Here is a 56,887-nt window from a genome sequence, read left to right on the forward strand (position 1 = left end):
TCGCTGGGTAGCTACGTGTGGTCGGGATAAGTGCTGAAAGCATCTAAGCATGAAGCCCCCCTTGAGATGAGATTTCCCTCTGCTTCGAGCAGATAAGATCCCTCAGAGACGATGAGGTTGATAGGTCCGAGGTGGAAGCGTGGTGACACGTGGAGCTGACGGATACTAATGGATCGATGACTTATCTATATGAAAAAGGCGAAAGCGACTGGTCAAATCCGACTGGCTAAGCAAACATTCGTAAAGGCTGTTTTTTTCAGTCTTGAAGAAGGTGTGCTTAGAACAGCGAGGATTTAGGAGCTGCAGCCGGACTGAACTTCGTGAATGATGTTTAATCAATAAATGTTTCCTTATCCGGTTTTGAGGGTTCACCTCAAACTTTATATCGATGTGGTAGTGAAGGCGAAGAGGTCACACCTGTTCCCATGCCGAACACAGCAGTTAAGCTCTTCAGCGCCGATGGTAGTCGGGTTTACCCCCGTGAGAGTAGGACGCCGCCACATCACTCAAACCCTTCAGGATTTTCCTGAAGGGTTTTTTCTATTTTATTTTTCCATCAATCGTAAACAAGTGAATGTTCATGGGGTTCTAATGATTTCTAAGCAAAGCGTGTGCCTTCAGCCCCTTTTTTATAATACAACCAGAGTCTTTAGTCACGAATTCGTGCCATCTGCCTGCTGTGGTGTTTAAAGGAAGCGATAAACGGTTATCTCCACATTGTGAGTTCAAATCTAGTTTGGAGGTATGAACATGAATCGATTTACAATTCCCCGAGATATTTACTTTGGTGAAAATGCTCTTGAAGTACTGCAGGACATCAAAGGTAACCGGGCACTCCTTGTTATTGGCGGAGGCTCCGTTAAAGAAAATGGCAATCTGGATACAATTAAACAACATTTATCTAAAGCAGATATAGAAACGAAGGTTATTGAAGGAATTACAGAAGAACCGTCTACGGATTTAGTAAACAATCATCTGGAAGAAGTGAAGAACTTTGGACCGGATTGGATTATCGGTATTGGCGGAGGTTCTCCTATGGATGCTGCCAAAGCCTTGTGGATTTTCTATGAACATCCAGACCTTACGTTCCAGGATGCGATGCAGCCATTTAACCTGCCAGCTCTAAGAGAGAAGGCAAAGTTTGCAGGTATTCCTACCACAAGTGGTACAGCTTCTGAAATCTCCAACCTATCCGTGATTACCGAATCAGAAACAGGAGTGAAGTATCCACTCGCTGATTTTGAGCTGACTCCTGATCTTGCGGTGATTGATCCGGTAATGGTTGAATCCATGCCGAAACGCGTAACCGCCTATAGTGGTATGGACGCTGTGACACACAGCATTGAGGCGTATGTGGCTAAGCCAAGAACGACCTTCACGGATGCATTGTCCATTGAGGCACTGGAGACGTTGAATCAGCATCTTCTGTCTTCCTATAAAGATGATCAGGATTCCCGTGAAAAAGTCCACTATGCACAAGCGATGGCAGGAATGGCTTTTGCTAATGCTGTTCTTGGGAATGTTCACAGCCTGGCTCATAAAAGTGGACCTACGTTCGGTGTTCCGCACGGTTGTGCAAACGCGATCTATCTCCCATATGTCATCCAGTTCAACCGCAGTGTAGTTGAGGACCGATATGCGGCTCTGGCACGGCGGATCGGCCTTTCCGGTCAATCTGATGCCGAACTTGTTGACCGCTTGATCGAGTGGGTGCGCAATCTCAATAAAGAGATGGGTATCCCAAATACACTAAAAGACTTTGGTGTAGAGGAAGAGTTGTTTAAAGAGCACGTGGATCAAATGGCCGCCAATGCTGTAGAAGATCCATGTACAGGCACCAACCCACGTGAAACATCTGTAGAGCAGATGAAACAATTGTTTGAAGCCGCTTATTATGGTAAAGATGTCAATTTTTAATCAATGAGAAACGCCCGGTCAATGACCGGGCGTTCAGCTTGTAGAGAAACTCCTGTTTCTTTACAAGCTTTTTTCTTTCTTACCGCCAGGAGCGGGAGCCCCTTCCCTTTCCGCGGACGAGCGCCCGAGCTTCCTCGCAAAAACCACGCTCGCCGATCTCGGCCCACTCGTTCTTCCGCAGGAGTGGAAGGGGCGCCGCTCCTTGGGGATTCCTTAAATTCGAAAAAGACGCTTCCCCCAGCACAGCTGGATGGAAGGCAGTCTTTTTCATATTCTGGCAGGCAGCCGTCATCAGCGCCTGTGCTTTCCCTTTTTCTGTTCCACGCAGGCGGCATTCATCCACCGATAAGAGGAAAGTAACCCTTTACACGACAAATGGACAGCTCTAACTGGTTAACACAGGCTTTTTCTACAGCTAAAACGTCCGGTCAATGATCGGGCGTTTTTATTTGGGAACGGAAATGATCCATCCATGAACATTTGAAAGTGTGGTAAAATATAGGCGGAAGGATACATACATATGGAACCCAGGCAATGAAGGAGCGTTTGAAATGGTTCAGTTTGAAAGAAAGCGCAATACATTTTGGAATTGGAAGTATGCTGTACTGCTGCTGCTTCTCCCTCTTGGATTTTATCTTGTTTCCCTGAGAGAAGGAATCGGAGAAATCCAGCACATGATCTTTGTGGTCCTTATTATCTGGCTGGCTATTGCAGGCGTTTTCGGTTTAACTAACAGGTGGGACCGGCTCCAGGTGTACGGATATTTGTACCTTTTCAGCAGTCTATTATTCTCTTTCCTCGGACTTGTTTTTATTTGGTAATTCCGGTTGTATTTTCATAGATTCCTCGTTATACTGATTGGGAGAATATATGTTCGGGGTGATCATCATACAACTGACGAGATGGAGTTATTCACGTAGGAAAATGGTCCGCGGATATTTTGATAAGTTCCCACATTCAACCGTATACTTCAGAAGAATACGGCGCTTCTATATTATTTATATGGTCGATTGGCATGAGCTGGATCCGGTCATCACGCCTGAGGATCGTGAAGGGATGCAGCTGCTGATCAACCGTGAGCTTGGACGCGAGGAAGAATATAATCAAAGAAAGTCGAGAAAAGGCTGACCTTTTCTCGACTTTTTTTATCAGCCCATTGATTCCCAAGCGGCATGCATACCTGCAACCCGACCGGTGACCATAGCTGACGTAATGTTGTATCCTCCTGTATAGCCGTGGATGTCCAATACTTCTCCGCAGAAATAAAGACCCTGCATGAATTTCGACTGCATCGTATTTGGAACGATTTCCTTAATCGATACACCGCCTCCCGTAACAAAGGCTTTTTCAAGAGGCTGAGAGTCATGAACATGTACGGTAAAGTGTTTCAGCAGCTGAACGAACTGGTGAAGCTGCTGGTTGGACAGGTTCGCTGCTTTGTCTTCACGATCAATTTCGGACTGATCGAGTACATAATCCAGCAGACGCTCAGGTACCATCCCTTTGACTATATTCCGAAAAGCCTTTTTGGGCTGGTCCTGCATGGTCTTCTGCAGCTCGTCCAACAGAGACTGCTCATGCTGGTCTGGAAGAGCGTCAATCTCCACCTGGACAGGGGAGTGCCCTTTCATTAATTCTTTCACTACATACTGAGAGCAGCGTAGAACAGCCGGTCCGGAAAGGCCAAAGTGAGTGAACAGCATATCCATCCGGTGGGTAATGATTTTCTTCCCTTTCGGATTTAAAACAGATACGTTCACGCCTCGCAGGGAAAGTCCCTGCAGGGTTTTCTGTGTAATCACAGGATCTTTGGAAAGCAGGGGAACTTCGGTTGGAAAGAGCTTCGTAATTGTATGGCCTGCTTTTTTCGCCCATGCGTAGCCGTCTCCTGTAGACCCTGTATGTGGGACTGCTTTTCCACCAGCGGCAATGACGACCGCATTCGTTCGAATTTTTTCTTTGGACTTCAGAATGATCTCGTGTTCGTTCTCCCCGTAGTGAATGGCTTCTACAGGTGTTTCTTTTCTTACCTCGATATTCAACTCATCCATTCGGTTCAAAAGAGCCTGGACAACATCCTTGGCCTTATTACTGACCGGAAACATCCGGCCGTGATCCTCTTCCTTGAGAGCGACTCCAAGCCCCTCGAAGAAATCGATGATATCGTAATTGTTGAACACGGAGAAGGGACTGTAGAGAAATTTCCCGTTTCCCGGGATATGCTTAATCACTTCCTCCTCTGGAAGACGGTTCGTAACATTACAGCGTCCACCTCCGGAAATGGCCAGCTTTGTGCCCAGTTTCTTCCCTTTTTCAATCAACAGGGTACTTACACCCTGTTCGGCAGCTGCGATGGCTGCCATCAGCCCGGAAGGCCCGCCGCCAATGACGGTTACATGGTAATTCATAAATGTCGTTCCTTTCTTATCTCATTCGTTCCTTGTTTATCCTCTATCTATGATAAAATAGATGAGGTCGATTCTACAATAAAATTGAAGGTGAAAAGCGAATTATGTCAAAAATACTTAAAGGTACCATGTTATTGACTGCAGGAACGTTCTTGTCCAAGTTCCTGGGAATGATTTATACGGTTCCGTTTGAAAATATGGTGGGAACAGAAGGAACGGATCTGTTTTCCATTGCTTATGTTCCTTACAGCATCCTGCTCAGCTTATCGAGCATGGGGGTACCTGTTGCGGTTTCCAAGTTTGTATCCAAATACAACTCGCTTGGAGATTATGAAACAGGGCAGCGGATGTTAAAAGCGGGCCTGACCCTGATGTCTATTACCGGAGTCATCGCGTTTTTAATGCTGTACTTCTCAGCTGAACAGGTAGCCATATGGACAATCGGTCCGGATTCTGAACGCCTCGGTCATGCGACGATGGTCATTCAGATGGTCAGTTTCGCCTTGCTCGTAATACCACCGATGAGTATTACAAGAGGTTTCTTCCAGGGCCACGAATCGATGGCTCCGACGGCGGTCTCACAAGTCGTTGAGCAGATCGTACGGATTGTCTTCCTCCTGGCCTCTGCGTTTATCATTGTCCAGGTACTTGGTGGACCGATCCACCAAGCTGTCGGGTTTGCAACCTTTGCCGCCTTTATCGGAGGGATTGCTTCCTGTATCGTTCTTTATGTGTATTGGAGAAAACGAAAGCCGTTCCTGGAAAACCAGCTGCAGGCCCAGGAATATACGTACGGCTTGTCCAATAAGGAAATGTTTAAGGAATTGTTCACATATGCCGGCCCTTTCATTCTGGTCGGAATTGCCACGCCTTTATACCAGCTTGTCGACCAGTTCACTCTGGAGAAAGCAATTAAGGCGTCAGGCGCTGAATATAACAATGCCTTTTCGATCATTAATTTTCTAAGTCACAAATTAATTATGATTCCCGTAACCCTCGGACTTGGATTATCACTGGCCCTGCTTCCGGCAATTACCCAGGCGTTTACGAAAAATGAGATGAGCCGGTTGAACAAGCAGATTAATCAGGCTCTGCAGATTGTTGCCCTGTTGATCATACCAGCCGTTGTTGGTTTATCAGTCGTCGCTTGGGAAGCGTACGCGACGTTTTACGGCGTGGATCATATTGAATACCGCGGAGATCTCCTCAGATGGTATGCACCGGTAGGCCTGTTCCTTGCTTTATACACGGTCACTTCTTCCATTCTTCAAGGAGTGAACAAGCAGAATTTTGCTGTGGTCAGTCTTGGTACAGGAATTCTGCTGAAAATCAGCCTGAACTGGTGGCTTATCCAGCTGCTGGGTGCCAAAGGCGCGATTTTAGCTACAGGAATTGGTGTGGCTGCAGCCGTCGGGCTCAATTTCTGGCGGATATTTACGACCATCGAATTTGCTTATAAACAGCTGCTGAAGCGGACGCTGCTTGTTGTGATTTTGACAGCCGTCATGGCCATTACGGTCATTATAGTCAAATGGCTGCTCGGTTTTGTATTTGACCCAACTGAAAACCGCCTGCATGCTCTGATTGTATTGATACTCAGTATAGGGGCCGGCGGGATCGTCTACTTGTGGACGGCCTACAAGACGACACTGCTTGAACATGTACTGGGCGGAAGAGTCCGTGTGCTCAATAAGTTCTTGAAGCGCAGCTAAGGAGGAATAGGATTGAGAATTGATAAACTGCTCGCCAATATGGGATATGGAACTCGTAAAGAAGTGAAAGGCCTTTTGAAAAGCGGCCATGTCCGCATCAATGGCGAACCGGAAAAAAGCCCGAAAAGCCATGTGGATCCTAACGAAGATTTAGTGACCGTTATGGGAGATGAAGTGGAGTACCGGGAATACATCTACTTGATGATGAACAAACCTGGTGATCTGATATCCGCTACTGAAGACCCGCATGAAACAACTGTCATCGATATTCTCCAGCCGGAGGATATCGTCTTCGAACCTTTTCCTGTCGGGCGGCTGGATAAGGATACAGAAGGTCTGCTGCTGATAACGAATGATGGGCAGTTGAACCACAGGCTGACATCTCCGAAAAAAGATGTAGGTAAAACATACTTTGCCCGGATTGAAGGGAAGGTTACAGAGAGTGATGTGGAGAAATTCTCTGAAGGGGTTACCCTGGATGATGGCTACCATACCAAGCCGGGCGATCTGGTGATTCTCTCTTCTGATGAATTTTCGGAAATTGAACTGACGATTACAGAAGGCAAGTTCCATCAGGTGAAGCGGATGTTTGAAGCTGTCGGGAAAAAGGTCGTGTACCTGCAGCGGATTAAAATGGGTGAACTGGTTCTTGATGAAGAGCTGGAGCTCGGAGAATACCGTGAGCTGACGGATGAGGAACTGGAGTATTTGAGGAAGATCACAAACCTCTAAATTCGAGAATAAGAAAAAAACACCCGGTCCACGACCGGGTGTCATCTATATAAGAAGAGATAATGATTCAATTATGAAATTTTGACCCTCTTTTCAGTGATTGTCCACCTTCCACGGTGTGGACTGGCTACAAGCCCATTGTATTCCAGAATGCTTAAGTCCCTCTGCATTGTGCGATCAGTGATACCAAACTCATCTGCTAACTCATTTGTCGAGACTGTCCCTTTTTCTCTAATATAAAGGTAGACAGCTTTGATTCGGTCGAGCATACGTGATGATGGATGATTCAAAAAACCACTCCTTAATCGTCATTATATGGAACTTGTGATGCCAATGAATCTCTGAATTTGGTTTCATTCTACAATAATGAAAGGTATCGTGCTACTATAATCCCCTCAATTTACAGATTATTCACCTAATTTACAGATTATTAAAGATCGGAGGTATAAAATTGTACTTTTTCAGGAAAATTCTTTTAAAAATGGTAAAGGTCAATAATCTTGTTCTTTTTTCAGCAAGTGCAGGCCTGCTGTTTCTATCCAGTATTTTGATCGTTTTCGTGGAAAATGATACCTTCCCGACATTATTTGATGGGTTCTGGTGGGTCATGACCACTGTAACGACTGTCGGATACGGGGATTACTACCCTGTCAGTGCCGGAGGAAGGCTTATTGCCATCTTTTTATATGTCTTTGGGATCGGCCTCATAGGAATTGTGATTGGAAAAGTCGTCGATAGTCTGGCCATTTATAGAAAAAAGCGACTGGAAGGTGATATTGTGTATAAAGATGAAGGACATTTTGTGATTATCGGCTGGTCACAAAAAGCAGAATATGCGGTGAGGGAAATGATGGACACGCATGAAGACTGTGAAATCGTACTGATTGATCAGCTTCCAAAAGCTCCGCTGCTCACTGAGAATATTTACTACATAAAAGGGGAGGCCGGAGACCAAAAGACACTGGAAAAAGCCAACATTACAAAGGCGGAAGCGGTGCTGATATTTGCGGATGATCAGATGACCAGCAACCAGATGATTGACGGTAAAACCCTCCTTATTGCATCATCGGTGGAGAATCTGGCGCCGGGGGTCCACACCATTGTGGAAATCATGGAAGAAAAGCATATTAAGAACTTTAAGCATGCACAGGTGGATGAGTTCATTGTTTCCAGTGAAACGATCTCTTCTCTTGCTGTCCGGGCGGCGTTTAGAAAAGGGGTTTCGGAAATTTATGGACAACTCTTGAAGCGTTCTGTCGGGGAAGATCTCTTTTATATTCCAACCCGGTCGGAATGGACAACGTACCGGGACGCTTTTCAAAACCTTCTATCAGAAGGAGCCACTCTCATCGCAGACCGGAATGATCTGGCGATTAATCGAAAGCTGGATGAACGTATTCCAGCGGAGGCCGAACTCTATGTCGTTTGTGATAAAACAACCTATGACACCATCGTTTCCAAAGGAGGACAATCATGAATTTCAAACAACTCAGTGAAGATTATCTGGACTCGTTCGTCCAGCAGGCTGGTAAACTGATCAGCATCCCAAGTGTTTACACAGAAGATGAAGGGACACCATTCGGACCTTCGATACAGGAAGCCTTGTCTCATATGCTGGCTTTAGGGGAAAGAGACGGTTTTGTGACGAAGAACATCGACGGATATGCCGGCCATATTGAATTTGGAGAAGGAGACGAAATCATTGGTGTGCTCGGCCACCTTGATGTGGTTCCTGCCGGGGAAGGGTGGACTTCTCCGCCCTTTGAACCTGTTGTAAGAAATGAAAGGCTGTATGGGCGGGGAGCCCAGGATGATAAAGGACCTGTGATGGCTGCTTATATGGCAATGAAAATGCTGAAGGACCAAGGGTTTATCCCAAGGAAAAAAATACGGCTCATCCTAGGAACAGACGAAGAGCGGGACTGGCAGGGAATGGCTCATTATTTTAAGAAGGAACCAATGCCTGCAGCAGGGTTTACCCCGGATGCTTCTTTTCCAGTGATCCATGCTGAAAAGGGGCTGCTGGATGCTTATGTTACCTATCCCTCCGAATCAAGCAGGGAAGGGGAGGCTGCCCTTTTGAACGTGAAAGGCGGAGGTCCTTTGAACATGGTGCCCGATGAGGCGGTCGCTGAAATATCGGGAGACATCCGGGCTGCTTTTGAAGCTTATGTTAAGGACGATCAAGAGAAGGCATATCTGGAGGAAAAAGAAGAGTCTGTAAGGATAGTGTTTAAAGGGAGAGCGGCTCATGCGAGCCGGCCGGAGACAGGGAAAAACGCGCTGACCGATCTGCTTGGTTTTTTAAAAACGCTTCCTCTCCCTGCTTCCGACCAGGCGGCTGCCGAACATCTGCACGCCAGTTTTAAAGATACGAATGGGCGGGGACTTGGATTAGAGATTAGTGATGATGTGTCTGGTCCATTAACGTCAAACTTGGGTTCTCTTGAGAAAACAAACGAAGGCTGGAAGGCCGGGGTGAACCTTCGATATCCAGTAACGGCTGATGCCGATCAGGTTATCAGAGAGCTGCATACGGCGTTGGAGAGAAACGAAGGGAAACTTGAGATTTATGATCATCTTGCTTCTATCCACCTCGAGAAAGAGGACCCTTTTGTGCAGACATTGTTGACGGTGTATAACGATGCCACGGGGGAGAAGGCTGAAGCTTTATCCATTGGAGGAGCTACTTACGCCCGGGCTTTGAAAACGGGTGTAGCTTTCGGAGCGATGTTTGCTGACAGCCCGGATACAGCCCACCAGGCAGATGAGCACGTGCGGCTCCAGGACATGGTCAAGGCTATGGCAATCTATGCAGAGAGTCTATACAGGCTCACAAAATAAAACTTCACTTCCATCCATTGGGGGAGGTCAGCAAAAGGGACCCTCTCCGGTGTAGGACTGGCTTTCCTGCTCGCAATGGGTCTTATACTATTTTTAACCGAGTACGACTGGTATTTATGCAAGTACGGCAGCACAAGGAGTCTCTATGGATTTGTATATCCCGGCAGGTTTGTTGTTTGTGCTGGAAATTGCACTGACTGACGTGCGTGCTGCGGCGGTGAAAAATGGACATGGTAACGCCGTATTCACTTTTCTCGGAGGGGTTTTTATCGACTGGCACAGCGAAGCTTTTATGTACGGCATTTTCTCTTTAGTAACGTGTGGGGGGACAGCGCTGTTATTCGTACTCAGACATCAAATAAATTTATCCAGAGCGGAGGCCTGCTTATGAACAGCCATTATTTCGTGGGTATTCAAGTACCGAGGGAACTTGCCGGGCATTTGTCCAGCTGGCAGCATACTCTCCAGAAGCATATGCGTTACAAAGTATGGACGAATGCAGAAGACTTTCACGTGACTCTAAAGTTTTTAGGAGCGGCATCCGATGAAAAAATAAACAGGCTCATGTCCATGCTCCAGCAGCAAAACCTGCCGGATGCATTTTCCACAACTGTCGGCCCGGCCGGTGGTTTTGGTCATCCGGAAGCTCCGAGGGTTTTTCTTGCAGAGGTGGAGAAGCCTCCCGGTCTGGTAAAGCTGTATAAGCGGGTGGAGGAGGCGGCAGCTGCGTCGGGCTGGGAACGGGAAAAAAGAGATTTCCACCCCCATATAACGCTTGCGAAAAAACAGGCGGAAGGACGGTCACCGCTTTCACTCAGTCACGTTCCCGCCGTTTTTCAACAGCAGTTTTCCATCATGGTGGAACGCATCACCCTGTACAGAATCCACCCTGGTGAAAATCCGAAGTATAAAGACGTGTTCACCATTGATTTGTAAAAGTAGGGATAACAATGGCTCAATTAATTAAACTGAATGATTATATATCCAGATATCATGTGAATATGTATCAGTATCCTGCACAGTTTATCCGGTTAAAACAGGAAAACTGGCAGAAGATGCGCACCCTTTATGAGAGGGGACAGCTTGACTTTCAAAGCGAATCAGCCGTCACGGATGAAACGGAAATCGAAAAAATCCCGTGGTGGAAAGCGTTGTTCCGGGAGAAGAAGGTGGAACAGCCGGTTGAAGCGGCCGCCCCTTTAGAAAGCCGGAAAACCCCGCGGTCCTTGAGGGAGTTAAAGCAGTATTATCTCGATGGTCTGCTTCCGTTTCAATTGAAATGGGCAACCACAACGCTCCAGAATAAGTCCTTTTTACATCCGTCCTATCAGGAGGATGCATCCCTTTCCTTCTATCTTCAACGCTTTCCGGATACCTATCTGCTCATGTACGATCCTGTGGCTCAGCTGAGAAATACGGATTTGGAAATCGATCATATCCTGATCGGTCCAAACAGCCTGGAATTGATTACATCCCTTCCGGCGCGCGCTGGTGAAACCGCTTATGTCTTGTCTGAGCACACGTGGCTTTTGGAAGACGGGAATATTCAGAGGAAAGTCCCGAGTCCTTTAATTTCGCTAAAGCGGACAGAAACTTTCGTGCGCAGTGTTTTAAAAACATATGACATTGACTTTCCCTATACCAAAGTCGTCCTATCCCCTCAATTGTCGTTTGAAAAAATGCAGGAGCCTTACGAGACGTTCTATATCGGAGATAAAGAGTACAATCGTTGGCTGTATGAGAAAAGGCAGATGCGCACACCTTTGAAACATAAGCAGTTGAAAACAGCAGAAGCCCTTTTGAAGCACTGCCGGACAAGTGCTGTCAAACGAGCAGAATGGGATACAGAAGACTCTTTGGAAGAATAGGAATCACGGAGTTGATGTGAGTTGATTTTGATGGTTATAACCGTCCCCGCTCTTTTTCATAGCCGTCACGGTTCAACGGCTGTGATGGATTAGGATATATGAAAAAATCCTGCAGCCGGTGACCCTATTAACCGCACGATTCCCTTCCTTTATATCCGTAGTAGATGTGAAAAGCAGGGAATGGACAGCCATTCGACTTACAGGGAGTGGGCGTATGTATATCCTGATTGTGAATCCCGCGGCAGGAAACGGCCGGGGGTTGAAGCTTTTCAAACAGCTTAAAAAAACTAAGGAATACCATAGACAAAACATCCGGACATTTTTCACAAAGGCCTCAGAAGGGGCGGAAGCGCTGGCGGCGGAGCTGTCAAAAATAGAGGCCCCTTCCTTGAAAGCCTGCCTGGTCCTTGGAGGGGACGGCACCCTTCATGAAGTGATCAATGGCTGGAAGCCGCAGGGGCGGGTTCCCATCTGTTTTTTACCGGCCGGTTCAGGGAATGACTTCGCAAGAGGGCTGGGTGTAAAGGCAGGAATCCTGCCCTTATTTAAAGCGGTTCTCCGTAATCCGGAGGAGCATCATGTTTATCTTGGAAACTACCGTTTGCCGAAGGGGGAAGAAAGAACCTTCTTGAACAATATCGGAATCGGTTTTGACGGGGCTGTGGCCTCTTATGCAGACCGTCCGGCTTTTAGGGTATGGATGCGCCGGCTTCATTTAACGAAGTGGATCTACCCCGCTGCTCTCATTTGTGCTCTACCGTCTTTCAAGCCCTTTGAGGTGGAAGTGAAGCTGGATGGTCAGGCACCTGTGATGGAAAAAGTGATGATGATTACGATGACCAATCACCCTTATTTCGGAGGCGGTATGAAATTGGCTCCCCGGTCTGATTTTCAACATCCGCGCATGTCGGTCATACTCGTTCGAGCTCTGTCCAAACAGAAACTGCTCACTCTATTCCTCAGCGTTTTTATAGGAAAACATACAGCATTGAAGGAGGTTGTGGAGTGGGAGGCAGACACGGTGCACATCCGTACAAAGCATGAAACGTTTTTCCAGGTCGACGGCCAGCCTTCCCGCTCAGATGAATGGCTGATGAAGAAAGCGTCATCAAAAACGACATTCCTCAGCAATTCATAGATATCTCTTGAAACTTTACAGATCAATGAGTTAATCTATTCTAAGGTGACTATTGAATCGGCAGGGTATATTTCGAATAATGACAAAAGTACGGTATACTGAATGAATAAAGATGTGATTCAATCACAAGAGGATTTGAGGAATTGAAGGTGAATTGGTTGGAACATATACTCGGTAGTAATTGGACAATAACACCAGCAGGCGGTTCAACAGGGGAAGCTTACTATGCCCAGACAGATGAGAAGCGGCTGTTTTTAAAACGCAACTCTTCACCTTTTTTAGCTGTCCTGTCTGCAGAAGGGATCGTTCCTAAGCTGATCTGGACCAAAAGGCTGGAGAACGGGGATGTCATTACTGCCCAGGAATGGCTGGACGGGCGGGAGTTAAATCCAGAAGAGATGAAACACCCGAGAGTCGCAGCCCTGTTAAGTAAGATTCACCATTCCACTGAGCTGCTGGATATGTTAATGAGACTGGGTAAGCATCCTTTAACCCCTGATGAAATACTTTTGGACATTAAGGAAAATCAGAAGGTTCTTGATAAGGTGGACCCGAGGATAGAAATTCATCAGGCCGTCAGATACCTTGAGCAGGAAGTTTGGAATGTTCAGCATGATGTTCACGTCGTCTGCCATTGTGATACAAATCATAATAACTGGATGTTATCAGCAAGAGATCACCTTTATCTGATTGATTGGGATAACGCTATGGTAGCTGATCCGGCTTTGGATCTTGGAATGCTTTTATATAACTATATCCCTGAGGATTATTGGGAAACGTGGCTGAAGGAGTATGGCATCCAGCCGGATTCCCATATGTTCCAACGGATGAAATGGTATTCCATCTCCCAGGCTCTTTCTTTTATCCAGTGGCATCAAATGCGGGGCGAATATCATGAATCCTCCGTACGAACGGAAAAGTTAAAAACCATCATGAAGCAGCATGGAATTATATAAACGTCCAATAGAGGGAAAGCTTATGCCGCCGCGGCATAAGCTTTTTTTGACGGCTTCGAGAACATCCAAAGGATCAATTTTCCAAACAGGCGGGTATCGTTGAGGTATCAGTCATTGGGAGGGGTATGATATGGAGAAAAACGTACTCGTGTCAGGTGGAAACCGCGGCCTGGGTTTTGAGGCATGCCGTCAGCTGTCAGAAGCAGGGTTTAAGGTATGGCACGGAGCCAGAAATGAGGAGAAAGGGAAGGAAGCGGCCTTCCGGCTTCAGGAGGAGGGACTCGACGTCCAGTTTATTTTCCTTGATGCTGCCCAGCCGGATAAGATGGATGCAGTGAGGGATAAAATTCTTGAAGAGGACGGCCGGATCGATGCCCTGATCAATAATGCCGGCATCTTCCCGGATAAAAAAAGTTCCATTCTGGACATTGACGCGGTCACCTTTGAGGAAATTCAACTTGTGAATTATTTTGGTCCTTATTTTCTCATGAGCAGCCTTATGCCTGTGATGCTTGAGAATAATTATGGCCGGATCGTTAACGTTGCCGCAGAGATAGGGGTCAGCCGGGCGATGGACGCTCCAATGGCCGGCGCCTATAAAGCGTCCAAGTACAGCTTGAATGCCTTGACGAGGTTGTTTGCAGGAGCAGCACGCCGGAAGAACGTGAAAGTGAACTCCGTAAGTCCCGGCTGGGTGAAAACGGACCTTGGAGGAGAAAAGGCAGAGCGGGAGCCGGAAGAGGCCATGGAAGGGATCTTATGGCTTTCGCAGCTGGAGGAGGATGGTCCGACAGGGAAATTCTTCAAAGACAAGGAGGAGCTTGAATTTTAATGGGCTGTCAGCCTTAATGAAAAAAACACTGCCCTTAGGCACGGCCACTTAAAAACGGAGATTCTTGAAAGGTAAAGGTCAAAAATGTGGAATGCCATGGAGTATTTTATCCATGTCATCCGCTTTTTTTATTTTCAGGAGGCATATCCTTTCTATTCCTTCATTCGTTTCACATTCGCTGTAGTAATCACAATGGCGGATTGAAGGCGCATACTTTTAAGACCCGGAGATGAGGCTGCCTCATTTCCGGGTCTTTATGTATTTTTTCATTGTACAAAAAAAGAGTGATGTTCTTTTATCATTAAAAGAACATCACTCTTTTTAGGTGGGACGCCGTTGATTCCACGAAGAGCGTCCGATGGTGACGCCCGTAGCAGGCATCCATCGACATGCGGTTCGTGAGAATCAACAACCACCTTTACCCAGGCAGGAGTTATTCAACGGCCTCCCCTTAGGCAGCGGTTTTTTGTGTGGCTGGTGTATATTTAAGCTTTTTCGCTTTCACTTCTGCACTCATAAGTTCAGACATCTTTTCAAACGGATACACAAACAGGGCATAGCCTGCGAATAGAACAGAGAAGACGGCCAGAACAGATACTTCAAAAAGTTTTGTCATCAATTTCATAGCTTTCTCATCACTCCCGTTCAGTATTGATCAACACGATATTCATCATAAATTAGGAAGCGCTTACAACCCAACCCCCTAATAACGGTAAATTTTACGTTATACACGGAGCAGACGTTCTGAAGAAGATATAGAGGAAGAAATGGCTTTAATCATCACGAATTGTCCGGAATACGTACAGATACATCAAATATAGAAAAAGATTTTCAATTTTCCGGGCTTCATGGTACCATTTTATCGATAAGAAGGAGGAATTCCATACATGCGTTTAAGAAATAAACCCTGGGCGGACGATTTTCTAAGCGAAGAGGATCAGATTGTCGTTCAGGACCCGTTTGCACAAAAGGGAAGCTGGAAGGCGTTATTTTCCCACCCTGAACAGCCTCTTCATTTGGAAATCGGATCAGGAAAAGGTCAGTTTATTGCCGGCATGGGTGTCCAGCATCCGGAAATCAACTTTATCGGCATTGAATTCGTAAAGAGTGTCATTGTCGGTGCGGTGAAAAAAGTCAAGGATGCGGAGACAGAGAACGTTCGGATGGTTAATGAAAATGCTAAAGATTTGACTGATCTGTTTGAACATAATGAAGTCGATCATATTTATTTGAACTTTTCCGATCCCTGGCCGAAAACGAAACATGAAAAGCGGAGGCTGACCTTCCATACGTTCCTTTCTCAATACGAATCCGTTCTCAAAGAAGAGGGCAGGGTGACGTTGAAAACGGATAACAAAGGATTATTCGAATATTCACTTGTCAGTTTTTCTGAGTACGGCATGATCCTCGAAGACGTATCTGTCGATCTGCATGCAGATGAGGATCCATTGAATGTTACGACGGAATATGAAGAGAAATTTTCAGCAAAAGGACAGCCGATTTACCGGTGTACAGCAAGGTTCACAACTTGATAGCGTTTTCAAGAGCTCTAGTTATTATGATAAACTAGAGCTATCTTTATGTAAGGGGTGATGAAGGTGGAAAAGCTGTCAATCGGTAAAGCTGAGCTGACCTGGCTGGATGGAGGAGTAACCCATCTGGACGGAGGGGCGATGTTTGGTGTCGTACCAAGAGCGTTATGGAGCAAAAAGTATCCAGTAAACGATAAAAACCAAATTGAACTTCGGACAGACCCTATACTTGTAGAGTTGGAAGGGAAGCGTATGCTCATCGACTCTGGTATTGGAAACGGGAAAATGAGTGAAAAACAGAGGCGTAATTTCGGAGTGTTTGAAGAATCCAAAGTAGATGAAGGACTTCAAGCGTTCAACCTGACACGTGCGGATATTGATTATGTTTTGATGACTCACCTTCATTTCGACCACGCCTGCGGTCTAACCCGCTGGGAGGGAGAAAAGCTTGTCCCTGCTTTTCCTGAAGCTGTCATTTATACAAGCAGGACGGAATGGGAGGAAATGAGGAATCCGAATATGAGATCCATCAATACATATTGGGAGGATAACTGGAAACCCGTGGAACATCAGGTCCATACGTTTGAGGACAGCCTGGAGGTTGTTCCCGGACTGCGGATGATCCACACAAGCGGTCATAGTGACGGCCATGCGGTTCTTGTGTACGAGGAAGGAGAGCACGTTTGGATCCATATGGCTGATTTAATGCCTACTCATGCCCATCAGAATGTACTGTGGGCTCTCGCATATGATGATTATCCTGTTACATCTGTTCATGAAAAGAAGAAATGGATGGAATTTGGGTATGATAAAAAAGCCTGGTACACGTTTTACCACGATGCCGTTTACCGAGCGCTGAAATATGACCATGAGGGCAATATCATCGATCAGGTCGAACAGAAAAAGCACCATTACACATAAAAAATACCCTCTCTGCAGAGGGTATTTTTATAAGTTACGCTGTTGTTTCGGCTACATCGACGATCGTGCCGGTGTCTGTATCGATATAAAATTCGAATTGAGAGGTTTCCCCGTCCTGGTTCTTGGAGATGCCGCCTCGATACACATCATAGTTGATGCCGTTTTTATTCAGTTCCTCCGGCTTCATGTAGATCCATGAGCCGCTGATCGGCCCTTGTTTCTTAAAGGCTTCTTTTGCGATTTTCAATGCCTTTTCAGGAGTAACATTCTGACTGCTGCTGATTTGTTCTTTTACAATATAACCGGCCAGTGCTCCTACACCTGCGGCTATCGCGACTTTTTTCCAATTCATTAACCAATCACCTCACAACTAGTTTCTAGTGTCCAGTATACTAAATATTCCCGTTAAAAGAAAATCAAAACTCATTTGAGCGGCGGATTTGTAGAAACGTTTTCACAATTCCGTTAAAATGAAAACAGATGGAAATAAAGGAGATGTACATATGAACCAAGAAACCCAAGATCTTTTCAAAACGTTGACGGAACTGCCGGGTGCACCTGGTAACGAGCATCTGGTCCGCCAATTTATGAAGGAAGAATTAGAAAAGTATTCCGATGAAATCGTTCAGGACCGCCTTGGCGGTGTGTTTGGAGTGAAGAAAGGAAAGGGGCCGACGGTTATGGCTGCCGGCCATATGGATGAAGTCGGCTTCATGGTCACTCAAGTCACCGAAAACGGGATGATTCGTTTTCAGCCGCTTGGAGGCTGGTGGAATCAGGTTCTTTTGGCCCAGCGTGTTCAAGTGGTGACAGACCGGGGTCCTGTCGTAGGTGTCATCGGATCCATTCCCCCTCACAATTTGACGCCGGAACAACGCAAAAAGCCGATGGAAATCAAAAACATGCTGATTGATATTGGAGCGGATAATAAAGAAGACGCCAGGGAAATCGGGATCAAGCCCGGGCAGCCAATTGTTCCAATCTGTCCGTTTACACCGATGGCTAATGAAAAGAAAATCCTTGCGAAAGCCTGGGATAACCGATATGGCTGTGGTCTTTCCATCGAACTCCTGAAAGAGCTTCAAGGAGAAAAGCTTCCGAATGTCCTTTATTCAGGCGCCACCGTCCAGGAAGAAGTGGGGCTGCGTGGGGCACAGGTGGCAGCCAACATGATTCAACCCGATATCTTTTATGCAATGGACGCTTCACCGGCCAATGATATGAGCGGGGACAAAAAGGAATTCGGTCAGCTCGGTAAAGGAGCGCTTCTGCGTATTCTGGATCGTTCCATGGTGACGCACCGTGGAATGAGGGAATTCATTCTGGATACAGCAGAGACCCATGATATTCCATACCAGTATTTTGTTTCCCAGGGCGGAACCGATGCCGGACGGGTGCATATGGCGAATGATGGAGTTCCATCTGCAGTCGTTGGAATCAGCTCCCGGTACATCCATACCTCCTCTTCCATTATTCATGTGGATGATTATGCGGCAGCCAAAGAACTTCTTGTGAAGCTTGTCAAAGCGTCGGACCAATCCACCGTTGATGAAATCCGCCGCAACGTATAGATTACCAAAAAGTCACACTTGCTGATGTCAGCGGGTGTGACTTTATGCTAGAATGATAGGAACTAAAGAATTCAAGGACCTTGAAAGAATACAAGTGAGAAGGAGAAAGGTGCCTGTTATGTTGAAGATTTATGTAGGATCAAAGAACCCTACGAAGGTTGATTCGGTGAAGAGGGTGTTCCCGGAAGCCGAAGTTGTGGGGATGGAAGTTGAATCAAAAGTGGCAGCGCAGCCCTTTTCTGATGAAGAGACCTTGGAGGGCGCCGTCAATAGAGCACGCGAATGTGCGTCGCACCATAAATCTAAAATGGGCATCGGCCTGGAAGGCGGAGTCATGGAAATCGAAGATGATCTCTACCTTTGCAACTGGGGCGCGCTTGTAGATGAAAAAGAAAACGTCTACAGTGCAAGCGGAGCCAGAATCCGACTGCCGGACGAGGTGAAGGCAGGACTGGAAAAAGGAAAAGAATTAGGCGATGTCATGGATGAATACGCAGATAAGCACGATGTCCGAAAAAACGAAGGGGCCATCGGTATATTTACGAATGGTCTGATTCATCGAGAAGATATGTTCACTCACGTTGTCCAGCTTCTTAAGGGACAATGGGAATTTGATCAACAATAAATGGACGGGGATCCCCCCGTCCATTCTTTTATGTCAGGAGCCGTTTTCTTAGGAGAACGGCTCCATCTTTTTTACTCATAAATATAAGAAAGGACCTCAACAGCCTGATCAATAGTTTCTACTGTTACATCCGCCTGATTGGAGAGCTCCTTTAACGGATGGACGAGGGACTCCGGTCGGATCAGGATAAGTGGTCGGCCTGCCTGAACAGCCGCTCCTGCATCCATGGCTGTATTCCATTGTTTATAGGATTCACCGAAATAGGCGATGACAGCATCCGCCTTATTTAATAAAACTCTCGTGCGGAAGTTGTTGATGGAAGAGGCAGCATCGTCTCTTGCCACTTGACCAGGTTGTTCACCAAGAATGTTTTCCCCAATATCGTCGGACCGTGCATGATTTTCCTGAGGGCCGACAAAAGTCAAAGGCAGCTGCTTCTCATCCGCCTTTGATTTGATTTCCCTGCGCCAGTCATCGTGGATCTGGCCGGCTAAGTATACGGTAAGTTCCATAATGATCCCTCCCAAAATTTTCTTCCTTTTCAGTATGAGAGAGAAGGCTGTCCAAGTCCAGTGACAGCTCTCTGTCGGGAACTTCGCTTTTCCGCCTGGATCCCATGCGTGGGCTTTCAAAGAATCTACGTCCAACGGACACACCTCTTCCTTCCGCTCATAAGAAGACTCTTCTAAATCTGTTCTGACTGTCCCAAAGTCGATATTCCTGCAAAAAGCAGCAGGAAGCCATAATAGAACTCAACTCTTAGGAAGACAATAGAAACCCAGCCTTTTAGGAGTGTTAGTAAAGGCCTTGTGGAAATGTGTGGAAAAGTGTCTTTACACATGTTTTATATCAGTGTATAATCTTTTCGGTAAGACAGGAGGTCAGGAAATGAAAAAGTTTTTAATTAAAAAAGGAGTGCATATTTCAGTTCAAGCCTATTTCATAACGGCCCTCAGCTACATGGCTCTCGGACTTTTTTCTTCATTAATCATTGGGTTGATTATGAAAACCATTGGTGAACAACTGGATTTAGGGATGTTCTCAGCTTCTCTCATAGATATGGGAACCTTCGCGATGGATACAAAAATATGGGGAGGCGCCATAGGGGCTGCAATAGCCTACGGGTTGAAAGCGCCACCGCTCGTAATCTTTGCTGCCTTATTCAGCGGAGCTTACGGGGCTGAGCTCGGAGGACCGGCCGGCAGTTATGTTGCCGCTCTTTTTGCAGCCGAATTTGGAAAACTTGTTAGTAAGGAAACGAAAATTGATATTATCCTCACTCCTTTTTCTACGATTCTAGTGGGATATTTCATCGGTGTGCTGATTGGTGCCCCTATCGGAACGTTTATGACCGGTCTGGGGGAAATCATCAACTGGTCCACGCAGCAGCAGCCGTTGTTAATGGGAATTCTTGTGGCGGTTCTCATGGGTCTGGCGTTAACCGCACCCATCTCCAGTCTGGCCATCGCTCTCATGCTTTCTCTGGAAGGAGCAGCAGCTGGAGCGGCTACTGTCGGCTGTGCGGCTCAGATGATTGGGTTTGCCGTAACCAGCTATAAAGATAATGGATTTGGAGGCGCACTTGCCCAGGGCATCGGTACATCCATGCTCCAGGTTGCCAATGTCGTAAAAAAACCGCTGATCATTCTTCCGCCGACGTTGGCAGGAGCACTGCTGGCTCCTGCAGCAACGGTTTGGCTGTCGATGGAAAACAATGCAGCCGGAGCCGGTATGGGGACGAGTGGTTTTGTCGGTCAGATTATGACTATTGAGACGATGGGGCTTTCACTTGAAGTTGGACTCGTCATTCTTTTCCTGCACTTTATAGGACCAGCCGTAATCAGCTACGGTTTCTATTACTGGTTTTCCAGAAGAGGGTGGATTCAGCCTGGAGACATGAGAATTGAATATGAGTGATCCTGTGCTAGAATAGCGGAGGAGGTGTCCTTATGATTACATTAGAATCTGATCAGCAATTAAAAGAATTAACAGAGAATGAATCTGTTATTTTACTCTTTTCTGCGGACTGGTGCCCGGACTGCAGAGTGATTGAGCCATTTCTTCCTGAGCTCGAAGAAAACTATTCCGACTGGACATTTGTCTATGTAGACCGGGACCAATTCATTCACGTCTGCGCCGAACATGACATTTTTGGAATTCCGAGTTTCCTGGCCGTCCGTGATGGTGAGGAAGTCGGTCGGTTTGTAAGTAAAGACCGTAAGTCGAAAGAAGAAATTGAAGCATTCTTAACGAAAGTTTCCAGTTAAGCCGAAGACAGGCTGTGCAGATGGCGCAGCCTGTCTGCTTTTTTTACCATTGAGATGTGTGTATAATGGAAGGGTATGCAAATCGAAGAGAAATCAAGGACATGATCCTCTTTCTTCCCACGTAAAAGGAGGAAAACCAATGAAAATGACAAGTATTAAAATGAAGAAGAAATTAGAGGAACGGCTGGCCCGTGATGAGTGGAAAGCTACCTTCAACAGAGATAAAGACACGTTCAGAATTGAATGGGCACAATCTGGAAAAGGAATTACCATCACCCTCCCCAACGTCATATCCAAGTATGAGGCGCGCGGGGAAGAGGCTCTTGATGAGCTTGAAGACCATGTAACAGAAGCGCTCCGGGTGATGAAAGAAGATCATAAGCTGACAGGGAAGGAACAGCATATCTTTCCTGTTATTCGTGCGGCTTCTTTTCCGACGGAAACAGAGCAGGGGAAAAAGCTCGTTTATACAGAACATACGGCCGAAACCCGTATTTATTATGCCCTTGACCTTGGTAAATCCTATCAGCTGATTGATGAGGATATGTTGAAAAAAGAACAATGGGACATAGACAGAATCCGGGAGATTTCCGGATTTAACGTCCGGTCGCTGGAGACCAACCTGAAACAGGACACGGTCTATGGCAATGATTTTTATTTTCATTCCGCCGGGGACGGGTATGACGCAAGCCGGGTTCTGAATGAAGCTCTGCTGGAAAAACTGAAGGCGGAGGCCAAAGGGGAGCTGGCAATCAGCATTCCGCACCAGGATGTTATCATTTTTGCGGATGTTCAAAATCCAGAGGGCTATGATATATTAGCTCAGATGGCTATGAAGTTCTTTGCCGAAGGAACGGTCCCTGTAACTTCTTTGAGCTTTCTTTATGAAGATAAACAATTGGAGCCGATTTTCATCCTGGCTCAGAAAAAACCGAAAAAGGACCGAAAGGAAGAGTAGATCATGCACGTATTTTACAACAAGCAAGGAATTGGAGACGTTTTACTTATTCCCGTTAAGGAAGGCAGCCGTGACGAAATTAAACAGGAATCCTATGGTGACGTCGTGAAAATCACGGACAAGAGAGACGGATCCCTGCTTGGATACAACATCTTCAACGCATCCAAGTACTTCAATATCGAAGGTCAGGGCAAGATCCGCTTAACGGAAGAGGTTCTGGCTCCAATCAAGGATCTTTTCACACAAAATGAATTAAATGATGTACTTGACTTCGATCTCAGCCCCAAGTTTGTCGTAGGGTACGTAAAAGAAAAAGCCCCTCATGAAAATGCGGATAAATTAAGCGTATGTCAGGTGGATGTTGGGAATGAAACCCTTCAAATCGTCTGCGGAGCGCCTAATGTAGACGCAGGACAGAAGGTGGTTGTAGCGAAAGTTGGAGCCGTCATGCCGGGTGGAATGAAGATTAGGGATGCGAAGCTTAGAGGCGTTCCTTCTTCAGGGATGATCTGTTCCGCTAAGGAACTCAATCTTCCCGATGCTCCTGAAGAAAAAGGTATTCTGGTATTGGATGATCAATATGAGACAGGACAGACGTTTGAATTGGAATAACGCTGTCTAAAAGCAAAGCAGCCGGTCTGCTTTGCTTTTTTTGATTTAAAAGTCATTTTTAAAGCGATTGTAAACCAAACACTCCTGTAAACCTGTTAAAATATAAGGGAATCAGCATTATGATTTAAATTGGAAAAGAGTGTGAACTGAAATGTGGAAAGACATAAAAGATAAAATGAAACGCTTGTTTGAACAGGAAGAAAACGACGTAGAAGAAGCGGCTGTACATAAAGAAGAAAGAAAAGAAGTCAACGCTAAAACAAAAATGACCTATCGATACCCTAAGCAGGGGGAATTTCGATTTCCTGTGATTCCAGATCAGCCCGGCGAGCGCGAAGAACGGCGGGAAAATGAACCGCGCGTGAGGGGTGAGCGCAGGCATCATGTCCAGGAAGAACAGTCTGAAGTGGAACAACGACCGCAGAGAAGGAAAAGGAAACAACCGGAACAGGAAGAATCGAAAGAGACGCTTGAAACGACGTCCAATCCTTTCACCCCTACCGATGTTCCTTCACCTATTTTCGGATACCAAACCAGGCAGATGACGAAAGGCCTGCAGAAGCTGGAGTATACTGTAGAGGAAAACTCCAAACCGGAATTTTATACAGGATCCTATGAGGAGAAGAAATGGCAGGATTTAAGGGAAAAGCTGAGGGAACGTGTCCAGGTCGGAAAGAAAGGGCCGGACGACAAGCCGGCACCTGAGGACGAACCGGAAGGACAGCAGGAAGGCGCGGCTTCTCTTGAAATGGAAGCCCGTGTCCGGAAGGAGCTATTAAGCGGAAGCGAAGAAGCTTCGTTGATCAAAGACTCCTCTCATGATGAAATTGGCGAAGAGCCGGTACCGGCAGAAGAAGCTGATAGCGTTCCTGAACAACATCCAGGAATGAACCACGATGAACAAAATGAAACGCTGGATCCAGACCTTGAGGCAGACGCTGATTCGACGGAGGACGAAGGCGAATCTCTTACAAAAGAAGAGGAAGAGGTTGTATCCGATCAGCCTGAGGAAGAAACCTATCGATACCGTCTGCAGGATATTTTTGAACAGGAAGACCGAAGCAATGAAGATTCCAGAGACGATCACACGGATCAGGTGCAGGTGGAAGATGAACCTCAAGAAGAATCGGAATATGAAGAACCCCCTGCAGGAGCGCATGAAGGCCGTTCTTCAGAAGAAGATGTCCCATCGGAACCTGCTTTGGACAGTGGGGAGGAGAAAGAAACGGATCTCCTCGCTTTCGAAGACCCGCAAAACCCGGAGCTTACAGATACAGAGGAAGAGACCCATCAGGATGGTTCATTGGCAGAGGATGCCTCCGAAGAATTTCTTGAATGGGAAACGGCTGAAGAACACCCAGAGGCGGACGAAGCCGGGCAGGATGCGGTGCAGCAAATAGAGTCCCCGCTTTCTGACGAAGAACCCGCGGGAGAATCTTTATCTGATAACCAAGACTCTGAAACAGAGAAGAGTAGTAAGGTTGAGGAGCCTGTGGAGGAGTCCGGGGACGAGCCGTTAAGTGCAGGGGATACCGAAGAGGCACCACGGAAGTCCTCTTCAAGGAGAAGCGTACCATTTAATGTGCTTATGACACCGAGAGATAAACGCACAAGAGACCACCAGAAAGCAGAAGCTCCTAAACAGGAGGAATCAAAGCCGGAGGAGCCTCAAAAAGAAGAGACCCCGGTGGCGGCTCAGGAAGAAAAAGCAGACAACAGCAGCTCTGAATACGTGCGCAGTGATTATCAGACCCCGCTCCATCTGCTTGAAGATCCTGTTCGTCCCTCCACGGATGATGACAGCTGGATTACGGGGCAGATGGAACTGCTTGAAACAACGCTGCGACATTTCCATGTCCGGGCGAATGTGGTCAACGCTATGAAGGGACCTTCCGTCACACGTTTTGAAGTTCAGCCGGAGCCGGGCGTGAAAGTAAGCAAGATCACCAATCTTGCTGATGATATAAAACTGAGCATGGCTGCAAAGGATATACGTATAGAAGCTCCGATTCCAGGAAAGCAGGCGGTAGGTATTGAAGTTCCGAACAAACAGCCGCAGATGGTGGGACTGCAGGAGATTTTTGAGGACGAATCCTTTTCTCAGGAGCAATCCCCGCTTTCTGTCGGTCTCGGTCTTGATATCGGCGGCGAATCTATCGTGACCAACCTTAAGAAAATGCCCCACGGGTTGATTGCAGGGGCTACAGGTTCAGGAAAGAGTGTGTGTATCAACACCATTCTCGTCAGCTTGTTATACAAAGCGCACTATGATGACGTGAAGTTCCTGCTTATTGACCCTAAAATGGTTGAGCTCGCGCCATACAATGATCTGCCTCACTTAGTGGCTCCGGTCATTACAGATGTAAAAGCAGCCACGACAGCGTTGAAGTGGGCCGTGAAAGAAATGGAAGAACGTTATGAGAAATTTGTAACTGAAGGTGTCAGAGATGTGGAGCGGTATAACGATAAGATGATCAAGCAGGGACGGGCTTCTGAAAAGCTGCCGTACCTTGTCATTGTCATTGATGAACTTGCCGACTTGATGATGGTCTCCCCTCAGGACGTCGAGGATGCGATCTGCCGGATTGCTCAGAAAGCACGTGCCTGCGGGATTCATCTCCTGCTAGCCACCCAGCGTCCATCGGTGGATGTCATTACAGGCCTTATTAAAGCCAACATCCCAACAAGGATTGCATTCAGTGTTTCCTCCCAGGTCGATTCCCGTACCATTATCGACTCTTCCGGAGCAGAGAAGCTGTTAGGGAAAGGGGATATGCTGTTTGTGGAGAATGGCTCAGGCCAGCCTGTCCGGATCCAGGGCGCTTTCGTATCGGATGATGAAATTGAGCGTGTCACAAGCTTTGTGAAGAAAATGGCTCCTCCGCAGTATCTGTTTCATCAGGACGAATTGATCAAACAGGTATCCACCGAAGAGGAGACGGATGAACTGTTTGATGAAGCGGTTGATTTCGTCCTTGCTCAAAACGGAGCCAGTGCCTCCTTGATTCAGCGCCGTTTTAAAGTCGGTTATAATAGAGCCGCCCGTCTCATTGACCAGATGGAGGACTATGGAATCATTTCTGAGCAGAAGGGCAGCAAACCAAGGGATGTCCTTCTGACCAGACAGCAGATTGAAGAAATAATGGACTAAAATTTTGGATATTGGTCGAAAGGCTTGTGAAACAGGTCTCAATTTTATATGATGGACTATGAATAAAAATTCGACCAATTACGACCTATATGTTTAAGGAGTTAAGCCATGAAGGAAATTGCACTTAAATTAAATGGTGAGATCAGCCGACTGACAAACAAAACATTCAAATTCGATGAACGCGTTGCAGAAGGCTGGTTCTCTGCCGTCTATTTTTTGAAGACCCGGGATATCGTTAAAAGTCATCTTCCTGATAACAAGGTGACGATGCAGTTTTTCCAGAAGGATCATGCCGTTTTATGCGGGACGGATGAAGTGATTGCCCTTATCCATACCTTTGCGGACCACCCGGAGGAACTGGAGATTCATTCACTGAAAGATGGCGATAAGATCAGTCCATACGAAACTGTGCTCACAGTCACGGGCCCTTATCAATATTTCGGATTTCTGGAAGGTATCATCGACGGCATTCTGGCCCGGCGTACATCTGTGGCCACGAATGTCTACAATGTCGTAAAAGCGGCCAGATCCTCCGGAAAACAAAAGCCGATTATTTTTATGGGAGACAGGGATGACCACTTTACGCAGCAGTCTGGAGATGGTTATTCTGCATTTATCGGAGGATCGACCGCCCAGGCCACCCATGCCATGAATGAATGGTGGGGGAAAGAAGGAATGGGCACGATGCCTCATGCTCTGATCCAAATGTTTAAAGGCGATGTAGTCGCGGCTACAAAAGCCTATCATGAACAATTCCCGGACGATCAGCTCATGGCTCTCGTTGATTATAATAATGATGTAATTACAGATTCCCTTAGCGTTGCCCGAGAATTCGGAGACGAGTTGAAAGGCGTCCGCCTGGATACATCAAGGAATCTCGTGGACAAATATTTCCTGAGAAATCAGCACCTGATGGGGACATTTGATCCAAGAGGTGTCAATCCAGAGTTGATCTTTGCCCTGCGCAGAGCGCTGGATCAGGAAGGATTCCGTCATGTGAAGATTGTTGTAAGCGGAGGCTTCACAAAGGAACGGATCCGCGCTTTCGAAGAGAAAAAAGTTCCTGTTGATATGTATGGAGTAGGTGGAAGCCTCCTGAAGATAAGCATCGGTTTTACGGGGGATAACGTCCTGATTGATGGTGAAGCCGAAGCTAAGGAAGGCCGCCGTTTCAAACCGAATCCAAGACTGGAATATGTGGAATATACAGGGTCCGCCGAATAACAGCTTGAAAGGCACCGACGGTATTCGTTGGTGCCTTTCAAGCAGGTCCTGCTTTTTCTAAAGCGATTTCCGTGATAAGATAAGGAAATGCAGACAAGGATCATCTGAGCCGAGAGGTGAAGCGCAGATCGATTCTTGTTACATATACTATACCTAAAGTGACCCACTTTATTTTGGAGGTTCTTGTTTATGACAACTTACCATTTCATTGGTATCAAAGGAACAGGAATGAGTTCGCTTGCCCAGATTCTCCATGACTCGGGTGAGAAAGTTCAAGGATCAGATGTAGATAAACGTTTTTTTACACAAGACGTATTAGAAGCTAAAAATATAGAGATCATGTCTTTTTCAGAAGAAAACATTACAGACGGCCTGACGATCATTGCCGGAAATGCCTTTGGGGACGACCATGAGGAAATTGTGGCTGCCAGGGAAAAGGGTCTGCCGTTTTACCGCTATCATGAGTTTCTTGGAGAGTGGCTGCAGAAATTTACCAGCATAGCTGTTACAGGTGCTCACGGAAAAACATCGACCACCGGTCTTCTTGCGCATGTGCTGACAGAAAATTACCCGACATCGTTCCTGATTGGGGATGGAACGGGGAAAGGCCATCAGGATAGTCAATATTTTGCTTTCGAAGCTTGTGAGTACCGTCGTCATTTTCTTGCCTATGAGCCGGATTATGCGATCATGACGAACATTGATTTCGACCACCCGGACTACTTCTCAAGTGTTGAGGACGTTTTTCAGGCGTTTCAACAGATGGCAAAGCAGGTGAAGAAGGGAATCATCGCCTGTGGAGATGATGAGCATCTCCAACATATCCAGGCCAACGTTCCTGTACTTTATTATGGACTGGCTGATTCGAATGATTTCCAGGCCCAGAACATCAGGGAGGGGTCTGACGGTACGACGTTTGACGTGTTTGTACGCAACAATTTCTATGATACCTTTACGATTCCTCAGTATGGGAACCACACGGTCTTGAATGCCCTCAGCGTCATCGCCCTCTGCCATTATGAGCAGATGCAGCCGGAGCAGATCAAAAAGCTTGCTACATTTAAAGGTGTGAAGCGCCGCTTTACTGAAAAGGTTTGGCATAACCAGATCCTCGTTGATGACTATGCCCATCATCCAATCGAAATTACAGCGACCATCGATTCAGCCCGTAAGAAATATGCCGGCCGTCCGGTCATCGCTATTTTCCAACCGCATACATTTACACGGACAAAAACGTTCCTGAATGAATTTGCAGAAAGCTTGAAGGAAGCGGATCATGTATACTTGTGCGATATCTTTGGGTCGGCCCGTGAAAATGGCGGAAAGCTGACTATTGACCATCTGCAGGAGCTGATTCCTGAATCCAAGGTCCTTCAACTGGATGAGACCCGACAGCTGGCCGAATATGACGATGCCGTTCTTCTTTTCATGGGAGCCGGGGATATTCAAAAGTTCCAGGACGCTTACGAAAAGCAGTACAATTGAGCAGGCATGCGGCTTTCAGCTTTGAAAGGCCGCATGTTTTTTCAATAAAAGTAGAAAATTGGCTGATAAAAAAGGATATTAGGTTTAAGATAGCGAATATGTCCATTTATAAGCAGCCTTCACGTTTAGGAAAAGCCTCATTAGGGCAATAACTAAACTGTGTTGATTACATAAGAAGGAGTGTGCAGGGGGAATGATCAATATCCTTTACATTGCTGCTTTAATTGCAGCAGTGGCTTTTGCTGTTCTTGTTATTTTCCTGGCAAGAACGTTAACGGCTGTACGCCGTACAATGAACAACGTAGCTGATACCCTTGAGGGTGTAGAGAAACAGATGGAAGGCATCACCCTTGAGACCACTGAGCTGTTGAATAAGACGAACAAGCTGGCTGAGGATGTAGGCGAGAAATCGCAGAAACTCAATACATTAGTTGATGGTGTGAAGGGTATAGGGGATACTGTACAGGAGTTTAATCAATCCATACGTTCTGTATCCAAAGGGTTTACCCAGTCAGCCAATGAACACACAGACTCAGCTGCCCAGGCGGTCAAGTGGGGGCAGGTGGCGATCAGCCTTTGGAAGAAAGCGAAAAAAGAAGATAAGAATTTATAAGGAGGAATTAACATGGGACAACAAAACAAAGAACAAAATAACGGTAGAGATTTTGTACTGGGTTCGCTGATCGGCGGTTTAGTCGGTGCAGCTGTTGCCTTGCTCTTTGCTCCGAAATCCGGACGTGAACTGCGCGAGAACATTAACCAGAGTTCCGGTGAGTGGAGAGAGCGTGCCGGCGAGTGGAAGGATGTCGCTTATGAAAAAGGCGGAGAATGGAAAGACCGCGCTGTTGAATCCTCTTCCCACCTGACAAAGTCCGTTTCTGAGAAGTCTCAGGAGTGGAGCGGCCTGATGAAGGACAAAGTGAAAAACATCCGTACAAGCGAAGAAGATGAAGCGGAAAGAGCCGCTCAGGAAGTAGCTGAAGCGATCGAGGAAGCTGCTCAGGAGCTGGAAAGACAGCAGGACTCTACGACATCATCCAATATTTAAAACACAGCATGGGGACTGTTCGCAGTCTCCATCTTTCTTTTAGGAGGAATAGAAATGACAATTGAAGTAATCCAGGATAAGCAGGCGTTTGAACAGGTGGTGAATGAGAAAGAGGCATTCATCCTGCTCAAGCATAGTTTAACGTGTCCGGTCAGTACATTTGCCCATCACCAATACAAGCAGTTTACCGACGGAGCGAACGTCCCCTGCTATATTCTTCATGTTCAGGAAGCAAGAGATTTATCGAGCCATATTGCCAGTGAATACGGCGTACAGCACGAATCCCCGCAGGCTCTTTATTTCAAAAATGGGCAGGTTGTCTGGCATGACAGTCATGGTGCCATCACGGCGGATCAACTGAAAGAAGTCACAGCTTAATCCATCAGCTGGAAGGGGGAAGGGTCAGAATCATCTTGACCCTTCCCGAACTTTTTAGCCAGTTTTTCATGAAAACACTTTCAAAGGGATGACAATATTCAAAAAGTTAGCTATAATTGTCCCTAATTATTTCATAATACTTATGATTCTAATTATTAAATTTCATTGTAGGGGGACGTACGCATGAGTAATCAAAAGCTTGACCAGTTGCGCAGCGAGTTGGATAAGGTTAATTTAGACCTTTTGAGTTTAATCAATAAACGCGGTGATCTGGTAAAGGAAATTGGCCAGATCAAAGAACAACAGGGGATGAACCGCTTCGATCCAGTAAGGGAGAGAGCGATGCTTGACCAGTTGTCCCAGCACAATGATGGACCTTTCGAGGATTCAACAATCGTACATTTGTTCAAGGAAATCTTCAAAGCAGCGCTTGAACTGCAGGAAGATGACCATCGTAAAGCACTGCTTGTATCCAGGAAGAAAAAACCTGAAGATACAGTCGTTGAAATAAAAGGTGAAAAAGTCGGGAACGGTACGCCATCCTTTGTCATGGGCCCATGTGCGGTGGAAAGCTACGAGCAGGTTTCTGAAGTGGCTAAAGCTGTGAAAGCAGAAGGTCTGACACTGCTGCGCGGTGGAGCATTCAAACCAAGAACTTCTCCATATGACTTCCAGGGACTTGGACTGGAAGGGTTGAAGATTTTGAAGCAGGCGGCGGATGAGCAGGGACTTGCTGTCGTCAGTGAAATCGTCAATCCGGGGGATCTGGAAGAAGCCCTGGAGTACCTGGATGTCATCCAAATCGGCGCTCGTAACATGCAGAACTTCGAATTATTGAAGGCGGCAGGTTCCGTAAACAAGCCGGTATTACTTAAACGCGGGTTGTCAGCGACGATTTCTGAATTCATCAACGCAGCCGAATACATCATTTCACGTGGAAATGAGAACATCATTCTATGCGAGCGTGGAATCCGAACTTACGAAAAAGCAACAAGAAATACATTGGATATTTCCGCGGTCCCAATTCTTAAGCAGGAAACCCACCTGCCGGTCATGGTGGATGTGACCCACTCAACCGGCCGACGTGATCTTCTGCTTCCAACAGCGAAAGCTGCCCTTGCTGTAGGAGCAGACGGTGTAATGGCGGAAGTTCACCCGGATCCGGCTGTCGCGCTTTCGGATTCAGCTCAACAGATGGACATTCCAACCTTCCATTCCTTCATGGAAGAATTGAAAAAGTAAAAAAGGTGAATGAGAAAGACAGGCTGTTTGACAGCCTGTCTTATTTTTTTATTCATAGTTTCTAAAAAAAACAGGAAGACTATAAGTAACCTTTTGCACGATTTTAGGATTCCGTTATAATGGATAGGGTACAAACTCTATAGAACCGTATGATTATTGCGAAGGCAGGCGATCTGTCGTATGATTGTTCTTATAAGTACTACGGTACGACAGGATTCGATGAGGAGGAAATAAGATGAATGTAACAATATATGATGTAGCACGCGAAGCGAACGTTTCAATGGCAACCGTTTCGCGGGTCGTCAATGGAAACCCGAATGTGAAACCCGCCACAAGGAAGAAAGTACATGATGCAATCGAGCGTCTTGGATACCGTCCGAACGCAGTAGCGAGAGGTCTGGCAAGTAAGAAGACAACCACCGTGGGTGTCATTATTCCGGATATCTCCAGCATATTCTTTGCAGAACTGGCCCGGGGTATTGAAGATATCGCAACGATGTACAATTATAATATCATTTTAAGTAACTCTGATCAGAACAAAGACAAGGAACTTCACCTGATCAATGCCATGCTCGGAAAACAAGTGGACGGTCTTATTTTTATGGGCGGCGATATTACCGATGACCATATCCGTGAGTTCAAGACGTCCTCTGTACCAATTGCCTTGGCAGCAACCGTCGATGAATCAGAGGAAACCCCGTCTGTAAACATCGACTATGAAGAAGCGGCTTATGATGCGACGAAGAGGCTTCTTGAAACGAATCAGGAAGGGATCGCCTTCATTTCCGGACCGGAGAATACATTAATCAACACAAGGAAAGTGGCCGGCTATAAGCGAGCCATGAGTGAAAAAGGTATTGAGGACGCTGATAAGTATATCGTAACCGGGGATTATTCCTACGATTCCGGTCACGAAGCGCTGGAGCAGATCCTTGAGATGGAGGAACAGCCGTCTGCCGTTTTCGTTTCTTCTGATGAAATGGCCCTGGGGGTCATTCACGGAGCCCAGGACCGCGGCATCCGTGTACCGGAGGATATGGAAGTGTTCGGCTTTGACAATACACGCCTGGCTACAATGGTACGTCCAACGCTTTCCACAGTGGTACAGCCGATGTATGATATCGGAGCCGTAGCTATGCGTCTGCTTACGAAATTCATGAACAAAGAAGAAGTTGATGAACAAAACGTTGTTCTCCCGCACCGAATTATTGAAAGAAACTCAACTCAGCAGAAATAGTACCGATATATGTACTGAAAGGTACTTGTTCGAACTGAGGAGAGAGTAAAAAATGACAAAAAAAGATTTAATGACTCCCATAGGAATTACTCTTGGATTTGCTATGGTTATGGTTGGGATTATGTCCAACGCAGGTATTGGAGGAGCGGCCTCTTTTATACAAGCATCCTCAATTGTGATTGTGCTGGGGGGACTGGCCGCCGCCATTCTCGTGAACTTCAACCTTGCTGAAGTAAAGCTGACCTTCCGCGTGACGAAGGAAGCCTTCAAGGAAAGCCGGATGAACCTCAGAGAGCTGATCAGCCTCTTTGTGAGGCTTTCCGAGCGGGCCCGGAGGGAAGGGCTGCTTGCTTTGGAAGCAGAGCTTGAGGAAGTGGAGGACCCCTTTATAAAGAAGGGGATCCTTCTGGCTGTGGATGGAGTGGAGCCTGATGTCATTAATGAAATTATGAATGCGGAAATTTCTGCTGTGGAAGAGCGGCACCAAAAAGGGAGAGCGCTTATAGAAAAGGCGGGAGAGTATGCACCCGCCTGGGGGATGATTGGAACGCTGATCGGGCTTGTCCTGATGCTTTCCAGTTTATCCACTCCGGAAGAGCTCGGACCTAAAATGGCGGTCGCTCTTCTCACGACTTTTTATGGAACACTACTGGCTAATCTGGTCTTCATCCCCATGGCCGGGAAGCTGGAGAATAAAACGGATCAGGAAGTGTTCATGAAGCAGATTATCATTGAAGGGGTCATCGGTGTGCAGTCGGGCCAGAACCCGAAGCTTCTGGAAGAGAAGCTGGGTGCATTCCTCTCTGAGAATGATAAGAAAATTCTCGAGGATAAGGAACAAAACCATTCCCTTGGAGAAGCCGCCAATGAGGCGTAGACCTAAAAAGCAGAAGCAGGACGGCGCTCCTAAGTGGATGACTACATACGCAGATATGATTACTCTTGTGCTTGTGTTCTTCATTCTCCTGTTTTCCATGTCCCAGATCAATCTTGATAAGTTTGAGGCTGTAGCTGAAAGCTTTCGAAACCGGATGATTCTGGACTTCTATCCTTCGGCCGTGGAAAATGAGAATCCTACCGATCAAGTGAAGATTGAGGAAAACGGTGAGAAGAATAATGAGTATGAGCTGCCTGCCGAAGAAGTGGCGGCCACGGAAGCGGAGCAGGAAGAGGACCTGGATCAGCTGAAGCAGGAGATCGATGAATACCTTAAGGAAAACGATCTGAGCGATATTATTGCGGCGACAAACTCTGACCGCGGTGTTGTGCTTGTGCTGGAAGAACAGCTGCTGTTTGAAACGAGTGAGGCGGAAATTCTTGAACAGGCCAAGCCTTTTTTATCTAAGGTAGGCACCCTGCTTGAGAACATCCCGAACTTTATCAAAGTCGAAGGGCATACCGATAACCGTCAGATTTCCAGCTACCGTTATCCATCCAACTGGGAATTGTCCGGAGCGCGGGCAGGCAGTGTCATCCGCTATATTTTAAATAACTCAGAAGATCTTGATCCAAAACGTTTTACAGCTGTTGCTTACGGAGAGACGAGACCGGTCGTTCCTAATGATTCGGAGGAGAACTGGAGCAGGAACCGCAGAGTTGAAATTGTCATTTTAGATCCGGCTTACGAAAATCCGGCATCGTAAAAGCCACTACACAGGTAGTGGCTTTTTTCATTACGAGGAATTGAATTTCTTTTGGTTATGAATCAGCTGCAGCGCTTTTTCCAGAAGCTTGTTATTCTTTTCGGTAATTTCTGCTCTTCTTGGTATCGGTTTAAACGCATTCGGTGGGTCGTTCCACGTGCTGGGAAGAGAAACAGGGGAATCCTTTTCCCATTTCTTCAGCCATTCCACAGGCAGTGGACCTGAAAACGGCTCGTTATCCAACATGACTTTCCAAATTTGAGCCCAGGCTCTTGGTACAACGCGCCATATATCGTATCCGCCTCCTCCGAGAGCGACCCACCGTCCATCGCAATATTGATGAGCCAGGTCATGGGCAATGGCAGGGATGCGTTCATAAATAGCCATTGTCGAGCTTAAATGGGTGAGCGGATCAAGAAAATGCGCATCGGCGCCGTTTTGCGTAATAATGATATCCGGCTTGAAATAGTCAGTGATCTCTCTGAAAGCGGATTCATAAACGTGTAAAAATGATTCATCCTCTGTGAAGGCATCGATCGGTAAATTGAAGGAATACCCGTAGCCTTCTTTCAATCCGCGTTCATTGACATGCCCAGTCCCCGGGAAAAGGTAGCGTCCTGTTTCATGGATGGACAATGTACAGACGTTGGGATCATCATAAAAGGCCCACTGTACACCGTCCCCGTGGTGCGCATCTGTATCGACGTAGAGTACCTTGTAATCGTATTTCTGACGGATGTACTTAATGCCTACAGCTCCGTCATTATAGATGCAGAAGCCGGAGGCTTTGCGTTCAAATCCGTGATGCAGGCCGCCTCCGAGATTAAGGGCGTGCGCGACGTTTCCATCAAGAACAGCATCAATGGCGGACAACGTACTTCCTACAAGCAGCTGAGAGGCTTCGTGCATACCTTTAAACATCGGTGTATCTTCTGTTCCTATTCCATATTCCAGCCCTTCTTCCTCTGATAGATGACCTGCAGATGCCTTTTTCACAGCTTGGATATAAGCGGAGCTGTGGGCAAGGCGCAGCTCTTCCTCAGTTGCCATTCTAGGGGTGATGAAGTGATCGTCCTCAAGCATTCCAACAGCATCCAGCAGTTCCTTCGCCAGTACAACTCTCATTTGATTAAATGGATGGTCCTCCCTGAACCGGTAGGAAGTAAAATCATTGGAGTATACGAAGCCGGCTTTACAACTCATAGGAGCTCTCCGGTTTCTTGGGCCACAGCACTTCATAGCCTGCTTCTTCCAAATCTTCAACGGTTGGAAGAGGATTCATCGTCTGAATACGAACGACGACAATTTTGTACTTGGCATCCGGCTTATACGGATAGATGAGAATGGAACTGATATTTACTTTTCGTTTTCCGAAAACCTGGGTGACTTGTGGAAGGATACCTGGTTTGTTGATGACTTTCACTTCTATCTGAGAACTTTGAACGTGGGTGCCTGTTAACTGAATCAACGTATAGAGCATGTCTTTTTCAGTTACGATTCCGACCAGTTTGTCATCCCGGGTGACGGGTACACAGGCAATCTCCTGTTCATAAAAAATGGAGGCTGTTTCTTCGACAAAATCAAGAGGGTGTACGGTCGTTACCGGATAGGTCATGATGGAGTGGATCGGATGTTGAAGTTCCTCCTGTCCGGTGTCTTCTTCCAAAACGGATGGACTGGCATCTCTGACATCACGGTCAGAAACAATACCTATGACGGCCCGTTCCTTGTCTATAATCGGGATATGCCGGATATGGTGTTGGTGGAGAAGCTTCAGTGCTGTTTCAATCGTATCATCCGGAGTGAGTGTAATGACATGTTCCTTCATAATTTCTTCTACTAACAATTCCGCTACCTCCTCAGCTGGCGATTTCGATGCCTCGTTAAAAATCGCAGTTGATCAAATGTTTCGACCGATGACTCAGGAACCCGGCTGCCTATTCTGACCATGAGACAGTTGGCCGGATGGGAGATGATTTCAGGGTCATCGGTGGGGGAAGGGGTCAACCCGCCGGCAGCCATCATCTTTTCCATAACCTTCCGATAATCCCAGATGTTCAATCCTGTCCCTTTCAAATCCCAGTGCCAGTAATATTCCGTAGAGATGATGATGTAATTCTCCATGTATTCATCCATCATGGAAAGTTTCAAAAGGCGTGAACCAATCCGATACCCACGGAACTCCGGGCTGACTTCAATAGCACCCAGTTCAATTAAATCTTCCATGTTTCCTTCCGACCACCGTTCCAGCGGGTCCGGGTGCAGGTAGGTCACATAGCCGATAATTTCTTCCCTGTTTCTTGCAATAATGATCCGGCCTTCATCAAAATCCGCGATGCTTTTTACAGCTTCAAACTGTTTTTCCGGCGGACGAAAGGCTACAAGACCTTTGTTAAACGTATAATGTGATAATTCTTCTGATGATAAGGGTCCTTCAACAATAACTGGCCCATGCTCGGTATCGAAGGATTCGTTGTAGTAGGTTTTTTCATGATTCATTCAGTCACCACCTGAAAAAGAGATTCATAGAGCGATTGTTTCTATTATACAACAAATGGTGGGTTTGTTAATTGTTCTCCAAAAAGAAAATCAACGTGTGAGGGTAGTCAGCGGGCATGGAAGAGTACACAGCTGACATCTTGCGGGGGTGTAAAAAAGGGGATGCGCTTGTTTCACAAAAAAAGCTGCCGAAAATGTTTCGGCAGCCTGGGAATCAATATAGTGGAGATTCATTCATTGTTCGTTTTGTGTTTCTTCTCCGGAAGACTCTTCACTGTTCTCGTTTTCTGAGTCTTCTTCCGGTGGTGTTTCACTTGAATCATCATTGGAATCTCCTTCCGATTCACTGGATTCATCATTTTGATTATCTTCATTGGCCGTATCATCATTTTCACCTGAACTGCCATTCGACTCGCTCTCATTGGAGCCTGTATTGTTCTCCTCATTGTTTTCACTATTACCTTCGTTACTGTTTTCGTTAGTGGAATTGTCCGTGTTTTCTTCCGGTTCCGGCTCTGGTTCCGGCTCTGGTTCCGGTTCAGGAGCCCCGGGGTTGCCGACCGTCACAGAAGAAGAAAGTCCGGATGATTGACCAAAGTAATCCACTGCTCGAACAGCATAGACACCGTCGCCTGAAAAGCTGTACGAAGTATTCACTGTGCTGCCGAGCAGGGAATAGCTGCCACCCGGCTCAGAAGCGCGGTAGATCCGGTACCCGACGACATCGCTGCTTCCGGATGCATTCCAGCTGATGGTTGCCCCGCTGGCAGAAACAGATCCTGGAGCGGAAGGCGCTTTGCCGTCATTATCAATAGACGACACGGTTGATCCGATGGAAGAAGACGAAGGAAGAGCTACACTGCTCCATCGAGATGAATTAGGAATTAATTCACTTAATTCTTCTGAGGAAGTCAATCCTTCATCCTCCAGCCATTCAGGACTCAAGGTAACGCCGCCTCCGTCTTTGACGAATTCACGCGGTGTATCCGGGCCGGCGATGACCAGTTGATCTTTCACACTCACAAAGTCGCCGCCGATCAAGCTGTCGTCGACTTCTGATGGAGCATAGTCGGCATCAAAAATGTCACTGTCTACAAGGCCTGCGGACGAGCATAGGTCAGAAGGCAGCATTCCTGATGTCGCACAGTAGGAACTTGTTACAAGTCCGCCGGGGTTCTCGAAATCATTACTTGGTGCCATCAGCTCCGGACGTAATTCCGTAACCGCATTGACCACATCGGCCCATAACCCCTGCGTCCGCTGGTTGTAATTCATGTTCTGCATGTTGCCTTCGGAGAACCCTGTCCACATTCCGACAGAGACATTCGGGTTCGTAGCGACAAACCAGGAGTCTTTCGTTGCTTGAGAAGTCCCGGTTTTTCCTGCCCAGTCGACACCGCGGTCAGCGAGCAGGCCGCGTACACGTGAGCCTGTACCATAATCAAGCACATCCCTCATAACATCCAGGGTAAGATAAGAGGCTTGCGGGCTGTATACCTCTGTTTCTTCTGTTTCGTGCTGATAAACGGTCTCTCCGTCTTTGGTTTCGATTTTTTCGATCATATAGGCATCGACGAATTTACCCATGTTGGCGAAAGTGGCAAATGCATTTACGTTCTGTTCCACAGTTATTCCATCTGTCAATGCTCCAAGAGCCATGGATGGGTTTGTATAATCATCTTTGTAGAGCGTATCTTCTATATCCATTTTATTGAGGTAGTTTTTAACTGGATTTTCTTCCAGAATTTCAGAATACTGTTTCACAGCTGGAACATTGTATGACTGGGCTAAAGCGTAACGCGCAGATACAAATCCTTTATGACTTCTGGAGAAGTTCCGTACTTCTTTCCCTCCGCTGTAGTAATAAGGAACATCTGCTATGACAGACCCGGGTTGAGCAGCCCCCATGTCAAAACTCGGACCGTAGACGAGCAGCGGCTTCATCGTACTACCATTGGACCGGCGTGCCTGTGTGGCGTGGTTAAGGTTTTCTTCTTCAAAGTCGTATCCACCGATAAATCCGTAAATTTTACCGGTAGAATTCTCTATAATTACACTTCCGAGTTGAAGGGGGATAGGAGATGTTTTTCCGGTTGGTTCCCCATTCTCATCATAAATCGTTTCTTCCCCCCACGGCCAATAAGAAGAAGTGGTATAGGATTCCTTCACATCCTGCATCGCTTCATAAACCTCTTTGTCCAGTGTCGTATGGATTTTATAACCGCCGGAGGACATTTCCCGTTCCGCCAGCTCCACGTACTCCCGGGCCAGTTCTTCATCGTTGTCCAGGTCTTCCTGTGTATGACCGTTTTCTTTCATTAAGTAATCTTTAATAAGACTTCTTGCACGACTCTGCACTTCCTGGTTGATGGCGGGGTATTCACTGATCGCTGTTGGTTCAGCATCCGCCAGCGTTTCATCGTTTAACGAAAAAGTCATCGCCTCATCGTATTCATCCTGTGAAATGTAATCCGCTTCCAGCATACGTTCGAGTACTTCGTGCATCCGGTCGATCCCGGGTTCCAGTCCTTCTTTATCCTTAATCGTCCCATCGTTGTTGAAAGGGGTATAACCAAAAGGAGACTGAGGAAGGCCGGCAATAAAGGCTGATTGGGCAAGGGAAAGTTCATCGGCATTCACGCCGAAGATACCCTGGGCGGCTGTCTGGACGCCTGCGACGTTCTGTCCGTTGGCATTCCTTCCGAACGGAACGATGTTTAAGTAGGCCTCCAATATTTCTTCTTTTTCAAAGAAACGTTCTACGCGGAGGGCGAGCAGCATTTCCTTGGCTTTCCGCTCAAATGATACTTCGTTCGTTAAAATCTGGTTTTTAACGAGCTGCTGAGTCAGCGTACTTCCGCCGGTTTTCACGGAGGAATTCGTCACTTCCTGGACGACGGCACGCATGACAGCTTTAGGTACAACACCCTGGTGCTCTTCAAAGTATTCATCTTCGGTCGCGACTACCGCATTTTTCAAGTAATCGCTGACTTGATTCAGTTCAACAACTTCCCGGTAAAGGTCGGAACTGACATCTCCAATCTCTGTTTCGTCAGTAAATAACATCGTCGATGTCTGCGAATAATTATAAATATCCTCTTTCATATCCGCTTCGCTGCGGACTGATTCGTCCTTTACGAGAGAGGCGAAGTATCCGGCTCCGACGCCGCCGGCGAAAAACAGACCGATCACACCAATAATGATAAAAAATAAGATGACGTTCCAAACGACATCGTAAGTGATTCGTGTGTTTTTCTGAATACGTCCCTGCTCCCATAAAGAGCGGAAATCTATCTTATTTCGACCGTTCTTCTGGTTATTAGACATGAATAAAACCTCCTAAAAAATCCAACAATATTATAACATACCCCTTTCTATTAAGACACGAAAGGTATTGGGGATTTTGTTGCATTTTTTTCTGGGATGTGTTAAATATAGTACATAGTTAAATAAGCGTGCGTGGATGGATTGAAGTAGAGTGACAATCCCTGTTTCAGAGAGCTGACGGCTGGTGCGAGTCAGTACATATTGGATTTCGAATTACGACCCGGAGCATCTTCTGGTAGGAATCAGAAGACGGTGGAAACCGTTATCGATAGAAGTGGCACATTTTGTGTGCAACAAGGGTGGTACCGCGAAGACCTCGTCCCTTTTTCAGGGATGGGGTCTTTTTTGTGTTCCGAATCTTAAACCACAGCTTAATGGATGTAAAGACAAGTAGAGGAGTGTATGTAATGAATTTATTAGAGGATCTGCATCAGCGGGGACTGGTCAATCAAATAACAGACGAAGAGGGCCTTCAGAAGCATTTAGAGAACCATCAGGTGACGCTGTACTGCGGATTTGACCCGACGGCTGACAGCCTGCATATCGGACACCTGCTGCCTGTGTTAATGCTGAAGAGATTCCAGGTCGCGGGGCACCGTCCGATTGCTCTTGTCGGTGGTGGAACCGGGATGATCGGCGATCCGAGCGGGCGGTCTTCAGAGCGTCAATTGAACAGCGCGGACGTTGTTAAAGGATACAGTGACCGCATCAAGGACCAGCTTGCCGGTATCCTGAACTTTGATCATGGAGAGAATGCTGCTGTCGCACGCAATAACCACGACTGGCTTTCTCAAATGTCAATCATCGACTTTTTGCGGGATACAGGGAAGCACTTTGGCGTCAATTACATGCTGGCAAAGGATTCCGTGGAATCCCGGATTGAACAGGGGATCAGCTTCACAGAATTCAGTTACATGATTCTACAGTCCCTTGATTTCCAACAGCTGTATCAGAAAGAAAACTGTACGCTTCAAATCGGCGGCAGTGATCAGTGGGGAAACATTACAGCGGGTCTTGAACTTCTCCGCCGTTCTACAGCGGGTGAGGAAGAAGTAGAAGCTTACGGACTGACTGTTCCTCTTATTACGAAAGCAGATGGATCCAAATTCGGAAAAACAGCAGGTGGAGCGGTTTGGCTTGATCCTGAAAAAACGTCTCCATACGAGTTTTACCAGTTCTGGATCAATGCAGATGACCGTGATGTCATCCGCTACTTGAAGGTCTTTACATTCCTCAGTATGGATGAAATTGCAGAGCTTGAAAAAGAAGTGCAGGAACGCCCGGAGAAACGTGTGGCTCAGCGCAGGCTTGCGGAAGAAATGACGAAGCTTGTCCATGATGAAAAAGCACTGCAGCAGGCGGAACGTATTTCAGAAGCTTTATTCAGCGGCGATATCAAAGCTCTCACAGGGGAAGAAATTGAACAAGGCTTTAAAGATGTCCCGTCCTTTACGTCTGAATCCAAAGACCCTCAGCTGCTTGATTTGTTGGTAGATGCCGGAATCTCATCGTCCAAGCGGCAGGCGCGGGAAGATATCAGCAACGGTGCAGTTTACATCAATGGGGAGCGGAACCAGGATCTGAAGCACACCATTCAACAGGAAGAACGGATTGAAGACCGCTTTACGATCATTCGTAGAGGGAAAAAGAAATACTTCCTTATCCGTTACTAATATCACGATAAAAGCAGGGGATTCCCTGCTTTTTTTCTATTAATGAAACCGGGAGGCACGATAACCGATGGATGAAAATCAAGGGATTATAAGAGAAGCTGCAGCAGAAGATGCACCGCAGTTGAACGTTTGTATGCAAAAAGCATACATGGCTTATGAAGAACGGATGAAAGGAAAAAGACTTCCACCAATGGATGTAGATTATGAAGAAGAAATCGCTTCCTATCCGGTATGGGTAATAGAAAGGGAAGGGGAAATCATAGGGGCTGTTATTCTTACGTTTGATCCCTCCTGCACACAGGTCGCCAACATTGCTGTCGATCCTGATTATCAAGGACGGGGGTTAGGTCGGAAGCTTTTGAATTTTGCAGAGCAGAAGGCCCTGGATCGTGGGTATGTGGAGATGCGCCTGGCCACGCATGTCCTCCTGACAGAAAATGCAGCGTTCTATACATCCATGGGATGGGAGGAAGTGGGGAGGGATGACTCCCGTGTTTTCTTCAAGAAATCTTTAAGGATCAAGGGTAAATAAAAAAACCGCCGGAAAGGCGGTTTTTTTGTAAAGCTATTAACGAGAGTAGAATTCAACGATAAGAGCTTCGTTGATTTCAGATGGAAGTTCAGAACGCTCAGGGAAACGAGTGTACGTACCCTCACGCTTGTCTTCGTCGAAAGTAAGGTATTCTGGTACGAAGTTGTTCACTTCGATCGCCTCTTCTACGACGTTAAGCTTTTGAGATTTTTCACGAAGGCTGATCACTTGACCAGGAGCTACGCGGTAAGATGGAATGTCAACGCGGCCGCCATCAACAGTAACGTGACCGTGTGTAACAAGCTGACGCGCCTGGCTGCGTGTACGTGCAAGGCCGAGACGGTACACAAGGTTATCCAGACGGGATTCAAGAAGAATCATGAAGTTCTCACCGTGGATACCTTTCATATTTCCGGCTTCCTCGAACATGCGGCGGAATTGACGCTCAGTCAAACCGTACATGAAACGAAGCTTCTGCTTCTCTTGAAGCTGAAGACCGAATTCAGAAAGTTTTTTACGTTGGTTAGGACCGTGTTGTCCTGGTGCGTAAGGGCGCTTTTCAAGCTCCTTACCTGTTCCGCTTAAAGAAATACCATAGCGACGGGATTTTTTCCATGTTGGACCTGTATATCGTGCCATAGGAATTTCCTCCTTTTTTATTTTATTTCGCATAAAATAAAAACAGTGTGTCCTGCTTCCATTGCTCATTATGTTTTCATGCACCATCGCCCCAGCAGCAGAGGGTTACACGATGCACCTCCGTAGAGGAACAAAATGATGACAACGGCGGCTCACATAGGCTGCCATTTATTTTACACAACGAATATTATATAAAGGATCGGGCAGGAAGTCAAGGACTTATGAACTTTTTCTTTAGGGATTCCAATGCTTATCCATATAAAACGGCCGGATGTTGGGCAGCTGACGATTTGTTTGATGAATGCAGAGGAGTGTACCGTCTATTCAGGGAGCTCCAGCATGAAAAAGTCCCGGTTCATCATGGACCGGGACTTCTTAAAGTCTATTAGATATAGTTTTGTAGAGTTTCCACGAATTCCACCAGTTTCTGCTCATCCACTTCATCAAAGCGGCCTTTGGAAGGACTGTCAATGTCCAGCACGCCGTAAATGTCACCGTTCTTAACAACCGGTACAACGATTTCGGACTGGCTGGCTGCATCGCAGGCAATGTGACCGGGGAATGCATGAACATCTTCTACACGCTGTACTTTTCTTTCAGCTACAGCTGTTCCACATACGCCTCGTCCAGAAGGGATGCGGACACATGCAGGCATCCCTTGGAACGGTCCGAGAACGAGTTCATCTTCTTTCCATACATAGAATCCGACCCAGTTTACGTCATCAAGGAACTGGTTCAGCAGGGAGGATGCGTTGGAAAGGTTTGCGACGGCATCCTTTTCGTCCTCGATTAAGGCTTTCAACTGCTTATTAAGCAGATCATACTGTTGCTCTTTCGTACCTGAATAAGTCATTGCTTGGAACATAATAGACCTCCTGATCATTTATTATTCGGCAAATCGTGGGAGAATTGTCGGGATTTGCAGGACGATTCTAAGCAGGATTTCCCAAGATTATAGAGAATTCTATCCCGAGGGGGAAAAATAATGAATCGACCGAATGGAACACGCAATAAAGTGTTGGACGTAGCCTGCCGCCTATTTTACAGCCAGGGTTTTAATGGAACCTCGGTTAGAGATATCGCTAAGGCTGCCAATGTAAATGTTTCATTGATCCATTACTACTTCAAAAGCAAGCAGGGTCTTTTTGAATCGCTCGCTGTCAGTTACTTTGAACCCTATCTTGATATGCTTGAGAGTGAGCAGCCCTCTGAGGACGGCGGCAGTCTCCATTCATTAGTGAAGAAAATTCTACATTATAAACAGAGCCATTATCAACTATCCTGTCTTTTAAACAGGGAGCTGTCCCTGAATACTGTATTCGCCAGGGAAATGCTCGTCACCTATCTGGCTAAGGAAAATCATTTATTTACGCAGATCTTATTCGATAAACATTCCCACATTGAAGTCACCTTCAAGGAGAAACTCTGCCTTCTTCAATTGAAAGGTCTTTTGAACGCACCGTTTACAATGCCTCATGAGTTCAAGGACCCGTTTATTACAGAAGCTTCCATTGACCACTTTGTTAATGTGTACAGCGATTTAATGAATGAACATCAATCGGTGCAGCTTATCGCCGCCAAGGTTTGACAAGGCTTTGATCGACAGTGTCCCACCCCTGTTTCAAGGCTGAGGCCGTATGCGCATCCGATCCATAAATGAGTGGTATCCCCATGGAAGAAGCCTCCCTGGCGATGGCAAGCGGCGGGTAGGTTTCTTTGCAGTGGGGTTTTTTCGTTCCTGCTCCATTGTAATCAAGCTCAAAGCCGTGCTCTTTGGCGAGTGTCAGAAAACGGGAAGCATAAGCCTGCCAGTTTTCCGGTCCGGGATACAGTTCCTGAAACTTCCTGACTAATGTCATGTGGCCGATCCGTTTCGGCTTATACGTTCCCAATGGGGTTATAACCGATTGGGAAAGGGTTTCATAATAGCTGTGGTAAAGGGCTTCTACACTTCCGAAGTCCTCGGCTGCCTCCTTGAACATATCCGGACTGTAATCGATGCAGTACCACGCCCTGCCGCCTTTAAGAAAGTGGACGGAGAGGATGCTGTCGTCCAGTTCAGGTCCATAGGTTTCAAGGAACGATGTAATTTCCTTCTCGTACCCTTCGATGTAATCCACTTCAAGTCCTTTTAGAATCGTCAGGTCATTCTGGTATTTTTTCTGCAGTTGATTCAGATCTGCAAGGTAGTTTTCCAGATCCTTGATATCCATGCTGCTGTCTCCAGCTGGTGCGGGATCAGTGAATGATGCAGGCAGGGGGGCATGTTCCGTAAATGTTAAGGCGGAATACCCTGCTTTTACGGCGTTTTCTATATAATTTTCCAGCGAATCCTTCGACCCATGAGGGCAGTAGGGGGTATGGATATGACCGTCTTTCATCCGGCTGTCCTCCTTAAATAGAATTTTTTGTCAGTACGCTAATAATTTTGAAATAATTTAGCCAAAAGGCTGTTTTACATGGTATCATTATAAACAACTAAATCACATATCGGAACGTAATTCATCCGTAGGACATGTTTATTGTAAGGAGGCTATTTATGAAGTACGTCATAGGGGCTATATTACTACTAATTGCAATGTTCATCATCGGGCTGATTTGGCGTAAAAAGGTCTATGATGAAGTGGATCGTCTTGAAGGTTGGAAAATGGATATCATGAACCGGCGCGTGACGGAGGAATTATCCAAAGTAAAGAATCTGAACCTTTCCGGCGAGACACAAGAAAAGTTCGAATCATGGCGTGAACGTTGGGATCAAATCCTTACAAAAGAACTGCCCGAACTGGAAGAATACCTTTTTGACGCAGAGGAAGCTGCCGACAAGTACCGGCTGAAGAAGGTCAGGTCTATTATTGAAAACACCGAAAAGAAGCTGGAATCCATCGAAGAAGATATTAAAACGATGTTAACAGAATTGGAATACCTTCTGAACTCTGAGAAAGAGAGCCGTGTCGAAATCGAATCCATCTCTCCGGAATTGAAAGAACTGACGAAGCGTCTGATTCAGAACCGTCATCAGTACGGTAAAGCCGTCAGCTTTTTTGAGAAAAGGGTGGATGCAGAGAAGGAAAAGCTGGCACAGTTTGAGCAGCTGACAGAACAGGGTGATTATTTGGAAGCTAACAAGCTTGTGCAGACCGTAAAGGAGGAAACCCTTCTGCTCCAGGAAGATATAGAGGCTTTCCCTGAACGGTACCGTAAAGTGAAAGTGGAAATTCCTGAACAGCTGAGGGAGCTGAAGAACGGCATCGAGGAGATGAAAGCAGAAGGCTATCGGATCACTCATTTCGAATTTCTGCCGGAAATACATAAGCATGAGCGCACGCTGACCGAAGCTTTTGAGAAGCTGGAGCAGGGGGATCAGGCCGATGTTCAGGAAGCGGTGGAAGCCATTGAATCAAGGATCCAGGAAATGTATCAGGTCCTTGAAGGGGAGGCCGTTGCTCATCAATATGTAGAAAAGCAGTTCGAACCTCTCAAATGGAAGCTGGATGAGCTGGAAAGCATGTTTGGGGCAACGGAACAGGAACTGAATGAACTGACTGTGACCTATCAGCTTGAAGAAGAAGATTTGGAATCCCATCATGGGTTGAAAAACTGGTTCAATCAGGTGAAAAAGAAAATGACCAGCCTGGAATTTAAGCGTCAGGATGGAGAGACCGCCTACTCTGAGCTTCGTGATGATTTAGAGCAGCTTCAGAAGCAGACGGCAGACCTCCACGAAAAACATGAATTCTTCCAGGAGCGGGTGGAAAACCTGAGGAAAGACGAACGCGAGGCGAAGCAGCAGCTGCGAAGAATGGAAGAACTGCTGATGGAAACCCACCGTCGACTCAAACGAAGCAATATTCCTGGAATTCCCGTTTTCATTTTTGAAGATATGAAAACAGCGAGTGTAAAAGTAGATGAAGTTTTTCAAAATCTTGAGAAACAGCCTTTGGATATGAATCATGTCCACGCCTCATTGGAAGAAGCGGTTGAACTTGTGGAGAAACTGAAGAGCGATGCCGAAAAAGTGATGGACAAAGCTCATCTATCTGAACGCCTCATTCAGCATGGGAATCGATATCGGAGCAAACATCCACTGCTGGCGGCAAAGCTGTTGGAAGCAGAGGAGAAGTTCCGTTCGTACGAGTATGATCAAGCGTTAGCACTGGCCGCCGAGGCGGTCAAGGAAGTGGACCCTCGCGCCCTTGAGAAAATGGAAGCAGAAGAAGAAATGCTTGTCTAGGACGTGGACCTATGAGAAGAAAACTCCTTGTTGGACTATTCACATGTGTCGTCCTCCTATGGACAACAGTGCTTGTCTTTCTGCTTCTCCCTTCAGACCAGGGACGTCTTCCTGCTTCAGAGCACAGCTACAGTCAGCTGGAGTATGGAGTGGAGGAAAAGATCATGAAACAGAAGGATGGAGATGAGCCGTCCCTGATATCCAATCAAGATCAGCCGGAGGATATTTTAAGGGACATCAAAGGTACCCGGGCCTGGGTGGAGGATGTTTCTGAAGATGGCAGGCTCAGTATTGATACCCTCCTTGATCATCTGAATGCAATGGAATAAGCCGTGTTTCCTTGAAAAAGGCATCTGCAGTCATGCAGATGCCTTTTTCTGCAGAGATATGAGAGGGACAGAGTGTTTCATTTCTTTAACGGGTGTGGTAGAATAATGGACTGCAATTTGAAAAAAAGGAGTCAAAGCCAATGATATACTTGGATAACAGCGCGACGACCCAGCCTTACCCGGAAGTGCTGGCAAGTTTCCAGAAAGCCGCCGAACAGTATTTTGCTAATCCTTCATCCATTCACAGTTTAGGTAGTGAAGTGGAGCGTCTGCTGGATCGTTCCCGTAAACAGGCAGCCAGTCTGCTGCATGTGGATCCGCATGAAGTAATTTTTACTTCTGGTGGAACCGAAGGGAACAATATGGCGGTGAAAGGGGTGGCTCTGCAGCATCAAAATAGAGGGAAGCATCTCATTACAACTTCTATTGAGCACCCATCTGTATTGGAAGCTTTTCGGGCCTTGGAGTCATTGGGCTTTGAAGTTACCTATATAGATGTAGATCGAAAGGGTCTTGTAGATGCAGAGACCGTCATGGATGCGGTCAGACCGGACACGATTTTAGTTAGTGTCATGTCTGTAAATAATGAACTGGGGTCGATTCAGCCGGTTGAGGAAATCGGACGAAAACTGAAGAGCCGTCCCAAAACCTTCTTTCACGTAGACCATGTTCAGGGACTGGGGAAAATAGACCTTCCTATGGATGAATGGGGCATCGATTTGTGTACGATTTCCGGTCACAAAATCCATGGTGTGAAAGGGACGGGGGCTCTTCTTGTGCGAAAACATGTGTCTCTATTTCCACTCCTCCATGGAGGCAGCCAGGAAGCTGAAAAGAGAGCAGGGACCGAGAATCTCCCCGGTACGGTAGCCTTCGTGAAAGCTCTGCGCATTCTGAAGGAAGAAGAACAGCAGAACAGAGATCATTTATGGAAACTGCGTAAACAGCTGCGGGAGGCGTTGAGCCGTCGTTCCTACTGTGTCCTGAATTCTTCAGAGGATGGCGTTTCTCATATTACGAATTTTTCTATACCCGGCTTAAAGCCTGAGGTGGTCATCCATGCACTTGGTGAGAAAGGGATATATATTTCGACCAAGTCCGCCTGCTCCTCCAAGCAGCCGGATGTGAGTGCTGTGCTGAAGGCGTGTAATTTCGATTATGACCGTACGACATCAGCGTTAAGAGTCAGTTTTTCTTCACAGAATACAGAAGAGGACATTAAACAATTTGTAGATGCACTGGATGAAGCTGTCCGTCACTTACAAGCTGCAATGAGGTGAGCAATCAATGAAATTTGACCGTATTATGATCCGTTATGGTGAAATGGCGTTAAAAGGAAAAAATAAAAAGTTATTTGAGCAAAAGCTGAAATACAATTTAACGGGTAAACTCAAGGAGTTCCCTGAAACGACGATTGAAAAGACGCAGGGCCGCATGTATGTACACTTGAACGGCGAGCCTCCCCGGAAGGTTATGGAAGCATGCCAGAAGGTATTTGGTATTCACAGCTTGAGCTTTGCTGTGAACGTTGATCAGACAGAGGAAGCGATGAAAGAAGCTGTGCTGCTTGCTTTTCGTGATGCCGAAGGAGCTCAGACCTTCAAAATCTCGTCCAAGCGTACGGACAAATCGTTCCCGCTTCCTTCACAGGAGATCAATCCGATGCTGGGCGGACATATCCTTCGGAATACCGACGGTGTCACTGTCGATGTCCACCGTCCTGACGTGGAGATCAAAGTGGAAGTCCGCCATGAAGGTGTTCTTGTCACGGCTCGGGATTACCCGGGTGCCGGCGGTCTCCCGGCAGGTACAACAGGAAAAAGTCTGTTGATGCTTTCCGGTGGAATCGATAGTCCGGTTGCCGGATATTTAACGATGAAACGTGGTGTGGAACTTGAAGCTGTTCATTTCCATTCGCCGCCTTATACGAGCGAGCGTGCGAAACAGAAAGTGATTGATCTTGCCCAGGAACTGGCCAAATACGGAAGCAAGGTGAAAATTCACGTGGTTCCATTCACTGCTGTTCAGCAAAAAATTCACCGTGAAATGCCGTCTGGGTACAGCATGACCATCACGAGACGGATGATGATGAGAATCAGTGAGAAAATCGCGGAGCAGCGGGGGATTTTGTCCATGACTACGGGCGAAAGCCTTGGCCAGGTGGCCAGTCAGACGATGGAGAGTATGAACACCATTAATGAAGTCACCAATTACCCTGTCATCCGCCCGCTGGCTGCGATGGATAAGCTTGAAATTATTGATATTTCCCGGAAAATAGGAACCTATGATATTTCCATCCGTCCGTTTGAAGACTGCTGTACGGTCTTTGTGCCAAAGGCGCCGAAAACAAAACCGACAAGGGCCAATGCTAATTATTATGAATCCAATACCGATTTTTCTGAAGATCTTGAGAAGGCGGTTCGTGAATCCTATACCATTGAAGTCGATGCGCAGGGAAGTACGGACCAGCATGAAGACGCTTTTGACGATCTGCTTTAAATCCTCCACCCCCCTGACCTTTATGTAGGTCAGGGGGGTGTTTATTGTTCTCTTTTTTTTCAGGATATGTTATAGATAGTAATAAACAAACAGAGAGGAAGTGTCGTGATGAAGCTTTGGTATGGTGGGAAAATCTACACCCTGACAGCGGAAGACGCCTGGGTGGAATCTGTTGTGACTGAAAACGGACGCATTAAAGCCGTAGGGGATACGCAGGATCTTTTTGAATCCTATAAAGATGATATTAAGGAGGAAATCGATCTGAAGGGGGCGGTGATGTATCCCGGTTTTACAGATAGTCATCTGCACATCCTCGGTCACGGAGAACGGCTGATGCGACTGGATCTTTCATTTATGAAATCCGCGGAGGAAGTTAAACAGGCTCTCCAGCTGCACGCGGAACAGCTTCCTGAAGGTGAATGGATTATCGGGGACGGCTGGAATGAGAACCAGTGGGAGGAAAAGCGGATCATACATAAGGACGAACTGGACGAAATCTCCAGAGATCATCCCATGATGCTGACACGCGTCTGTCGTCATGCCCTTCTTGCCAATACGAAGGCGATGGAGCTGGCCGGAATTACAGACAGTACTCCAGACCCGCAGGGAGGGGTGGTCGTTAAAGATGAGGACGGTCATGTTACAGGGTATTTCCATGATAAAGCCCAGGACTTGATTAAATCCGCAATGCCGGAGGTTACTCCGGAATATTTGAGAAAAGCAGCCGATCTTGCTGTCAAGGATATGCACGCCTTCGGACTTGTCGGCGGACACAGCGAGGATTTGAACTATTACGGAGGGTTCAAAAGAACCTATGACGCCTTTTTGGATGTGATTGATGGAAAAACAACGAAGTTCAGGGCCCACCTCCTTGTCCATCACGGTGTAATTGAACAGGTGGATGAGGCCGGGCTTGGATTCAAACAAGGAACCGATTTTGTAGAACTGGGCGCGTTAAAAATATTCTCTGATGGTGCTCTTGGCGGCCGGACGGCATGGTTGAAGGAACCATATGCGGATGACCCGGATAATTATGGAGTAGCGATTCATACACAGGAGGGACTGGACGCCCTCGTTGGGGAAGCACGTAAGCGGAACATGCCTGTAGCCGTTCATGCTATCGGAGACGGAGCCGTTGAGGCTGTAGCAGACGCGGTAGCCAGAAATCCTTTGAAGACGGGGGAAAGGGACCGTATTATTCATGCTCAAATTTTAAGCAGTGAACTGATTCATAAGCTTCAACAATTGAATGTCGTTTTGGATATCCAGCCGACATTCGTAGCCTCCGACTTTCCGTGGGTCATGGAAAGACTGGGGAACATGCGCCTGAAAAATTCGTATTCCTGGAAGACGCTTCTTGATGCAGGTGTTCAATGCGCTGGTGGGTCAGATGCTCCGATTGAAGAAATCAACCCGCTTCTTGGTATCCGGGCTGCTGTGGACCGCAGAGCCTCGTATGACCACGAAGTCTACCAGGCTGAAGAAAAATTGAGCGTATATGAGGCCGTCTGTCTGTATACGAAAGGAAGTGCGGAAGCGATTCATAAAGAGGGGGAACAGGGGATGATCCAACCTGGATTCACCGCTGACTTTACAGTGCTCGACAGAGATCTTTTTACATTGAAATCCCATGAACTTGCAGATGCCAAGGTGACGATGACAGTGGTGGACGAAGATATCATGTATCAGCGTTCCTGACGTTTAACTCCATGAACAGGCCTCCACGGAATCCACCCGTGGAGGCCTGTTGTTATGGTTATAGGAATGTGCGTTTAACGCGGTCCCAGTACGTATTATTTTTTAATTTGACCGTCTTAATCACTTTTTCACTGAGGTTTACCGTTACATCATGAATGTTCCGGATGGAAAACGCCTCGTTGTCCATCCCGATGATAGGGTAGTCATTGCCGTCCTGTCTGACCTTAAGGTTCAAGGTTCTCTCTCCGCTTAAAATGAAGGATGAACCAAGGGTCCGGTACCGGTTGTTATTCAGGGAGGCGAGCTCACTGATTTGGAAGCACGGCAGTTTCGGATCGACAACCGCTCCGTTGATGGATTTGTTGTAGGCTGTACTTCCTGTTGGAGTGGCGATGATCAATCCGTCGCCACGGAATGTTTCAAAATGCAGGTCATCAATGTACACATCAATGACAATGGATTTTATCAATGTCGAGCGTACGCTGCATTCATTCAGACAGGAGAAAGTCGATTCATCGTTGATGGTGGTATCGATTACAGGAAAGCGGCGGACTTCGACCTCTGCGTTTTTCATGGCTTCGATCATTTCATCGTGATCATCAATATTGAAATCACAATACAGTCCTGCTTCATTTTCACTGCGGATACCTACGTACAGGCAGTCCTGACGGAATCCCGTTTTTCTGACAGCTTGAAGAAAGGCACCGTCTCCTCCGACTGCGATAATGATGTTGGCGTCTTTCGAGTTTTCAACAATTTGAAAATCATTGTCCTTGGCCAGCTGGAAGAGCGCTTCTAATTTATCCTGAAGTTCGCTTTTTTGATGATAATAAAAGTATAGGTTTCTACGTTGATCCGTCATCGTGAGTCCTCCTTTAAGTTGTACAGCATTAGCCATATCATATCATTTCAAAAGTGTAAGCGCACACAGTTTTCAAATAAATCGGGAAAGTTTCACATTGTTGAATTACGGTATGGTTTTCGTTATGGTTAGTTTAGACCATAATGGAACAAGTACGTAAACGGGCGCATTTTGTTATTGACAACGTGCGTCATTTCTTTGGAATCTTACGAAGAAGGAGTCTAATTATGAAGCAGGAACATGTAGAACAACTATTTCAATGGATTGATGATACAGCGACAACGATTTCAGAAGATATGAACATTACCTACCTCGAAGCCATTGCGGAAACCATGGACGTTTTATTCAATGGTCAGCCATTCGATGACATGAGTGAAAACCTTCAAACGTACCTCACCAATGAACTGACAAAAGTAAAGAAGGATCAATATGAGAAGGAAGAAATCCGGAAAGCTGTTCAACTGGCAATTTTGAAAGGGATGAAAGGGGCCACGCAGCAGCAGCACTTGATCACCCCGGATTCCGTAGCCATGTTTATGGGGTATCTCGCCTCCCGCTTATTTGAGGGCGAAGAGGAACTGAAAATCTTCGATCCGGCGGCCGGAAGTGCCAACTTGATTACGTCGGTGATGAACCAGCTTGACATGCCGGTAAACGCCTACGCCAGCGAAGTCGACCCTACATTGATCCAGCTGGCAGTCACCAACGCCAATCTGCAGAAGAACAAAATTGAGTTTTTCCACCAGGACAGTCTGGCTCCATTTTTAATGGAACCGGTTGACTTTGTAATGGGGGATCTCCCGGTCGGCTACTATCCGGATGACGTACAGGCAGCCAAATATGAGCTGAAAGCCGAAGAGGGTCTTTCCTACGCTCATCACTTATTCATTGAGCAGGGGCTGAACTACACGAAAGAAGGCGGGTACCTGATGTTCATCGTACCGAACTTCTTGTTTGAAAGCGATCAGTCCAAAGCCTTGAACGCCTACCTGCGTGAACACGCCCATATTGTGGGGATGCTTCAGCTTTCTGATTCCCTCTTCAAGGATGAAAAGCACGGCAAGAGTATACTAATCATGCAGAAGAAAGGGAAGAATACAAAAGCGCCGAAGCAGGCCCTTCTTGTGAAGCTGCCGTCCTTTAAAAATCCAAATGGCATGGCGGATATTCTCAGTCAAATGAACGCCTGGTTCGATGAATATAAAAGCCGGTAATTGTGAGAAAATAACGAATATAACAAGTAAACGTTAACATTACCGAACTGCCTTGAAATCAAAGGGTGCGGGTGATTAAATAGTAATGGTAGAAAGTTACGAACCTATAATTGAGGGGATGAGCATCGTTGAGTAATAACATTCTTGCTATCAATGCCGGCAGTTCATCGTTGAAATTCCAACTGATTGAAATGCCTGAAGAAAAAGTCGTTACCAAAGGCCTCGTTGAGCGGATCGGTCTTGATGACGCTGTTTTCACCATTGAGTTTAATGATGAAGAAGATAAAACGGTAACAGATATTCCAGATCATGCCAAAGCGGTAAAAATGCTTTTGAATAAGCTGACAGCCAACGGCATCATCAACTCTCTGGATGAAATTAACGGTGTCGGCCACCGTATCGTCCACGGAGGCGAGCGCTTCAGTGAATCTGTGTTAATTACAGACGAAGTGATTAAAGAAATCGAAGAAGTATCGGATCTTGCACCTCTGCATAACCCTGCCCATCTATCTGGGATCCATGCATTCCGTGCCGTGCTTCCAGACGTCCCGAACGTGGCCGTTTTCGATACAGCCTTCCACCAATCCATGCCTGAACAGTCATATTTGTACAGCCTGCCATATGAGTACTATGAAGAATACGGCATTCGTAAATATGGTTTCCACGGAACGTCTCACAAGTATGTTTCTGAGCGTGCAGCGGAAATGCTCGGCCGTCCGGTTGAAGAGCTTCGTCTGCTTTCCTGCCACCTGGGTAATGGGGCGAGTATTGCAGCCATTGAAGGCGGAAAATCCATTGATACATCCATGGGCTTCACACCGCTTGCCGGAGTTACAATGGGAACCCGTTCCGGTAACATTGACCCGGCCGTTATTCCGTTCATTATGGAAAAGACGGGGAAAACGGCGTCAGAGGTTATGAACGTCTTGAATAAAGAAAGCGGTATGCTGGCTCTTTCCGGTTTCTCCAGCGATCTGAGAGATATTGAAGTGCAGGCGAATGAAGGAGACGAGCGTGCAGAGCTTGCTCTGGAAGTATTCGCAGCCCGTATCCACAAATATATTGGTTCCTACGCGGCACGTATGCACGGAATTGATGGCATCATTTTCACAGCAGGTGTTGGTGAAAACAGTATTACAATGCGTGAGCGCGTCCTTAAAGGACTTGAATTCATGGGCGTATACTGGGATCCATCCCTGAACAAAGTCCGTGGTAAAGAAGCGTTTGTAAACTACCCGCACTCTCCGGTCAAAGTCATGGTCATTCCTACCAACGAGGAAGTCATGATTGCCCGCGACACTGTGGAAAAAGGTTTATAAGAAAGATGAAAGCAGTGAATCCGGTTCTCCGGGTTCATTGCTTTTTTTTCATGGTTGAGGCTACAATAGAGGAAAAGGCTGCCTTATAAGGGGGAGAATGGATTGGCTGATGATCGAATCCGTAGAGAACTTGAGGTATGGCTCCAGCAGTTTCGGCAGTACCAGCCGAATGATTTTGAAAATATGTATGATCAATGGATGTATCAGAACTTTCAAAACCTGGACCCGGGCGTCAGGGATAAATTCTTTTCCAAGCTGGATGCGTGGTTCTTTCACACCCATGCGTTTCTTCAGGGGACGTCCTACCAATATGAGGCCCGTGAGCGTATTCTGACCGCCGGCCGGATCTTTTCCTCCAACATTCACCATATCCAGGATATGGAGAAAGAATTAACGACAGATCAGTTGACCTACATTGCTGAGCAGCAGATGGCCCGTGGCCGGCTGTATTCTTTTGCCCAGGGAGGATTGACAGGGGCCGGGGGATGGCTGTTCCTCGGTGTTGACTATCCAATGATGATGCTGATGAATATACGCGCGATCCAGTTGATTGGACTTACCTTCGGCCATGAAATGAATCACCCTTATGAAATGATGATCTCCTTAAAAGTATTTCATGCGGCCACACTTCCTAAACGGTTGAAAGCAGAGGCTTGGGAAGACTTGATTCAGGAAGTGGGGAAGAAAGAACATAATTACATTGTTGCCGGGGATGACCGGCTTACAGATGAAGGGTGGCTGGAGCAGCCGCTGAAGCATTGCTTCAAGTCGCTGTTTATTTTGATGTTCAGAAAAAAACTGGTGCAGGGGCTTCCTTTTATCAGCATAGCCATCGGTGCTTATTCGAATTATCATTTAACCAAGCGGGTGACGGAATTCGCTATGAAGTTTTACCAATACCGTCACCTTACGAGTAAAGAAGGAGGCTGACTATGTCTGTCCATGAACATAAGCAGGCCATTCAAGGACCTGTACGCTGTGGAATCATTACCGTAAGTGATACAAGAACAGTGGATACGGATAAGAGCGGGAGACTGATGAAGGAGAAGCTTCTCGAGGGTAATCATGAAATCATCCGCTCTTCGATTATACGGGATGAAAAAGCCTCTATTCTCCAGGAGCTTCATGAGTATACAGCTCATCCCACCATGGATGTCATACTGATGAATGGCGGGACAGGGATTGCTTCCAGAGATGTGACCATCGAAGCGTTGGAAAGCATTTTTGAGAAAGAAATGCCGGGATTCGGGGAAATTTTCCGTATGCTCAGCTATACAGAAGATATTGGATCCGCTGCCATCCTCTCCAGAGCTGCAGCCGGGGTGGTGAATGGAAAAGCTGTCTTTTCCACACCCGGGTCCTCAGGAGCGGTGAAGCTGGCTATGGATAAGCTGATTCTTCCGGAGCTGCGCCATGTTGTACGTGAATTGAGAAAAGATCAATGAAAAAAGGAGCCCTCCAAGGGGCTCCTTAATCTTTGGTTTTATCCGGATTGGCTCGGACAACGAGAACGTCGCAAGAGGAAGAGCGGGTAATGTGTTCAGAAACACTTCCAATAAAGAAGCGTTCCATAGCATTCAAACCAGTCGCACCACAGACAATTAAATCCGCGTTGTGTTTAGGCGCGATGTCCTTAGCAATTTTCACTTTCGGGGACCCATATTCAATATCAATGACGACGTTGGTGACGCCGGCTTGTTCAGCTTTTTTCTGATAATCATTCAACAGCTCCGTGGCATACTTTTCTGCTCTGATGGCTAAGGA

At 46.6% G+C, this 56,887-nt stretch carries 58 protein-coding genes, 2 rRNA genes and 1 other annotated feature (1 of these 61 cut by a window edge); of the genes, 45 read left to right on the top strand and 15 right to left on the bottom strand.

What is annotated here, in order from left to right; genetic code table 11:
* From GLV97_RS13940 to GLV97_RS13950, 3 genes are all read left to right on the top strand, one after another.
* Nucleotides 1-189: ribosomal RNA gene (locus tag GLV97_RS13940) — 23S ribosomal RNA — on the top strand; the annotation flags it as partial.
* A gap of 200 nt (nt 190-389) precedes the next feature.
* Nucleotides 390-503: ribosomal RNA gene (gene rrf / locus GLV97_RS13945) — 5S ribosomal RNA — on the top strand.
* Between the two features lie 247 nt (nt 504-750).
* A complete protein-coding gene (locus GLV97_RS13950) occupies nt 751-1,917 on the top strand; it encodes an iron-containing alcohol dehydrogenase (protein WP_160889912.1) in 1,167 nt (388 codons plus the stop codon).
* Nucleotides 1,918-1,996: 79 nt separating this feature from the next.
* On the opposite strand, the gene GLV97_RS13955 is transcribed toward GLV97_RS13950, so the two are convergent.
* Complete coding sequence (locus tag GLV97_RS13955) at nt 1,997-2,260, bottom strand: hypothetical protein (RefSeq protein ID WP_160836409.1); 264 nt, start codon at nt 2,258-2,260, stop codon at nt 1,997-1,999.
* A gap of 208 nt (nt 2,261-2,468) precedes the next feature.
* On the opposite strand from GLV97_RS13955, the gene GLV97_RS13960 reads away from it, so the two are divergent.
* Nucleotides 2,469-2,738 carry a hypothetical protein gene (locus GLV97_RS13960; protein WP_160836408.1) on the top strand — a complete coding sequence of 90 codons (270 nt, stop codon included), beginning with the start codon at nt 2,469-2,471 and terminating at the stop codon, nt 2,736-2,738.
* A 49-nt stretch (nt 2,739-2,787) separates the two neighbouring features.
* The gene (locus GLV97_RS13965; protein ID WP_224870832.1) at nt 2,788-3,045 is read left to right on the top strand and encodes a hypothetical protein; all 258 of its coding nucleotides are present in this window, start codon (nt 2,788-2,790) and stop codon (nt 3,043-3,045) included.
* A gap of 20 nt (nt 3,046-3,065) precedes the next feature.
* On the opposite strand, the gene GLV97_RS13970 is transcribed toward GLV97_RS13965, so the two are convergent.
* A complete protein-coding gene (locus tag GLV97_RS13970) occupies nt 3,066-4,325 on the bottom strand; it encodes an NAD(P)/FAD-dependent oxidoreductase (protein ID WP_160836407.1) in 1,260 nt (419 codons plus the stop codon).
* Between the two features lie 104 nt (nt 4,326-4,429).
* On the opposite strand from GLV97_RS13970, the gene GLV97_RS13975 reads away from it, so the two are divergent.
* Nucleotides 4,430-6,037, top strand: coding sequence for a putative polysaccharide biosynthesis protein (locus tag GLV97_RS13975; RefSeq protein ID WP_160889913.1), 1,608 nt, complete (start codon nt 4,430-4,432; stop codon nt 6,035-6,037).
* A gap of 12 nt (nt 6,038-6,049) precedes the next feature.
* The gene (locus GLV97_RS13980) at nt 6,050-6,769 is read left to right on the top strand and encodes a pseudouridine synthase (protein WP_160836405.1); all 720 of its coding nucleotides are present in this window, start codon (nt 6,050-6,052) and stop codon (nt 6,767-6,769) included.
* Between the two features lie 71 nt (nt 6,770-6,840).
* Here GLV97_RS13980 and GLV97_RS13985 read toward each other — a convergent pair whose 3' ends face one another.
* Nucleotides 6,841-7,038, bottom strand: a complete 198-nt coding sequence (locus GLV97_RS13985; RefSeq protein WP_373562364.1) for a DeoR family transcriptional regulator — start codon at nt 7,036-7,038, stop codon at nt 6,841-6,843.
* Nucleotides 7,039-7,250: 212 nt separating this feature from the next.
* Here GLV97_RS13985 and GLV97_RS13990 point away from each other — a divergent pair, with 212 nt between their 5' ends.
* The 8 genes from GLV97_RS13990 (at nt 7,251) to GLV97_RS14025 (ending at nt 14,407) form a co-directional block, all read left to right on the top strand.
* Nucleotides 7,251-8,246 (top strand): potassium channel family protein, encoded by a 996-nt coding sequence (locus tag GLV97_RS13990; RefSeq protein WP_237417229.1) that lies wholly within the window; start codon nt 7,251-7,253, stop codon nt 8,244-8,246.
* Nucleotides 8,243-9,613 (top strand): dipeptidase PepV, encoded by a 1,371-nt coding sequence (gene pepV, locus GLV97_RS13995; RefSeq protein WP_160836402.1) that lies wholly within the window; start codon nt 8,243-8,245, stop codon nt 9,611-9,613. The genes GLV97_RS13990 and pepV overlap by 4 nt, the downstream gene beginning before the upstream one ends.
* A 145-nt stretch (nt 9,614-9,758) precedes the next feature.
* Entirely contained in the window at nt 9,759-10,004 is a 246-nt protein-coding gene (locus GLV97_RS14000; protein ID WP_160836401.1) for a hypothetical protein, read from the top strand.
* A complete protein-coding gene (gene thpR, locus GLV97_RS14005) occupies nt 10,001-10,549 on the top strand; it encodes an RNA 2',3'-cyclic phosphodiesterase (protein ID WP_160836400.1) in 549 nt (182 codons plus the stop codon). The genes GLV97_RS14000 and thpR overlap by 4 nt, the downstream gene beginning before the upstream one ends.
* A gap of 14 nt (nt 10,550-10,563) precedes the next feature.
* A complete protein-coding gene (locus GLV97_RS14010) occupies nt 10,564-11,481 on the top strand; it encodes an NERD domain-containing protein (protein ID WP_160840796.1) in 918 nt (305 codons plus the stop codon).
* Between the two features lie 214 nt (nt 11,482-11,695).
* A complete protein-coding gene (locus GLV97_RS14015) occupies nt 11,696-12,619 on the top strand; it encodes a diacylglycerol/lipid kinase family protein (RefSeq protein WP_160889914.1) in 924 nt (307 codons plus the stop codon).
* Nucleotides 12,620-12,777: 158 nt separating this feature from the next.
* Nucleotides 12,778-13,575, top strand: a complete 798-nt coding sequence (locus GLV97_RS14020) for a phosphotransferase family protein (protein ID WP_160836522.1) — start codon at nt 12,778-12,780, stop codon at nt 13,573-13,575.
* Nucleotides 13,576-13,705: 130 nt separating this feature from the next.
* On the top strand, nt 13,706-14,407 hold the full coding sequence (locus GLV97_RS14025) for an SDR family NAD(P)-dependent oxidoreductase (protein WP_160889915.1): 702 nt from the start codon (nt 13,706-13,708) through the stop codon (nt 14,405-14,407).
* 451 nt (nt 14,408-14,858) lie between these two features.
* Here the strand turns inward: GLV97_RS14025 and GLV97_RS19830 are convergent, their stop codons facing one another.
* Nucleotides 14,859-15,032, bottom strand: coding sequence for a hypothetical protein (locus tag GLV97_RS19830; protein ID WP_202410652.1), 174 nt, complete (start codon nt 15,030-15,032; stop codon nt 14,859-14,861).
* 262 nt (nt 15,033-15,294) lie between these two features.
* Here GLV97_RS19830 and trmB point away from each other — a divergent pair, with 262 nt between their 5' ends.
* Together trmB and GLV97_RS14035 are read left to right on the top strand one after the other, a co-directional pair.
* The gene (trmB, locus tag GLV97_RS14030; protein WP_160836396.1) at nt 15,295-15,939 is read left to right on the top strand and encodes a tRNA (guanosine(46)-N7)-methyltransferase TrmB; all 645 of its coding nucleotides are present in this window, start codon (nt 15,295-15,297) and stop codon (nt 15,937-15,939) included.
* A 66-nt stretch (nt 15,940-16,005) separates the two neighbouring features.
* On the top strand, nt 16,006-16,860 hold the full coding sequence (locus tag GLV97_RS14035) for a YtnP family quorum-quenching lactonase (RefSeq protein WP_160836395.1): 855 nt from the start codon (nt 16,006-16,008) through the stop codon (nt 16,858-16,860).
* A 34-nt stretch (nt 16,861-16,894) separates the two neighbouring features.
* Here the strand turns inward: GLV97_RS14035 and GLV97_RS14040 are convergent, their stop codons facing one another.
* Complete coding sequence (locus GLV97_RS14040) at nt 16,895-17,212, bottom strand: PepSY domain-containing protein (RefSeq protein WP_027955101.1); 318 nt, start codon at nt 17,210-17,212, stop codon at nt 16,895-16,897.
* 151 nt (nt 17,213-17,363) lie between these two features.
* Between GLV97_RS14040 and GLV97_RS14045 the strand changes: the two genes are divergently transcribed.
* Nucleotides 17,364-18,431, top strand: a complete 1,068-nt coding sequence (locus GLV97_RS14045; RefSeq protein WP_160889916.1) for a M42 family metallopeptidase — start codon at nt 17,364-17,366, stop codon at nt 18,429-18,431.
* A 121-nt stretch (nt 18,432-18,552) separates the two neighbouring features.
* Nucleotides 18,553-19,056, top strand: a complete 504-nt coding sequence (locus GLV97_RS14050; protein WP_160836521.1) for a DUF84 family protein — start codon at nt 18,553-18,555, stop codon at nt 19,054-19,056.
* Nucleotides 19,057-19,127: 71 nt separating this feature from the next.
* Here GLV97_RS14050 and GLV97_RS14055 read toward each other — a convergent pair whose 3' ends face one another.
* On the bottom strand, nt 19,128-19,568 hold the full coding sequence (locus tag GLV97_RS14055) for a YtoQ family protein (protein WP_160836393.1): 441 nt from the start codon (nt 19,566-19,568) through the stop codon (nt 19,128-19,130).
* Nucleotides 19,569-19,944: 376 nt separating this feature from the next.
* Between GLV97_RS14055 and GLV97_RS14060 the strand changes: the two genes are divergently transcribed.
* The 14 genes from GLV97_RS14060 (at nt 19,945) to motS (ending at nt 34,301) form a co-directional block, all read left to right on the top strand.
* Nucleotides 19,945-20,973 carry a PTS transporter subunit IIC gene (locus tag GLV97_RS14060; RefSeq protein WP_160889917.1) on the top strand — a complete coding sequence of 343 codons (1,029 nt, stop codon included), beginning with the start codon at nt 19,945-19,947 and terminating at the stop codon, nt 20,971-20,973.
* Between the two features lie 32 nt (nt 20,974-21,005).
* The gene (locus GLV97_RS14065; protein ID WP_160840794.1) at nt 21,006-21,323 is read left to right on the top strand and encodes a thioredoxin family protein; all 318 of its coding nucleotides are present in this window, start codon (nt 21,006-21,008) and stop codon (nt 21,321-21,323) included.
* Nucleotides 21,324-21,462: 139 nt separating this feature from the next.
* Nucleotides 21,463-22,281, top strand: a complete 819-nt coding sequence (locus tag GLV97_RS14070) for a DUF1444 domain-containing protein (RefSeq protein WP_160836390.1) — start codon at nt 21,463-21,465, stop codon at nt 22,279-22,281.
* Nucleotides 22,282-22,284: 3 nt separating this feature from the next.
* On the top strand, nt 22,285-22,893 hold the full coding sequence (ytpR, locus tag GLV97_RS14075) for a YtpR family tRNA-binding protein (protein WP_160889918.1): 609 nt from the start codon (nt 22,285-22,287) through the stop codon (nt 22,891-22,893).
* Nucleotides 22,894-23,044: 151 nt separating this feature from the next.
* Nucleotides 23,045-26,044: a DNA translocase FtsK gene (locus GLV97_RS20020; protein ID WP_237418627.1), complete on the top strand. Its 3,000-nt coding sequence runs from the start codon at nt 23,045-23,047 to the stop codon at nt 26,042-26,044.
* Nucleotides 26,045-26,152: 108 nt separating this feature from the next.
* Nucleotides 26,153-27,268 (top strand): nicotinate phosphoribosyltransferase, encoded by a 1,116-nt coding sequence (locus GLV97_RS14085; protein ID WP_160836387.1) that lies wholly within the window; start codon nt 26,153-26,155, stop codon nt 27,266-27,268.
* Nucleotides 27,269-27,457: 189 nt separating this feature from the next.
* Complete coding sequence (gene murC, locus GLV97_RS14090; protein ID WP_160889919.1) at nt 27,458-28,753, top strand: UDP-N-acetylmuramate--L-alanine ligase; 1,296 nt, start codon at nt 27,458-27,460, stop codon at nt 28,751-28,753.
* A 193-nt stretch (nt 28,754-28,946) separates the two neighbouring features.
* Nucleotides 28,947-29,366, top strand: a complete 420-nt coding sequence (locus tag GLV97_RS14095; protein WP_160836385.1) for a DUF948 domain-containing protein — start codon at nt 28,947-28,949, stop codon at nt 29,364-29,366.
* A 12-nt stretch (nt 29,367-29,378) separates the two neighbouring features.
* A complete protein-coding gene (locus GLV97_RS14100; protein WP_160836384.1) occupies nt 29,379-29,801 on the top strand; it encodes a YtxH domain-containing protein in 423 nt (140 codons plus the stop codon).
* Nucleotides 29,802-29,855: 54 nt separating this feature from the next.
* A complete protein-coding gene (gene ytxJ / locus GLV97_RS14105; protein ID WP_160836383.1) occupies nt 29,856-30,179 on the top strand; it encodes a bacillithiol system redox-active protein YtxJ in 324 nt (107 codons plus the stop codon).
* A 183-nt stretch (nt 30,180-30,362) separates the two neighbouring features.
* Nucleotides 30,363-31,421, top strand: coding sequence for a bifunctional 3-deoxy-7-phosphoheptulonate synthase/chorismate mutase (locus tag GLV97_RS14110; protein WP_027955116.1), 1,059 nt, complete (start codon nt 30,363-30,365; stop codon nt 31,419-31,421).
* A gap of 235 nt (nt 31,422-31,656) precedes the next feature.
* The gene (gene ccpA, locus GLV97_RS14115) at nt 31,657-32,658 is read left to right on the top strand and encodes a catabolite control protein A (RefSeq protein WP_160836382.1); all 1,002 of its coding nucleotides are present in this window, start codon (nt 31,657-31,659) and stop codon (nt 32,656-32,658) included.
* A gap of 52 nt (nt 32,659-32,710) precedes the next feature.
* A complete protein-coding gene (motP, locus tag GLV97_RS14120) occupies nt 32,711-33,535 on the top strand; it encodes a flagellar motor protein MotP (RefSeq protein WP_160889920.1) in 825 nt (274 codons plus the stop codon).
* On the top strand, nt 33,525-34,301 hold the full coding sequence (gene motS / locus GLV97_RS14125) for a flagellar motor protein MotS (RefSeq protein WP_160836380.1): 777 nt from the start codon (nt 33,525-33,527) through the stop codon (nt 34,299-34,301). Before motP ends, motS begins: the two co-directional genes overlap by 11 nt.
* Before the next feature lie 30 nt (nt 34,302-34,331).
* Here the strand turns inward: motS and GLV97_RS14130 are convergent, their stop codons facing one another.
* From GLV97_RS14130 to GLV97_RS14145, 4 genes are all read right to left on the bottom strand, one after another.
* Nucleotides 34,332-35,504 carry an acetoin utilization protein AcuC gene (locus tag GLV97_RS14130; RefSeq protein ID WP_160889921.1) on the bottom strand — a complete coding sequence of 391 codons (1,173 nt, stop codon included), beginning with the start codon at nt 35,502-35,504 and terminating at the stop codon, nt 34,332-34,334.
* Complete coding sequence (locus GLV97_RS14135) at nt 35,494-36,147, bottom strand: acetoin utilization AcuB family protein (protein WP_160840786.1); 654 nt, start codon at nt 36,145-36,147, stop codon at nt 35,494-35,496. Before GLV97_RS14135 ends, GLV97_RS14130 begins: the two co-directional genes overlap by 11 nt.
* Nucleotides 36,148-36,152: 5 nt before the next feature.
* A complete protein-coding gene (locus GLV97_RS14140) occupies nt 36,153-36,800 on the bottom strand; it encodes a GNAT family N-acetyltransferase (RefSeq protein WP_160840785.1) in 648 nt (215 codons plus the stop codon).
* Nucleotides 36,801-37,034: 234 nt separating this feature from the next.
* The gene (locus tag GLV97_RS14145) at nt 37,035-40,127 is read right to left on the bottom strand and encodes a transglycosylase domain-containing protein (RefSeq protein WP_160889922.1); all 3,093 of its coding nucleotides are present in this window, start codon (nt 40,125-40,127) and stop codon (nt 37,035-37,037) included.
* A gap of 124 nt (nt 40,128-40,251) precedes the next feature.
* Nucleotides 40,252-40,454: a binding site (T-box leader), on the top strand.
* An 80-nt stretch (nt 40,455-40,534) separates the two neighbouring features.
* On the opposite strand from GLV97_RS14145, the gene tyrS reads away from it, so the two are divergent.
* Nucleotides 40,535-41,800 (top strand): tyrosine--tRNA ligase, encoded by a 1,266-nt coding sequence (gene tyrS / locus GLV97_RS14150; protein ID WP_160840783.1) that lies wholly within the window; start codon nt 40,535-40,537, stop codon nt 41,798-41,800.
* Between the two features lie 67 nt (nt 41,801-41,867).
* On the top strand, nt 41,868-42,332 hold the full coding sequence (locus GLV97_RS14155; protein ID WP_160889923.1) for a GNAT family N-acetyltransferase: 465 nt from the start codon (nt 41,868-41,870) through the stop codon (nt 42,330-42,332).
* Between the two features lie 36 nt (nt 42,333-42,368).
* Here GLV97_RS14155 and rpsD read toward each other — a convergent pair whose 3' ends face one another.
* Entirely contained in the window at nt 42,369-42,971 is a 603-nt protein-coding gene (gene rpsD, locus GLV97_RS14160; RefSeq protein ID WP_160836369.1) for a 30S ribosomal protein S4, read from the bottom strand.
* A gap of 385 nt (nt 42,972-43,356) precedes the next feature.
* Complete coding sequence (locus GLV97_RS14165) at nt 43,357-43,836, bottom strand: GAF domain-containing protein (protein ID WP_160840781.1); 480 nt, start codon at nt 43,834-43,836, stop codon at nt 43,357-43,359.
* A gap of 120 nt (nt 43,837-43,956) precedes the next feature.
* Between GLV97_RS14165 and refZ the strand changes: the two genes are divergently transcribed.
* A complete protein-coding gene (gene refZ, locus GLV97_RS14170; protein WP_160836367.1) occupies nt 43,957-44,559 on the top strand; it encodes a forespore capture DNA-binding protein RefZ in 603 nt (200 codons plus the stop codon).
* Here the strand turns inward: refZ and hisJ are convergent.
* On the bottom strand, nt 44,540-45,352 hold the full coding sequence (hisJ, locus tag GLV97_RS14175; RefSeq protein ID WP_160840780.1) for a histidinol-phosphatase HisJ: 813 nt from the start codon (nt 45,350-45,352) through the stop codon (nt 44,540-44,542). The two genes, refZ and hisJ, sit on opposite strands and share 20 nt — an antisense overlap.
* 158 nt (nt 45,353-45,510) lie before the next feature.
* Between hisJ and ezrA the strand changes: the two genes are divergently transcribed.
* The 5 genes from ezrA (at nt 45,511) to GLV97_RS14200 (ending at nt 51,728) form a co-directional block, all read left to right on the top strand.
* Nucleotides 45,511-47,202, top strand: coding sequence for a septation ring formation regulator EzrA (ezrA, locus tag GLV97_RS14180; protein WP_160836365.1), 1,692 nt, complete (start codon nt 45,511-45,513; stop codon nt 47,200-47,202).
* Between the two features lie 11 nt (nt 47,203-47,213).
* Nucleotides 47,214-47,531, top strand: coding sequence for a hypothetical protein (locus tag GLV97_RS14185; protein ID WP_160840779.1), 318 nt, complete (start codon nt 47,214-47,216; stop codon nt 47,529-47,531).
* Between the two features lie 140 nt (nt 47,532-47,671).
* On the top strand, nt 47,672-48,811 hold the full coding sequence (locus GLV97_RS14190) for a cysteine desulfurase family protein (RefSeq protein WP_160889924.1): 1,140 nt from the start codon (nt 47,672-47,674) through the stop codon (nt 48,809-48,811).
* Between the two features lie 7 nt (nt 48,812-48,818).
* A complete protein-coding gene (gene thiI / locus GLV97_RS14195; RefSeq protein WP_160836362.1) occupies nt 48,819-50,030 on the top strand; it encodes a tRNA uracil 4-sulfurtransferase ThiI in 1,212 nt (403 codons plus the stop codon).
* Between the two features lie 108 nt (nt 50,031-50,138).
* Nucleotides 50,139-51,728 (top strand): amidohydrolase, encoded by a 1,590-nt coding sequence (locus GLV97_RS14200; protein ID WP_160836361.1) that lies wholly within the window; start codon nt 50,139-50,141, stop codon nt 51,726-51,728.
* A 58-nt stretch (nt 51,729-51,786) separates the two neighbouring features.
* Here the strand turns inward: GLV97_RS14200 and GLV97_RS14205 are convergent, their stop codons facing one another.
* The gene (locus GLV97_RS14205; protein WP_160836360.1) at nt 51,787-52,590 is read right to left on the bottom strand and encodes an NAD kinase; all 804 of its coding nucleotides are present in this window, start codon (nt 52,588-52,590) and stop codon (nt 51,787-51,789) included.
* A gap of 227 nt (nt 52,591-52,817) precedes the next feature.
* On the opposite strand from GLV97_RS14205, the gene GLV97_RS14210 reads away from it, so the two are divergent.
* The 4 genes from GLV97_RS14210 (at nt 52,818) to GLV97_RS14225 (ending at nt 56,568) form a co-directional block, all read left to right on the top strand.
* Nucleotides 52,818-53,804 (top strand): class I SAM-dependent methyltransferase, encoded by a 987-nt coding sequence (locus GLV97_RS14210; protein ID WP_160889925.1) that lies wholly within the window; start codon nt 52,818-52,820, stop codon nt 53,802-53,804.
* 128 nt (nt 53,805-53,932) lie between these two features.
* The gene (locus GLV97_RS14215; RefSeq protein ID WP_160836358.1) at nt 53,933-55,123 is read left to right on the top strand and encodes an acetate kinase; all 1,191 of its coding nucleotides are present in this window, start codon (nt 53,933-53,935) and stop codon (nt 55,121-55,123) included.
* 102 nt (nt 55,124-55,225) lie between these two features.
* On the top strand, nt 55,226-56,053 hold the full coding sequence (locus tag GLV97_RS14220) for an EcsC family protein (RefSeq protein ID WP_160889926.1): 828 nt from the start codon (nt 55,226-55,228) through the stop codon (nt 56,051-56,053).
* 2 nt (nt 56,054-56,055) lie between these two features.
* Nucleotides 56,056-56,568, top strand: a complete 513-nt coding sequence (locus tag GLV97_RS14225; RefSeq protein WP_160889927.1) for a MogA/MoaB family molybdenum cofactor biosynthesis protein — start codon at nt 56,056-56,058, stop codon at nt 56,566-56,568.
* A 25-nt stretch (nt 56,569-56,593) separates the two neighbouring features.
* Here GLV97_RS14225 and GLV97_RS14230 read toward each other — a convergent pair whose 3' ends face one another.
* On the bottom strand, nt 56,594-56,887 hold the 3' portion of the coding sequence (locus GLV97_RS14230; protein ID WP_160840774.1) for a universal stress protein. 165 nt of this gene lie beyond the right edge of the window; 294 of the gene's 459 nt are visible here — the last part of the coding sequence; its start codon lies beyond the right edge, outside the window — the gene reads right to left on this strand; it ends in the stop codon at nt 56,594-56,596.

This window comes from Halobacillus litoralis, from assembly GCF_009856355.1.
In the GTDB taxonomy this organism is placed as follows: Bacteria; Bacillota; Bacilli; order Bacillales; family Halobacillaceae; genus Halobacillus; species Halobacillus litoralis_B.

Excerpts from the sequence above, each read along its gene's own strand:
- GLV97_RS13950 (WP_160889912.1), top strand. The coding sequence starts at position 751 with ATGAATCGATTTACAATTCCCCGAGATATTTACTTTGGTGAAAATGCT.
- GLV97_RS13960 (WP_160836408.1), top strand. The coding sequence starts at position 2,469 with ATGGTTCAGTTTGAAAGAAAGCGCAATACATTTTGGAATTGGAAGTAT.
- GLV97_RS13965 (WP_224870832.1), top strand. The coding sequence starts at position 2,788 with ATGTTCGGGGTGATCATCATACAACTGACGAGATGGAGTTATTCACGT.
- GLV97_RS13970 (WP_160836407.1), bottom strand. The coding sequence starts at position 4,325 with ATGAATTACCATGTAACCGTCATTGGCGGCGGGCCTTCCGGGCTGATG.
- GLV97_RS13975 (WP_160889913.1), top strand. The coding sequence starts at position 4,430 with ATGTCAAAAATACTTAAAGGTACCATGTTATTGACTGCAGGAACGTTC.
- GLV97_RS13985 (WP_373562364.1), bottom strand. The coding sequence starts at position 7,038 with ATGCTCGACCGAATCAAAGCTGTCTACCTTTATATTAGAGAAAAAGGG.
- GLV97_RS13990 (WP_237417229.1), top strand. The coding sequence starts at position 7,251 with ATGGTAAAGGTCAATAATCTTGTTCTTTTTTCAGCAAGTGCAGGCCTG.
- pepV (WP_160836402.1), top strand. The coding sequence starts at position 8,243 with ATGAATTTCAAACAACTCAGTGAAGATTATCTGGACTCGTTCGTCCAG.
- GLV97_RS14000 (WP_160836401.1), top strand. The coding sequence starts at position 9,759 with ATGGATTTGTATATCCCGGCAGGTTTGTTGTTTGTGCTGGAAATTGCA.
- thpR (WP_160836400.1), top strand. The coding sequence starts at position 10,001 with ATGAACAGCCATTATTTCGTGGGTATTCAAGTACCGAGGGAACTTGCC.
- GLV97_RS14010 (WP_160840796.1), top strand. The coding sequence starts at position 10,564 with ATGGCTCAATTAATTAAACTGAATGATTATATATCCAGATATCATGTG.
- GLV97_RS14015 (WP_160889914.1), top strand. The coding sequence starts at position 11,696 with ATGTATATCCTGATTGTGAATCCCGCGGCAGGAAACGGCCGGGGGTTG.
- GLV97_RS14025 (WP_160889915.1), top strand. The coding sequence starts at position 13,706 with ATGGAGAAAAACGTACTCGTGTCAGGTGGAAACCGCGGCCTGGGTTTT.
- GLV97_RS19830 (WP_202410652.1), bottom strand. The coding sequence starts at position 15,032 with ATGAAATTGATGACAAAACTTTTTGAAGTATCTGTTCTGGCCGTCTTC.
- trmB (WP_160836396.1), top strand. The coding sequence starts at position 15,295 with ATGCGTTTAAGAAATAAACCCTGGGCGGACGATTTTCTAAGCGAAGAG.
- GLV97_RS14040 (WP_027955101.1), bottom strand. The coding sequence starts at position 17,212 with ATGAATTGGAAAAAAGTCGCGATAGCCGCAGGTGTAGGAGCACTGGCC.
- GLV97_RS14045 (WP_160889916.1), top strand. The coding sequence starts at position 17,364 with ATGAACCAAGAAACCCAAGATCTTTTCAAAACGTTGACGGAACTGCCG.
- GLV97_RS14055 (WP_160836393.1), bottom strand. The coding sequence starts at position 19,568 with ATGGAACTTACCGTATACTTAGCCGGCCAGATCCACGATGACTGGCGC.
- GLV97_RS14060 (WP_160889917.1), top strand. The coding sequence starts at position 19,945 with ATGAAAAAGTTTTTAATTAAAAAAGGAGTGCATATTTCAGTTCAAGCC.
- GLV97_RS14065 (WP_160840794.1), top strand. The coding sequence starts at position 21,006 with ATGATTACATTAGAATCTGATCAGCAATTAAAAGAATTAACAGAGAAT.
- GLV97_RS14070 (WP_160836390.1), top strand. The coding sequence starts at position 21,463 with ATGAAAATGACAAGTATTAAAATGAAGAAGAAATTAGAGGAACGGCTG.
- ytpR (WP_160889918.1), top strand. The coding sequence starts at position 22,285 with ATGCACGTATTTTACAACAAGCAAGGAATTGGAGACGTTTTACTTATT.
- GLV97_RS20020 (WP_237418627.1), top strand. The coding sequence starts at position 23,045 with ATGTGGAAAGACATAAAAGATAAAATGAAACGCTTGTTTGAACAGGAA.
- GLV97_RS14085 (WP_160836387.1), top strand. The coding sequence starts at position 26,153 with ATGAAGGAAATTGCACTTAAATTAAATGGTGAGATCAGCCGACTGACA.
- murC (WP_160889919.1), top strand. The coding sequence starts at position 27,458 with ATGACAACTTACCATTTCATTGGTATCAAAGGAACAGGAATGAGTTCG.
- GLV97_RS14095 (WP_160836385.1), top strand. The coding sequence starts at position 28,947 with ATGATCAATATCCTTTACATTGCTGCTTTAATTGCAGCAGTGGCTTTT.
- GLV97_RS14100 (WP_160836384.1), top strand. The coding sequence starts at position 29,379 with ATGGGACAACAAAACAAAGAACAAAATAACGGTAGAGATTTTGTACTG.
- ytxJ (WP_160836383.1), top strand. The coding sequence starts at position 29,856 with ATGACAATTGAAGTAATCCAGGATAAGCAGGCGTTTGAACAGGTGGTG.
- GLV97_RS14110 (WP_027955116.1), top strand. The coding sequence starts at position 30,363 with ATGAGTAATCAAAAGCTTGACCAGTTGCGCAGCGAGTTGGATAAGGTT.
- ccpA (WP_160836382.1), top strand. The coding sequence starts at position 31,657 with ATGAATGTAACAATATATGATGTAGCACGCGAAGCGAACGTTTCAATG.
- motP (WP_160889920.1), top strand. The coding sequence starts at position 32,711 with ATGACAAAAAAAGATTTAATGACTCCCATAGGAATTACTCTTGGATTT.
- motS (WP_160836380.1), top strand. The coding sequence starts at position 33,525 with ATGAGGCGTAGACCTAAAAAGCAGAAGCAGGACGGCGCTCCTAAGTGG.
- GLV97_RS14130 (WP_160889921.1), bottom strand. The coding sequence starts at position 35,504 with ATGAGTTGTAAAGCCGGCTTCGTATACTCCAATGATTTTACTTCCTAC.
- GLV97_RS14140 (WP_160840785.1), bottom strand. The coding sequence starts at position 36,800 with ATGAATCATGAAAAAACCTACTACAACGAATCCTTCGATACCGAGCAT.
- GLV97_RS14145 (WP_160889922.1), bottom strand. The coding sequence starts at position 40,127 with ATGTCTAATAACCAGAAGAACGGTCGAAATAAGATAGATTTCCGCTCT.
- tyrS (WP_160840783.1), top strand. The coding sequence starts at position 40,535 with ATGAATTTATTAGAGGATCTGCATCAGCGGGGACTGGTCAATCAAATA.
- GLV97_RS14155 (WP_160889923.1), top strand. The coding sequence starts at position 41,868 with ATGGATGAAAATCAAGGGATTATAAGAGAAGCTGCAGCAGAAGATGCA.
- rpsD (WP_160836369.1), bottom strand. The coding sequence starts at position 42,971 with ATGGCACGATATACAGGTCCAACATGGAAAAAATCCCGTCGCTATGGT.
- GLV97_RS14165 (WP_160840781.1), bottom strand. The coding sequence starts at position 43,836 with ATGTTCCAAGCAATGACTTATTCAGGTACGAAAGAGCAACAGTATGAT.
- refZ (WP_160836367.1), top strand. The coding sequence starts at position 43,957 with ATGAATCGACCGAATGGAACACGCAATAAAGTGTTGGACGTAGCCTGC.
- hisJ (WP_160840780.1), bottom strand. The coding sequence starts at position 45,352 with ATGAAAGACGGTCATATCCATACCCCCTACTGCCCTCATGGGTCGAAG.
- ezrA (WP_160836365.1), top strand. The coding sequence starts at position 45,511 with ATGAAGTACGTCATAGGGGCTATATTACTACTAATTGCAATGTTCATC.
- GLV97_RS14185 (WP_160840779.1), top strand. The coding sequence starts at position 47,214 with ATGAGAAGAAAACTCCTTGTTGGACTATTCACATGTGTCGTCCTCCTA.
- GLV97_RS14190 (WP_160889924.1), top strand. The coding sequence starts at position 47,672 with ATGATATACTTGGATAACAGCGCGACGACCCAGCCTTACCCGGAAGTG.
- thiI (WP_160836362.1), top strand. The coding sequence starts at position 48,819 with ATGAAATTTGACCGTATTATGATCCGTTATGGTGAAATGGCGTTAAAA.
- GLV97_RS14200 (WP_160836361.1), top strand. The coding sequence starts at position 50,139 with ATGAAGCTTTGGTATGGTGGGAAAATCTACACCCTGACAGCGGAAGAC.
- GLV97_RS14205 (WP_160836360.1), bottom strand. The coding sequence starts at position 52,590 with ATGACGGATCAACGTAGAAACCTATACTTTTATTATCATCAAAAAAGC.
- GLV97_RS14210 (WP_160889925.1), top strand. The coding sequence starts at position 52,818 with ATGAAGCAGGAACATGTAGAACAACTATTTCAATGGATTGATGATACA.
- GLV97_RS14225 (WP_160889927.1), top strand. The coding sequence starts at position 56,056 with ATGTCTGTCCATGAACATAAGCAGGCCATTCAAGGACCTGTACGCTGT.